Here is a 41,864-nt window from a genome sequence, read left to right as displayed (position 1 = left end):
AATGCAGAGGGATGGCAAACCTGCTGGCCCGAGTGAAACACTTCATGGATACCGTGTCTCCTTTCCCGGGGAATGGCTATGGCACAGCGAAGGTGTAGCACTATTGGGATCAGTTATTTAGAAAAGGGTCATGACGGGGATGATTTCTCGTGTGACCTTTTTTTTTGATGTGGTTTCAGGTGGTTAGCCTGCTTTCTTGCATCGTGTCGCGAACCGGAGACAGGGAGGGCTGGCCGTGAGGTGCCCCTTGCGGCAGTGGCGCAGGTCAGGGGGCTTTGTATAGTGCAGGGAAAAATAATCAATCATCAGGTTTGACAGGAGTACCCCATGAAAATGAAACCGTTTGGCATGAGCGCACTGGCGCTGCTGGGGGCGTTGCTGTTGGGCACAGGACAGGTGCAGGCATCCGAGACCCTCAATACCATTCTCGGCGGCGGAGCCGGCGGGGTGGCGGGCACCATGATCGGCAAGGAGCTGGGTGGCGACACCGGCGCCCTGGTGGGGGCAGCCTTGGGGGGCGCGGCCGGTGGTGCGGCCACGGCCAATAGGGGCAACAAGAACGAAGCTGCGCTCGGCGGCGCCGTCGGTGCCCTGGGCGGGGCTGCCATCGGCAAGAGTGTCGGTGGCAGCACGGGCCAGCTGATCGGCGCCGGTATCGGTGGTGCCGGTGGCTCCGCCATCGGAGCCAGGACCGGGGATGGTCACGAGAGCCGCGGCGATCGCTATTACGATGACAGGCGCTATCACAAGCACCACAAGAAACACAAAAAGCACCGCAAGCACAGATGGTATGACGACTGATGCCGCGGCAAGCTGATCGACAAAAAGGGGCCTTTGGCCCCTTTTTTGATCCCGCTGCCGGCCCGTGAGGGGCGGCGAGCGGCCTCTTACACCAGCCGGTGCTGGCGCCTGCCAAGGGAGAAGGCGTTGATGTTGTCGATGAGCTGATCCGCGAGGCGCTGCATCGACTCTTCGCTGGCCCAGGCCACGTGGGGAGTCAGGATGAAATTGGGGTAACGCAGGGCCTGCATCAGGGGGTGATCCGGAGGCGGCGGCTCGACACTCGCCACATCGAAACCGGCGCCCCCCAGACGGCGGTTGCCGAGGGCTTCGAGCAGCGCCTGCTCGTCCACCAGGCCGCCACGGCCCACGTTGATGAGCAGGGCGCCCGGTTTCATCAGGGCCAGCTCCCGCTCCCCGATGAGATGGCGGGTGTAGGGGGTGAGCGGGCAGTGCAGGCTGATCACATCCGAACTTTGCAGCAGGGCATCCAGGGGCAGTCTGTCGTCATCCCCCGGGGAGCCGACCTGGCTCTGGGCATAGTAAACCTCCATCCCGATGGCGCTGGCCCGCTGTCCCAGTGCCTGTCCCAGGGTTCCCTTGCCGATGATCCCGAGGCGCTTGCCATGCAGATCCGTGATGGGGTGGTCGAAGAAGCAGAACTGGCCGCTTTGCTGCCAGCGCCCCTCCAGCAGGGACTGGCGCCAGGCGAACAGGTTGCGCGACAGGGCGAGCATCAGGGCCATGGCGTGCTCGGGGACGGAAGGGCCCGAGTAGTTGCGGATATTGCACACGGCGACATTGGCGGCGCGGCACGCCTCCAGATCCAGGTTGTCGCTGCCGGTGGCGGCCAGAGCGATCAGGCGCAGTTCGGGCAGCTGGGCCAGTTCATCGGCCCCGATGCGCACCTTGTTGATGATGGCGATGCTGGCGCACTTGAGCCGCTCCACCACCTGATCCGGCGCCGTGGTCGGGTAGCTTTGCCAGTGATGGGGAAAATCGGGGCGGCGCAGATTGATGCCGGTGTCCAGGGTGTCGCTGTCGAGAAACACGATTTGCTGCATGAAGCCTCCTGCCATTGGTTCGGACATGATGCCAAACATGGAGGGCGGCTGACCAGCGCGGTGGCATCGGGTCAAGTCCGATGGGGAAGGCAAAAGGCGGGTGGCTGTGCCTCGGAGGGACTCAGATCCAGCCCAGGTGCGTCAGCCAGCCCTGGATGCGCCCCGGCGTCTCCTCCAGATCCATCAGGGCATAGGGGCGGTAGTTGAGCTTGTGGCTGCGGCGGCTCTCGCTTCTGCGGGCTTCGGCCGCCAGCAGGGGCCAGCGTCCTCCCTCCTCCTGATAGAGATCCAGGGTAGGGATGCTGCCCTGGGCTATCTGCTTGGCGAGGGTCTGGTTGCTCAGCTGGTTGGGGAAGAAGCCGTCGAGCAGCACCAGGGCATCGGGGGCGGGCAACTGTTCGCTGGCGATGAGGTTGGCGGCCCAGGCGGCGCTGGTACCCTGGGCCAGCAGCAGCTTGAAGCCCCCCTCCTGCAGCTTGGCATCCCCCAGCTTGCTGATGCGGGAGGCAAACTGCTTGCGAAAATCGTCGATGACCTGCTGTTTCTTCTCGGCGGCGGGGTCGAGCTCGGTCTGCTGCGGCGAGGGGAGCAGCAGCAGGGTATCGAAACCGAGGCGCCCCAGCTCCCGGGTCAGTTGCCACAGCTGGCCGCTGCGCTGCCAGTCGGGCAGCAGGATAACCAGACCCACGTAGTTGTCGCTGTCGTGCTTGGCAAACAGTACCTGTTGCTTGTCCACCCTGGTGCTGTCGGGTATTCCCTGCCAGTCGCTGCTCTGCCAGTAGTCGGGGGGAACCAGGGGGGCTGGATCCGGGGCGGCGCCTGACGGTGCCTGCCCGGCGCCGTGGGCGGCAAAAGCAAGCAGGGTCAGCAGCAGATAGGGGCGAAATGTCATGGGGGATCCTCCAGCACTCCCTCATAGCGGCCTCGCCGGGGGTTTCTTTAGGGCAAGGGGGCACATCGGCATCGGCGGTGGCGAAGAGGGTCTGACCGGCGGGCCGGGCACGGGCCCGGGATTGTTCCAAATGGCAAAGCATTCCCGGTTTTGATTGTTCCATCCTGTGACCCATACATGGTTCAGTAAGGGCAGGCAGACAGGGGGCCGGGGCATGTCGTCACTGGCCGCAGGCGGAGAATTCTCCCCCCCTGTCTCGTCAGAACGAGAGATTCACCCTCACTTTCCATCGACAGGGAGCGTTATCGCCATGAGCACCTTGGTTCACTTGCCCATCCTCGACCTGAGGCAGCTGGATGCCTCGCCCGACGCCCGGGCCGATTTTCTGGCATCGTTGCGCGATGCCGCGAGAGAGACGGGATTTTTCTACCTGACCGGCCACGGCATCGATCCCGAGCTGCAACAGGAGGTGCAGCAGCTGTCGCGGGCCTTCTTTGCGCTGCCTCTGGCGGCCAAGCAGCAGGTCGCCATGATCCACTCTCCCCATTTTCGTGGCTACAACCGACCGGGGGCGGAGCTGACCCGGGGTCAACCCGACTGGCGAGAGCAGTTTGATATCGGTGCCGATCGCCCAGCCTTGCCGCGCGCGGCGGGCGACCCACCCTGGTGGCGGTTGCAGGGGCCGAATCAGTGGCCGGAGGCGCTGCCGACACTGCAACCCGTGCTGACGCGCTGGCGTGGGCAGATGACCCGCATGTCCCGTACCCTGCTCGGGGCTTTTGCCGAGGCGCTCGCACTGTCGCCAGATGCCTTCGATGCCCTGCACGGAGAGCGTCCCAACGAACATATCAAGCTGATCCGCTATCCCGGTGAGCGGGGCGCCACCCAGGGGGTCGGTCCCCACAAGGATTCGGGCTTCCTGAGCTTCCTGCTGCAGGATGACCAGCCCGGCCTGCAGGTGGAGGTGGCGCCGGATCACTGGATCGACGCGCTCCCGCTCCCTGGCACCTTCGTGGTCAACATCGGTGAGCTGCTGGAGCTCGCCAGCAACGGCTACCTGCGTGCGACCGTGCACCGGGTGGTGCCGTCGGCGCCGGGGCAGGAGCGTCTCTCCATCGCCTTCTTCCTGGGGGCCCAGCTCGACGCTGTGGTGCCCGTCTATCCGCTGCCCGAGGCACTGGCCCGTGAAGCCAGGGGGCCTGCCACCGACCCGCACAATCCGCTGCTGCGGGAGGTGGGCTGGAACTACCTCAAGGGGCGGCTGCGTTCCCACCCTGACGTGGCATTGCGCCACCATGCCGATCTGTTGCCGGCGCCCCGGGCGCTGGCGGTCGGCGAAACCACCCATTGATTGCATGGCAAGGAGCACAAGATGAACAAGCACGGACTGTTTTCCCTGAGCGGCCTGGTATTGGCCCTCGGACTCTCTCTCTCCGCCCAGGCAGCCCAGGCGCTGCGGGTTGCCGCGGATCCACTGCCCCATGCGGATATCCTCGGCGAGGTGAAACGCCAGGACCCTTCGCTGGATCTGCAGGTGATCGAGCTCAGCGGCGGCATCAATGCCAATGCCCTGTTGGTGGCGGGTGATGTGGATGCCAACTACTTCCAGCACGTCCCTTACCTGCGGGATCAGGAGAAGGCGCTCGGCACCGAGCTGGTGGTGGCCGCGACCGTACACGTGGAGCCTCTTGGCATCTATTCGAAGAAGTTCAAGCACTTGAAGGAGGTACCGGAAAAGGCGGTGATAGCCCTGCCCAACAATGTCACCAACCTGAGCCGGGCCCTCTATCTGTTGCAGCACGAGGGGCTCATCACCCTCAAGGCCGGCCATGAAGATCCGGCGCGGGATCTGGCGACGGTGCACGATATCGCCACCAACCCCAAGGCGCTCAAGATCCTGGAGATCGAGGCGCCGCAGCTGCCGCGCTCCCTTGACGACGTGGATCTGGCGGTGATCAATGGCAACTATGCCCTGGAGGCGGGGCTGGAGCCTGCTCGCGATGCCCTGGGGCTGGAGAGCGCCCAGAACAATCCCTACGCCAACATCCTGGTGACCACCCCGGCGCTCAAGGATGATCCGCGGATCCGCCAGTTGGCGCGGGATCTGGAGTCCAGGGCGATCGCCGACTTCATTCGCAAGAGCTACAAGGGGTCGGTGATCCCGGTGGCCGGGCGGCAGTCATGATAGTGCTGGAGGGGCTCGGCAAGCAGTACCCGGGGCACGGGCAACCCGCTCTGGAGGGGGTGTCGCTCGAGATTCCGGATGGGGCCATCTACGGCATTCTCGGGCGCAGCGGCGCGGGCAAGAGCACGCTCATTCGTTGCCTCAATCTGCTGGAGCGGCCAAGCCGGGGCCGCATCCTGTTCGATGGCCGCGACATCACGGCCCTGGAGGGGGCGGCCTTGCGCCGCCACCGTCAGGGGACCGGCATGATTTTCCAGCACTTCAATCTGCTGCACGCCCGCAGCGTGGAGGAGAACGTGGCGGTCCCGCTGGAAATCGCCGGAGTGGCGCGCCGGGAGCGGGCGGCCCGGGTCAGCGAGCTGCTGGAACTGGTGGGGCTTGGCGAGCACCGTCGCGCCTTTCCCTCCCAGTTGTCGGGAGGGCAGAAGCAGCGAGTGGGCATCGCCCGCGCCCTGGCCGCCAATCCGCGCCACTTGCTCTGTGACGAGGCGACCAGTGCCCTGGATCCGGAGACCACGGAGTCGGTGCTGGCGCTGCTTGCCGACATCAACCGCCGCCTCGGGATCACCATAGTACTCATCACCCACGAGCTGGAGGTGGTCAGGGCCATCTGCGATCACGCGGCATTGCTTGAACGGGGTCAGCTGGTGGAAAGCGGCGCTCTGGGCACCCTGCTGGCCAACCCCGACTCCCGCGTGCGGCAGGCCCTGTTGCCGGATCCCGAGATCCTGCGACGTTTCATGGCGCGTCACGGAGTCACAGAGGAGGTGCGTTTATGCAGAGTCGCCTGAGTGTCGATGCCTTGCTCGAACTGATGTATCAGGGGTCGCTTGAAACGCTCTACATGGTGGGAGTGGCAGCCGTCTTCACCCTGCTGCTGGGGCTGCCGACCGGGGTGCTGCTGGTGGTGACCCGTCCCGGGGGCGTGCTGCCCTTGCCCCGTCTCAACATGGTGCTGGGGATCGGTATCAACATAGGGCGGTCGCTCCCCTTCGTGGTGCTCCTGATCGCCCTGATCCCCCTGACCCGGCTGGTGGTCGGCACCTCACTGGGCAGCACCGCCGCCATCGTTCCCATTACCCTGGGGGCCTTCCCCTTCTTTGCCCGGGTGGTGGAGAGCGCCCTCGATGAGGTGGACAAGGGGCGCGTCGAAGCCGTGCTGGCCATGGGGGGCAGCGGCTGGCACGTGGTCGTCAAGGCGCTGCTGCCCGAGGCCTTGCCGGCGCTGCTGGCCGGACTCACCCTGACGGTGGTGATGCTCATTGGCTTCTCCTCCATGGCAGGGGTGGTCGGTGGTGGCGGGCTCGGGGATCTGGCGATCCGCTATGGCTACCAGCGCTTTGATGACAAGGTGATGGCAGGGACAGTGGTCATGTTGCTGCTGCTGGTGCAACTGGTACAGGGGGTGGGGGACAGGCTGGTGCGGGCACTGGCCCATCGCCGCTAGGGGCACGGCTTCTCATCAGGCCGGCCGTGAGGTGCCAGCCAATAAAAAAGCGAGCCTTGGCTCGCTTTTTTTGCAATCACATCAAGGGGTCAACTTAGTTGACGCGACGCTTGAATTCACCGGTACGGGTGTCGATTTCGATCTTGTCACCGATCTCCACGAAGGCGGCAACGGCCAGCTCGTAGGAGGTGCCCTTCAGGCGGGCAGGCTTGGTCACTTTACCGGAGGTGTCGCCACGGGCGGCCGGCTCGGTGTACTCGACTTCACGCACGATGGTGGTCGGCAGTTCTACGGAGATGGCTTTCTCGTTGTAGAAAGTCACTTCGCAGAGGTCTTCCATGCCGTCTACCAGGTAGTTCAGGGCATCACCCAGGTTGTCTTTCTCGACGTCGTACTGGTTGTACTCGGTGTCCATGAAGACATACAGCGGGTCGGAGTAGTAGGAGTAGGTGCACTCTTTACGCTCCAGCTGAACGACTTCCAGCTTGTCGTCGGCCTTGAAGACGGTCTCGGTGGCGCTGCCGTTCAGCAGACCCTTCAGCTTCATCTTGACCACGGCGGAGTTACGGCCGGATTTGTTGAATTCAGCCTTCTGGACCACCATCGGCTCGGTGCCGATCATGACTACGTTACCAGCGCGGATTTCCTGTGCGGTTTTCATGTAAAAAATTCCTGTTCGTGAAACGGACGGATAAAAACTGCCAGATTATATACGGCTTTCTAAAAATTTCACCAACCTCGTGACGAGATCCCCGTCCGCCAGCAGCCTCTGTGGCCAGGTGCGCCCATGTTGCTGCCATATGGCCGCGTATTGAGGCCATTGTGCCCAGAGTTCACCCGTATGCTCCCCCCGGTTGAGGGCATGGTTGAAGCGGCGCAGCCACTGACCGGCCGGCACTGGCAAGGGGGAGAGGTAGTGGTCGAGAAAACCGTCCAGCTTGACCATGTGGGCATCCTCTTCCTGCTGGTAGATGTGCCAGAGGAAGGGGCGCCCCGCCCACTGGGCCCGCACGAAGGAGTCCTCCCCGCGCACCAGGTTGAGATCGCAGCTCCACAGCAGGCGATCGTAGCCCCTCTGATCGGTCATCGGCAGCAGCTTGACGGTGAGGTTGCCCGCCTGGAGCAGATCTCCGGCCCGGGCACCGGGAATGGCCTCTGCCAGCCCTGCGCCGATGAGCACGTCGTCGAGGGAGCGCCCCAGCGGCAGCAGCAGGGTGACGGGGGTGACGCTCTGGCGCCAGCCCTCGACCAGGCTCCTGAGCGCCTCGCTCTCGTAGGTGAAGAGGCTGACCCGCAGCTCGTCTTCTCGTTGGGGTGGCAAGCCGAGGCTGGCCCAGTAGGCGGTCAGTCCCGCTTCATCCTGTTGCCAGCGCTCGCGCTCGACGATGAGGCCGTGCTCGCACAGCAAGCCGCCGGTTCTGGCGGTGAAACCCGGGAAGAAGAAGTACTTGTCGAGGCGCCGGCTGCCGACCTGCTGGGGCGAGGCGAGGCCATGGCAATCCTCGACCCAGCTCTCGGCGGAGAGGTATTCGAGGTTGATCCAGCAGGGGGGCGTGGTCTGCTCGGCCATGCGTTCGATAAAGGGGGCGGGCAGCTCGCAGGCAAACGCCTCGATGACCACCCTGGCCGGTGTCATGTCGGCGGGGAGGCGCTCGTGCCAGTGCTGGACATAGATGCCATCGACCCACTGACCGTCCTGTGCGGGGTCGAGCGCCGGGCAGATGCGGGCGAAGCTAGCCAGATCGTCCACCCAGAGCCGCACCTGCACCTCACTCTTCTGCGCCGGGAGCACGCCTTCCCGCTTGAGCTGGCGGGCGAGTCGCCAGGTGACGCCGATGTCACCGAAGTTGTCGACGACGCAGCAGAAGATGTCCCAGTCGAAGGGGGGGAGAGGGCTTGTCATGGCGCAGGGTCCCAGATGCAAAAAAACCGGTGCGCAGGGTAGCACACCAGTTGGCTGGCTTCTAACGGTCGGCTCGGGGCCGAAGGAGGAACTTACTCCTTGCCGTAGACGTTGTTCTCCTGCTCGCGCACCCGGATGAAGGTGGTGCGTTTGGTGAGCTCTTTCAACTGGCTGGCACCCACATAGGTGCAGGTGGATCGCACCCCGCCCAGGATGTCGCGCACCGTGTTCTCCACCGGGCCGCGGTAGGGCAGCAGCACGGTTTTGCCTTCGGAGGCGCGATACTCGGCGACACCGCCGGCGTGCTTGTCCATGGCGCTGGCCGAGCTCATGCCGTAGAACTTCATGAAGGGCTCGCCATCGACCTCGACGATTTCACCGCCGCACTCTTCGTGAGCGGCCAGCATGCCTCCCAGCATCACGAAGTCGGCGCCGCCGCCGAAGGCTTTGGCCACATCCCCCGGGCAGGTGCAGCCGCCGTCGCCGACGATCTGGCCGCCCAGACCGTGGGCCGCATCGGCACACTCGATGATGGCGGAGAGCTGCGGGTAGCCGACCCCGGTCTTGACCCGGGTGGTGCAGACCGAGCCCGGGCCTATGCCCACTTTGACGATGTCGGCGCCGGAGAGGATCAGCTCCTCCACCATCTCGCCGGTCACCACGTTGCCCGCCAGGATGACGTGGTTGGGGCAGGCGTCACGAATTTTGCGCAAAAACTCGACGAAGTGCTGGGAGTAGCCGTTGGCCACGTCCACGCAGATGAAGCGCAGGGCGCTGGACATCGCGAGGATCTGGCGGGTCTTGGTGAAGTCCTCCTCCGAGGTGCCGGTAGAGACCATTACGTGGCCCAGCAGGGCCGGGTCGGTCTCATTGACGAAGGTTTGCCACTGCGCAAGGCTGTAGTGCTTGTGCACCGCCGTCATCATCTCGAAGCTGGCCAGGGTACGCGCCATGGCGAAGCTGCCGACGGTATCCATGTTGGCGGCGATGACGGGCACGCCCTGCCATCGGGTCTGGGTGTGCTTGAAGGTGAACTGGCGGGTCAGGCTGACTTGGGAACGGCTCTTGAGAGTAGAGCGCTTGGGGCGAAACAGGACATCCTTGAAACCGAGCTTCAAGTCTTCTTCGATACGCATTGCGAATTCCTTATTGAGCCTTGTGTGAGAGGTCACTTTGCAGTGGCAACTTTTCGGCAGGCGCAAAAAAACCGGTGGTTTTCAGGCCCTCCGGTTTACAGCAGTGTAGGCAAAAATCCCGTCAGAACAAGACTGATAATTCACGCACCGCTGTGGTAGCCTTTGGCGTCACAACCTGAGGATAGCCGCCAGCGTCATCCAGCACCCTGTTCTCCCCTCGTTTTCCTACTGCATTCCCCACTCACGCGCCGTACCCGGCATGGATTGTCGTCTGTTGGTACCGCGTCCAGAGCCCGCTCCCCTGCGCGCCAGAATCCGGTTGACCCGGCAGTTGGCTGTGATACATCTGGGCGCAAGACTGACAAGGCGAGAGAGCAAGATGGGCAAGAGAATGGTGGCGGCGGCCATGATGTGGGCGCTGTGCGGCAGCGCGATGGCGGCCCAGACCAGCTATGGCTGGATCGAGAAGGGGGTGCTGATGCCCTACGGGGTGGCGGTCAAGATGAAGCTCGATACCGGTGCCCTCACTTCGTCGCTGGATGCCCGCGACCTGAAGCATTTCAAGAAGGATGGCAAGCCCTGGGTGCGCTTCAACCTGGTGCTGACCGATGCCAATACCGACAAGGTTGTGCGCCGGAGCGTGGAGCGACCGGTGGAGCGCAGCGTGACGGTGCGCGGGGCGGGCGGCATGGAGCAGCGCCCGACGGTGACCATGTCCGTCTGCGTCGGGGACCAGGTCTACAAGGAGTGGTTCACCCTGCGGGATCGCAGCAAGATGATCTACCCGGTGCTGCTGGGGCGCCGTCTGCTGGCGGAGCTGGGACCGGTGGATTCGAGCCGGACCTTCACGGTACAGCCCACCTGCGACTAGGGTGGTGCAGCCATGAAAAACGGGGGCCTGGCCCCCGTTTTTCATGGCGTGCGCAAAGGCTGACCCGTCATGCCTGGCGCGAGGCGGGCAGCAGCACGCTCACTTCGAGCCCCCCTTCAGGCCGGTTGTGGATGTCGAGATCCGCTCCGTGAAGCTGGGCGATGCGCGAGACGATGGCCATGCCAAGGCCCACGCCATCCCCCTGCTGGGGATTGACCCGGAAGAAGCGCTCGCACAACCGGGAGAGGGCGGCGGTGGGGATGCCGGGGCCGTTGTCCCGCACATCCACCCGGATCCGGTTGCCCACCTGGCTCACCACCACGGCGACCTCGCCGCCCACCTGGGTGTAGCGCAGCGCATTGTCGATGAGGTTGCCGAACATCAGCTCCAGCAACATCGCCTGTCCCATTACCTGCACCTTTTCGGCGCCCTCCAGGGACAGCTGCTGATCCTTTTTCAGGGCGATGGGGGCCAGGGTCGCCAGGGTGCCCTGCAACAAGGGGAACAAGGGAAGGGCGGTGAGGGCCGGGCTCTGCTGGTTGTCGATGCGGGCCTGGGTCAGCAACTGGCGGATCAGCCGGTCGCTGCGATCGAGGGCCAAGAGCATCTTGCGCAGGGCCTGCTCCCGGCTCTGATCATCCTCGGCCGTCATGGCGTTCTCGCTGTGGATGCGCAGTACCGCGAGGGGCGTGCGCAGCTCGTGGGCGGCCTCGTTGGTGAACTGTTTCTCCCGATCCAGAGTGTCAGCGAGGGCGTGCATCAGCCGGTTGATCTCCCCCACCAGCGGCGTCAGCTCCTCGGCCTTGATGGCGAGATTGAGGGGGCTCAGGTTGGCGGGATGACGCTCGCCGATGGCTTGCGCCAGCTGGTGCAGCGGTGACAGCCCCCTGGTGATCAGCCACCACAGCAGACCGAGCAGGAAGGGCAGGGTGATGAAGAGGGGCAGCATGGTGAGGGTGGCCATCTTGCTGGCCAGCTCGCTGCGTTCGTCATCCCGCTCCGCCACGATGAGCCAGGTCTGTTCACCTTCGTTGTAGAGGGTAAAGGTGCGCCACTCGTGGTGATCCTTGGTCTCGCTGTTGAAGCCCCGCTCCAGGGTGGTCAACGGTTGGGCCGGGGCATTGGGCGAGCGCAGCAGCACGGCGCCCTGCTCGCTCAGCAACTGGAAGTAGAGGTTGTGCTCGAATTCATGGCCATAGGGGGTGAACTCGTTGTCCTGACCGAACTGGAAGAAGCCGCCCTTCTCGATGTGGGGCGTCTCGGGGACGGCCTGCACCCACTCCTGGTACACGGTGCCGTTGCGCGGCAGCTCGCCGCTCTGCTTGAGATAGCGGCTGAGCAACTGGTTGGTGATGCGGGCGGACTGGGCGAGACGGGCATCAAACAGCTCTTCCATTTCGTGGTTGGCCTGCAGGTAGCCGATAAGGCCGCTGATGGCGAGGCTGAGGCTGACCAGGGCCAGGATGCCGGAGAGTAGGAAACGGCGGATGGAACGGACACGGCTCATGGGGCGGAGGCTCCTCTTGCGCCCTGGACGTCGAGCTGGGGCACGATGTAACCGACGCCGCGAATGTTGCGGATGAGCTCGGGGAAGAATTTCTTGCGCAGGTGGTGAATGTGCACCTCCACCGCGTTGCTCTCTGCCCCCTCGTCCCAGCCGTAGAGGCTCTGTTGCAGTTGATCCCGGCTCAATACCCGGCCGCTCTGGGTGATGAGCTCCTGCAACAGCTTGTACTCGTGGGGGGTGAGCTTGACCGGCTCGCCCCGATAGGTGACCTGTTGTGACGCGGGGAAGAGCTGCAGCTCCCCGTACTCCAGCACCGCCTGGGCCTGCCCCTTGCTGCGCCGCACCAGGGCGCGCAGCCGGGCGTTGAGCTCCTGCAGGGCGAAGGGTTTGACCATGTAGTCGTCGGAGCCTGCATCCAGCCCCAGCACCCGGTCATCCAGGGCATCACGGGCGGTCAGGATGAGCACGGGCAGGGTCTGCCCCTCCCGGCGCAACTTGCGCAGCAGGCTGATGCCGTCGATGTCCGGCAGGTTGAGATCCAGGACAAGGGCGGCAAACTCCTCGCTCTTGAGCGCCGAGAGGGCCGGCATCCCCTGCTGGAGCCAGTCCACCGTGTAGCCGCTGCTGCGCAGGGCATCCACCATGCCGTCTCCCAGCATCACATCATCTTCCACCAACAGGATCCGCATTGTTCTCTCCCTCAAACGACACTGCCCACCAGTATGCAAGCTGGTGGGCAGAGTTGAAATAGCGCACTGTGCTGCTTGTGTTTACAGCTTGGCGAGACGCTCGCGAATTTCCATTCTGCGGCCCTCGTCCGCCACCTCGCGACCAGGGCGGGCCGGGGCGGCCAGGGCCTTGTCCAGATAGACCTTCGCCTGTGCCTTGTCACCCTGATCCAGCAGGAAGTCGCCGTAGAAGAAGTTGGGGTCGATGCCGGTGGGATTGATGGCCAGCGCCTGCTTGAGCAGCTTCTCCGCCTTCTCGTCGTCTCCAAAGCCCACCGGCCAGCCCGGCACCTGGTAGTAGAGGGAGCCCAGGCTGGTGTAGGCCGAGCCTTCCAGCGCCTTGGGATCCTGCTTGATGGCGATCTCGAGCTTGGCCTTGGCCTCCTTCACCAGACCAAGGGCGCCGAGGCCGCCCTTGGCCCCCGCCCAGGTGCTCTTGACGATGGCGGACCAGATCAGCAGATCGGTGCGAAATGCCTCCTTGGCGCTCGCCTCATCGGCCTTGGCACTCAGGCTCTCCAGGCAGCTCTCCTTGGCGTTGCCGGTCTGCTGGTACTGGCAGTGGGCCCACTCCTGCTGAATGGTGGGCAGGGCATCGGCGGCCTGTGCCAGACCGCTTGCCAGCAGGCCTCCCAGGACGAGCAACAGGGGGCCGTGACCAAATCGGGGACGGAAAGTGGTGTGCTTCATCTCAATGTTCCTTCTCGTTTGTCGCACAGGCGGGATCGCTCCTGTGATCGGGGGCAGGGGAGGCGGTGCGGCGGGCGTGGCGCTCGATGATCGGGCGCTGCTTGGCCAGGGCCATGTCCACCAAGGCGGGCAGCAGGCCGTTGAGCCGCACAAAGAGCTTTTCCGGCCAGCCGAGCCAGCGGCGGCGCGTTTCGTTGCACAGGGCGATGACGGCCTCCTCGGCCACGTCCTGTGGGCTGTCGGTCCGGGTGCCAAGCTCGGCATTCATGGCATAGGCCGCCTCGGAGTTGAGGTGGGTGCGGGTGGCGCGGGGGGCAAAGTGCAGCACCTTGATGCCGGTTCCCTCCAGCTCCCGCCCCAGGGACTCGCTGAAGCCGCGCATGGCGAACTTGCTGGCGCAATAGACGCTGTAGCCGGCAAAACCGATGGCCCCGAGGCTGGAGCCGATGTTCATGATGATGGCGGGCTTGCGCAGCCGGGGCAGCAGGGCCCGGGTGAGCTGGATGGGCGCCTCGACGTTGAGCAGCAACTGGCGTGTCACCTGCTCGCTGCTCTGATCTTCCAGCCAGGCGAACTGGTTGCAGCCCGCACTGTTGATGAGCACGTCCAGCCCCTCGTCCAGGGCCGGATGTTGCAGCAGCTGCGCCCGCTCATGGGGAGAGCCGAGATCGGCCGTCACCGTCTGGTGGCGATCCGGATGAGGCAGCTCCCGGCGCAGGCGCTCCAGGGCGCTGGCCCGACGACCGTGCAGCAGCAGATGGGCACCCTGGGCCGCCAGTTCATGGGCCAGGGCTTCACCAATGCCGCCACTGGCGCCAGTCAGCAGTATGCGTTTGCCTTCAAGCTTCATTGGTAGGATCCCGTGAGCTGATAGAGCATGTCGCCATAGAGGCGGTAGACCACCTTGGCGGCGTGAATGATGGCGGCCTGATCGGCGGCATCTTCCACCCGGTTCATCAGGGATTCGAAGAACTTGAGGTGCTCCTGGTCCAGGGCCCCGTGGGAGCTCAGGTAGCTCATGGCCTGGGGCGGCAGACCCAGACCGCTCTTGAGCTGGTCGGCGACGGTCAGGGCGATGGCGACGCTGGTGCCTTCCAGCACCTGCACCATGCCGAAGAAGCCCATGGGGTTGCCGCGCTGGATCTGGTCGTAGAGGAAGGCCACCATCAGCTCGATGGGCAGGCCCGGCTGGCCGTGGCGCACCGCCTCGGCATCACCGCCGCAGGCACGGATGTCGTTCAGGATCCACTCCTGATGGCCGTACTCCTCGTCGATGTACTCCCTGATGGCGCCACGCACCCATTCGTACTCCTGCCCCAGCTTGCCGCCGGTGGCCATCAGGAGCGGCACCGTGTGGCGCACGTGGTAGTAGGCCTGTGCCAGGAAGGCGAGGTAGGTGTCACGGCTGATGTCGCCGCGGCGGCAGGCCTCGATGATGGGGGCGTTGAACAGGCGTTCGCGCTCGCAGGCGGTGGCTTGTTGCAGGGTCTGGTAGAAGCTCATGAGGTCTCTCCTGTGAGGCATTGGCTGATCTGCCGGGAAAAATGGTGATAAATCTCGTTGCGACGGGGCGCCCGTTGGCCGTCAGCAGGCCGGGGAGCTGATCCAGGGCGACCGGCAACCAGTGATGGATGCGGGCGTAATCGGGCAACTGCTGGTTGAGCCGGGCAATCTGCTCTGGCAATTGGGACTGGCTGCCCGGCAGCGGCTGGATGAGGGCCACGTTGGCGGGCTGACCATCACCGAAGATGACGATGCGGGCGATGGCCGGGCAGAGCTGGGCCTGGGCTTCCACCCACTCCGGGGAGAAGTTGCGACCAAAGGCGGTGATCTGCACGTTCTTCTTGCGCCCCGTGATATGGAGATAGCCCTCCTCGTCGAGCCGACCCAGATCCCCTGTGGCGATCTGTGTTAAGGAAGAGGTGCCTGTGGCGATCTGACTGCCCGTCTCGCCCTCTTCCCCCAGGTAGCCCAGCATGGCGCTGCCGCTGACCATGACTTCGCCGTCTGCGGCGATCGTCACCTGGCAGTGGGGCAGGGGCAGGCCGACGCTGCCGGGACGATCCCCGTGGGGGCCGTTCAGGGCGACCACGGAGCCGCATTCGGAGAGACCGTATCCCTCGTAGACCGGCAGCCCCGCCGCACGGGCGTGAGCGATGAGTTCGGGGGCGACCTTGCCGCCGCCCACGGCGACGAAGCGCAGGGTGCCGAGCTGTGTCGCCAGGGCAGGGGTATTGAGGCACAGAGCCAGCAGCAGGCGCAGCAACTCGGGTACCAGCACCAGGCTGTGGCTGGGCCAGCGCAGCAGTGCATGGGCCAGGGCCGCAGGATCCAGCTTGCTGGAGCCCGAGAAGCCGAGTTCCCCCAGGGAAGGGATGCGGCTGCAGGCGCCGGTCAGCAGCGGTACATACAAGCCGGTCAGGTTCTCCAGCAAGGTGGTGAGGGGCAGCAGGGTCAGGTGTTTCTCAACCCGGGCAGGGGCCACCCGCAGGGCAAGGGATCCGCAGACCGCCGTCATCTGTTCCAGCGACAGGCAGACGCCCTTGGGTTGCCCCGTGGTGCCCGAGGTATAGGTGATCTTGGCGGTGCCTGCTGGCAGCTCGGAGAGGCGGGCCGGGATGCGGCGCCACAGGGGCACGGCCTGCTCATCGGGCCTGCCTGCCATGAGCACGAGGGGTGAGGCGGCTTGCCACCCCTGGTGCTCCGGGCCGACCAGGGCGTCTGCTCCGCTGCTTTCCAGCAGCCACGTCTGCTGCGCCGGACTGAAGAAGTGGGGAACCGGGATGACCACGATGCCGGCCCAGGTGCAGGCGAGATCGATCAGTGCCCAGGGCAGGCCGTTGTCGAGTTGCAGGGCCAGGCGGCGGATGCCGGCCCCTTGCAGCACTCCAGCCAGTTGCTGGATCTGCTGCCACAGGCTCTGGTAATCCAGCTCACTCTGGCTGCCTAGCAGCGCAGGCTGGTGCGGGGTCTGGCTGGCATGGTGGGCGATGGTGTCGAACAGCGTCATTGCGCGCACCTCCTGTCGATGTCGGCATGGTTAAAAAGGCGGGGCATGGGCCCCAGCAGGTTGAGCAGCAGGCTGCTCTGTGCGAGCACCTCGCGCCCCTGGTTGATGTCGCCTGCCATCACCTTGGGCTGGCAGCGGTAGTTTTCGCCCCAGGCACTGGCATCCTCTCCCACCTGATGGGCCTGGGCGGGGGCCAGCTCCACCGGGTTGAGACGCAGGCGGGTAAAGCTGTTGCGCAGCTTGGCGGTACCGGTGAACACCACGTAGTCCAGGGCGTTGTCACACAGCAGACGACACAGCGCGGCAAACATCAGGCGGGCGTGACCTGGTTCGCTGCAAGCAAGATTGCCCACTTCGATGATGCGGTGGCGGGCCGGACGTACCCCGAGACGGGTCTCGATGGCGGCCTCGACAGGCTGCTCCAGATATTGCTCCAGATAGAGTGGTTGCTCGTGCTCGCCATGGCAGGCCTGATTGAGGCCGCAGGCACCGACCAGCACGCCATCAGCTCGGTAGAGCCCGAGCAGGCAGGGCAGAAAATGGGGAATGCGGGCATTGAACTCGAGGGTGTAGGCGGCCTGGATATAGGTTTGCAGCGCCATGACCTGCTGCGGGGATTCGGCCAGGATCAACCGGTAGGGGGCTTGGATCTCGATGGTCATGGTTGGCTCCTTCTCTTGCGATGGGATGAGAGTAAAAGGGCAAACTTAAGAAACCCTTAAGGCGCAAAAAAAGACGAAAAAAACTGGCGGGGGGTGAACGGGGGTCGATGGGGGCTCCAGACAAAACAGTTGCCAGCAGCGGGCGTGGCAGGCAATCTGCCCCGCTGTCGCCACCCGAGGAGCTGCCATGTCATCCCCTGTTCACTGTCCCCTGTGTCTCTCCCCTCGGCACCATGCCCTGCCGGTGGCGGGCAAGGGCTATTACCGCTGCCTGGCGTGCGAGCTGGTCTGGATGGACGAGGCGGACCACCTGGACGAGGGGGCCGAGAAGGCGGTCTATGACGGGCACGACAACCGGGTGGACGATCCCCGCTACCGGGCCTTTCTGATGCGTGCCTTTGGCGAGGTGCTGGCCCGGGTGTTGCCTCCTGCCAGCGGCCTCGATTTTGGCTGCGGCCCCGGGCCTGCCCTCATCGCCATGGGGCGGGAGGCGGGCTTCGAGATGGCGGGCTACGACAAGTTCTATGCCGACGACCCAGAGTGCCTGACAAGGCAATACGACTTCATCACCAGCACCGAGGTGATAGAGCACATCGCCACCCCCCGCGCCGTGCTGGACACGCTCTGGGGCTGTCTCAAGCCCGGCGGGGTGCTGGTGTTGCAGACCCAGCGGGTGCTGGGGGACGAGCGCTTCAAGACCTGGCGCTATCGCCACGATCCCACCCACATCGTCTTCTTCGCCGAGGCCTCGTTCCGTGCCCTGGCGGTCCGCTGGCAGGCAGAGGTCGAGTTTCCTCATGCGGATGTGGCGGTGTTCACCAAACCCTGAGCCGGGCGTTTTCATTTGGCCATGAGTTGGGCATGCTGGTGGCCTGATACCCAGGAACGGATGCCCCTATCTCCATGTCGATCCCCCACCTCTCATTGCAAGACGCTCGCCACCTGCAACTGGCGGCCCAGGGGCTGCTGACCCCGCGCCGCGCCAGAGCAACCCCCGCCGACCTGCTCGCCTGCATTCGCCGCATGGCGTTGCTGCAGATAGACACCATCTCCGTGGTGGCCCGCAGCCCCTATCTGGTGCTGTTCAGCCGCCTTGGCCACTACGATCCGCGCTGGCTGGAACAACTGCTGGCCGATGGTGACCTCTTCGAATACTGGGCTCATGAGGCCTGTTTCGTCCCCCGGGAAGATTACCGGCTGCTGCGCCATCGGATGCTGGATCCCGCCGCCATGGGCTGGAAGTTCTCCGCCCAGTGGCTCAAGACCCACGGCGGCGAGATCGCGCAGATAGTCGAGCGCATACGCCAGGATGGCCCGGTGCGGGCGGCAGACTTCGAGCGCAAGGGGAACAAGGGCAACGGCTGGTGGGACTGGAAGCCGGAGAAGCGCCATCTGGAGGTGCTGTTTACCGCAGGCCAGCTGATGGTGCGCGAACGGCGCAATTTCCAGCGGGTCTACGATCTCGCCGAGCGGGTCATGCCGGAGTGGAATGACGAGCGGGATCTGCCGAGTCCTGATCTCGCCCGGCGGGACATGGTGCGAGCCAGTTGCCGGGCGCTGGGGCTGGTCAAGACCGGCTGGGTGGCGGATTACTATCGCCTTAAACGGGGGAAATACGACGCCCTGCTCCACCAGCTGGCGGACGAGGGGGAGCTGTTGCCGGTACGAGTGGAGGGGTGGCAGCACGGAGCCTTCGTTCACGCCTCCCTGGCCGATGAACTGGTCCGGGCCCAGGCGGGCTCCCTCAAGGCGAGCCACACCGCCGTGCTCTCGCCCTTTGACCCGCTGGTGTGGGATCGCAAGCGGGCCAGTGAGTTGTTTGGTTTTGACTATCGCATCGAGTGCTATACCCCGGCCCCCAAGCGCCAGTACGGTTATTTCGTGCTGCCGTTGCTGCATCGCGGCAAGCTGGTGGGCAGGATGGACGCCAAGGCCCATCGCAAGGAGGGGGTGTTTGAGGTCAAGAGCCTCTATCTGGAAGACGGGATCAGGGTGACCCGGACCCTGGCCCAGGATCTGGGCAAGGCCATCCAGAAGCTGGCGCAGTGGCACCAGACCCCGCTGGTGCGTTATGGCAACGTTCCTGCTCCCTTGTTGGCTCAATGGCAGGAGGTGGCACGCTGAGGAAGGACGCCTACCCTCGCATCAAGCCGGGCAGGACCAGGGCTACGGCGGCGGCGATGCGCGCGCGGATGTCGCTGCCCGGCGCCAGCAAGCCGAGCGCCATCTGGCGCAGCGGCTCCGCCATGGTCATCGCCAGCAGCAGGTCGCTGGTTTGGGCGGTGTCCAGCTCGCGCAGCCAGCCCAGTTGCTGCTGGCGCTGTAGCCACGCCGCCAGCGTCGCTCTGCCGCGGGCAATGCCGTTCTCCTGATAGGCCGCCAGCAGGGCATCGCGCCCCGCGAACTCATGCTGCAGCAGTCGGAACATGCCCACCGCCGGTGCGCTCAGCACCTGGCTGGCAATGGCTTGCAAGCCCTGCACCAGCATCTCTCCCAGTACCTCGGGGTGGGTTGCATCCTGCTCGAAGGCCGGTTGAAAGGCATCGGTCCAGCTGCGCACCGCCTGCGCTACCAGCTCGTCGCGATTGGCGGCGAAGCGGTAGAGGGTCTTCTTGGCAACCCCCGCCTCTTTGGCCACCGCATCCACGGTCGCAGCGTTGTAGCCCCCCTTGAGCAACAAAGTCAGCGTCGCCTCGGCGAGGGCGGAGCGAAGGTCGGCTTCCGGGGTGACCGGACGGCCTCGTGAGCGTGTTTCTTCATCGTTCTGGTGCGACATGATGGGCTCCTGGAAAGCATTGACAGACCCAGCATACAGGCATAGCGCAATTTAAGAAGCGAACTTCGTTTCCTAAATTTATGGGAGTCATATCATGTATCCTTCTGCCTTGTTTGCCCCCTGGGGCGTCAATGACATCAACGAGTTGCTCAGTCCGCAACCCCTTCGCCTGGAAATGGGCCTGACCCGCAGCACCGACGGCCTGCTGACGGTCGCCATCCGCACCGATCTGCACGGCTGCAAGGGGCGCATGCTGGATTGGTGGTTCACCTTCTTCGAGACGACCCAGCACATCAGGTGGTGGCACCCCCACGATCATGTCGAGCACCGGGGCTGGGATCATCACTGGAAAAAAGGGGAGCGCTTCGTGGGAGCCAGCATAGAGGCGGTGGAGTGGCTTGCCGAGCTGCCGCCGGTGGCAGCTCGCCTCAAGTTCCACGGTGCCGAAGAGGTGTTCGCCCCGCAATCGCTACACGAGGCGCGGGAGACGCAGGCTCTCTCTGCCGCCATCTGCGCCCGTATCGGCTTTGGCGACGAGGTGGCGCTGGATGAGCAGGGGGCGCCACTGGATGGCGAGATGCTGCACCTGGCGCGCGATACCCCCTATGGCTGTGTGCTGCGCAGTCGTTTTCTGCTGGGCAAGGCCTGCGCCAATCCGTTTGACGAGGTGCCGGACGAGGTAGGTTTCAACCTGATGCGCCACTGCTACAGCGAGTTCAGCTATCTGGCGCAGTTTCTGCCGTCGCTCTACTACGCGGAAAACGGTCGTGAACCGGCACCGCGACTCTGGTGACGGATGCCGAACGAGTGCGCAGGCCAGCTGCCGGATGGAGATGAACCGCGGAAGATGGTCATAAAAAAACCGGGCACTGGGCCCGGTTTGTTATGCAGTCAGGATGTGCTTACTGGAGCACCAGCACCATCAGCAGGCCGACGGTGATGGCGGACACCAGGAAGGCGAAGCCATAGAACACATAGTGGTGCAGCTTGGTGGTGTGGATCCCCAGATCATGCAGGCCGTGGTAGATGCGGTGCATGCCGTGCCAGATGGGCAGGGCGATGATGGCCAGCAGGATGCAGGCCCCCCACCAGGAGCTGGCGAAGGCGAGCACGCGCTCGTAGCTCATGGTCTCCACGTCCATGATGCCCATGGGCACCAGCAGACCGGTAATTAGGACAATCACCGGCAGCAGCATGGCAACCACCATGCCACCGGCACCAAACAGACCCCAGTATATTGGCTCGTCAGAACGTCTCATGCTTTTTCCTCAAATCAGGATTAATAGCGATATCGTGGCAACCTTGCTGACGCACGGGGTCCGGGGCCAGGCTGGCTCCAATAACCGGGTTCGTCAGAACGTCTTATGGTTTTCTCCTCAGGCCACGATGATCAGGACAAGCAGGGATACCGCCGCCAGCGCCACATACTGGGCGATGACGATCGGCTTCTCCGGCACCAGGTCTTCGCCACGGAAGATGCGCATGGCTTTCGGGGCCAGGGCGAACCAGGTCTTGGCGTGGAACAGGCAGGCAGCCAGGGCGATGACGTGAAACAGGATGGCAATGGGGCTTTGCAGGGATTCCAGCCAGCCGTTGAATGCCTCCTGACCCTGTACCAGGCGCAGCAGACCCCACATCAGCACGACGGCGTAGATGGAGACGAAGATGCTGGTGCCTTCGCGGATCATGTAACCGGTGTAGAAGGCATTCTTCAGCCACCAGTCTTTCTTCATCTCGCGCACGTAGGGCTTACGTTTGCTCTCAGTGTTGTTCATGGTCTCACTCCTGGTCTCAATCCGGCTTGAACATGGCGATCATGTAGTCCTTGGCGCTCTCGACCTTGCCAAGCTGGATGGCGGCGGCCGGATCCACGCCCTTCGGGCACACTTCGGAGCAGTAGCCCACGAAGGTACAGCCCCAGACGCCCTCGTCCTGGCTGATGATCTTCATCCGCTCCCTGGACGCGCTGTCGCGGTTGTCGGCGTTGTAGCGATAGGCCAGTGCCAGGGCCGCCGGACCGGTGAACTTCTTGTTGATGCCATATTGCGGGCAGGCCGCGTAGCACAGACCGCAGTTGATGCACATGGAGAACTGGTGATACTTCGCCATGTCAGCCGGCGTCTGGGTGTACTCGCCATCGCACAGGTTGCGCGGCTCGGACGGGATGATGTAGGGCTTGATACTCTCCAGCTTCTCGATGAAGTCGGACATGTCGACCACCAGATCGCGCTCGATGGGGAAGTTGTTGAGCGGTTCGATAGTCATCTTGCCCGGCAGGTAGTCGCGCAGGAAGGTCTTGCAACCGAGTTTCGGAATGCCGTTGACCATCATGCCGCAGGAGCCGCAGATCGCCATCCGGCAGGACCAGCGGAAGCTCAAGGTGGAGTCCAGATGATCCTTGATGTATTGCAGCGCATCCAGCAGGGACATCTCTTTGAGGTAGGGCACCTGGAAGGTCTGCATCCAGGGCTCGTTATCCTGCTCGGGACGGTAGCGCAGGATTTCAATTTCGATCATCTCAGCCATTCTTCTTAGCCTCGTCTTGTTTCTCACCCTCGGAACCGTACACGCGCTTGGCCGGTTGGGATTTAGTGATCTTCACATCGGAATAGTCGATGGTCGGGGCCCCTTCGCCGTTGTAGAAGGAGAGAGTGTGCTTGAGGAAGTTGACGTCATCGCGCTCCTCGTAACCGTCCAGACGCTGGTGGGAACCGCGGGACTCTTTGCGGTTGATGGCGGAGTGCGCCATGGCTTCCGCCACGTCCAGCATGTAGCCCAGCTCGATGGCGTACAGCAGGTCGGTGTTGAAGACCGAGGACTTGTCGTTGATCTTGATCTTCTTGTAACGGGCTTTCAGCTCGTTGATCTTGTCGATGGTGCCCTGCATCAGCTCTTCGGTACGGTAGATACCGACACCGGCTTCCATGGACATGCCCAGTTCGTTGCGGATATCCGCCGGGTTTTCGGTGCCGTCGATGTCCAGCAGGGAGAGGTGCTGCTTGATGAGCGCCTCGGCCTTGGCGACCAGCGCCTGGGTGTTGCCGTGTTGCTGGGTGGCGGCAAACTCGGCTGCCTGCTCACCGGCCACTTTGCCGAAGACCACGATCTCGGACAGGGAGTTGGAACCCAGACGGTTGGCGCCGTGCAGACCGACGGAGGCACATTCGCCAGCGGCATAGAGACCGGCCAGACGAGTGGCGCACTTGCCGTCGGTTTCGATGCCACCCATGGTGTAGTGGGCGGTCGGACGTACCGGAATCGGCTCTTTTACCGGATCCACACCCACATAGGCCTTGGCCAGTTCGCAGATGAAGGGCAGACGCTCTTTCAGATACTTCTCGCCAAGGTGGCGCAGGTCGAGGTGAACCACGTCGCCCATGGGGCCCTGGATCACGCGGCCTTTTTGCTGCTCCTGCCAGAAGGCCTGGGAGAGACGGTCGCGCGGACCCAGCTCCATGTGCTTGTTCTTCGGCTGGCCGACCGGGGTTTCCGGGCCCAGACCGTAATCTTGCAGGTAGCGATAGCCATCCTTGTTGAGCAGGATGCCACCCTCACCACGGCAACCTTCGGTCATCAGGATGCCGGTGCCCGGCAGACCGGTCGGGTGATACTGGACGAACTCCATGTCCCGCAGCGGTACGCCGTGGCGGTAGGCCAGGGCCATGCCGTCACCGGTGACGATGCCGCCGTTGGTGTTGTAGCGATAGACACGACCTGCGCCGCCGGTGGCCAGCACCACGGACTTGGCCTGGATGAAGCGGGTGATGCCGTTCTGGATGTCAAAGGTGACGACACCCTGGACGCGGCCATCTTCCACGATGAGATCCAGACAGAAGTGCTCGTCGAAGCGCTTGATGGTCGGGTACTTGATGGAGGTCTGGAACAGGGTGTGCAGAATGTGGAAGCCGGACTTGTCGGCGGCGAACCAGGTGCGGGGGATCTTCATCCCGCCGAAACGGCGCACGTTGGCCTTGCCGTCCGGTTTGCGGCTCCAGGGGCAACCCCAGTGCTCCAGCTGGATCATCTCGTTGGTGGCGTTGTTGACGAAGTACTCGACTACGTCCTGCTCACACAGCCAGTCACCACCGGAGACGGTGTCGTTGAAGTGGTTTTCCAGGGAATCGTCATCACGGACGACGCCTGCGGCGCCACCTTCGGCGGCCACGGTGTGGCTGCGCATCGGATAGACCTTGGAAATCAGGGCGATTTCCAGCTCCGGGTGGGCTTCTGCAATGGCGATTGCGGCACGCAGGCCACCGCCACCGGCACCGATGATGGCAACATCGGTCTTGATAATATCCACATCTGCCTCCTTAGGGATAGATTTGCTGGGCACGATTTTGCTCTATGAAAAAAATTCAGGCTTGATGCAAGTCAAACTGCTTTGTTTTAGTGCTTGGCAACGGTGATTTTTATTACAACCACCCCATTCCTTGGATGAAAATGCCGTCATTATCGCCATCCATCAGTGATCTGGATCAGCCGTACTCGTTACTCTGGTGATTTTAACTCCAAGATTATACGTAGTTTTCTTTCAAAAAAATGAGAAATGCCTCTCTTTTTGGGTATTGCCCATAAAGTTTTTAAGTTTTTTATCAAAACAGTTTAATGATAACTATTATCACGATGACATATCGAGGTTAGGCATCAAAAAAGTAATGCGAATATAGCCATGACAGACTGGGCCCGTCTCCCACACATGGGCAAAAGGAGATGTCGATCACAGGGTTGAGGGTCTCGAAAGGGGATTATAACCGTTGAAACAAAAAGGGTTTATAAAAAAAGGGGCCTGAACGGCCCCTTTCTTCCCATGGTCGATCAGATGCGGAACATGCCGACCTGATTATTCAATTCACCTGAAATATTTTTAAGCTGGGCCGACAGATTGCGGGAGCTGTCCGCATCCACTGCCAGCTCGTCCGAGACATCCTTGACCGCCTGAATGTTGCGGCTCACCTCGTCGGTGACGGCACGCTGTTCCTCTGCGGCGCTGGAGATCTGGGTCGCCATGTCGGAGATCTGGTTGATGGAGGTGGTGATCTGCTCCAGCGCCTGGGTCGCATCGTTGGCATCTTCCACGCTGTTCTGGGCCAGCAGCTGGCCCTCGTGCATGGTACTGACGGCGCCCTGGGTGTTGCGCTGCAGGGTCTCGATCATGCTGCGGATCTCGACGGTGGAGCTGTGGGTGCGCTGGGAAAGCACCCGCACCTCGTCGGCCACCACGGCAAAGCCGCGTCCCTGCTCGCCAGCCCGGGCGGCCTCGATGGCGGCGTTGAGCGCCAACAGGTTGGTCTGCTCGGCGATGCCCTGGATGGTGGAGAGGATGGTGTTGATCTCCTGGGCGTTCTTCTCCAGTTCCTGAATGATGCCGGAGGCCTGCTTGACCTGGGTGGCGAGATCCGTGATGGAGCGCTGGTTGCGGGCAATCACCTGCTTGCCGTGCTCGCAACTGCTGGAGGAGCTGCGGGCCGCTTCCGCGGTCTGCTCGGCGTTGCTGGCCACTTCGACGGCGGTGGCGGACATCTCGTGCACTGCGGTCGCAATCTGGGAGATCTCGTTTTGCTGGCGGGCCAGCCCCTGGTTGGATTTCTCCGCCATGTCGTGGGAAGACCTGGCCTGCTGGTTGAGCTGGGTGGAGGAGTTGGAGATGTCCTGCACCATGACGTGGATGCGCTCGATGAAGGTGTTGACGTGCTTGGCGACGGTACCGACCTCGTCTTCACGCTCGATCTTGATGCGACGGGTGAGATCGCCGTTGCCGCGGGAGAGATCGGCAATTGCCTCGCCCAGGGTTTTCAGCGGCGCCAGGGAGCCGTTGATGGCGACATAGGAGAAGCCCGCCACGATGAGGATGGTCAGCAATCCCTGAATGAGGGCGGAGGTGACCATGCGGGAGACGGACTGGTAGGCGACCGCTTCGTCCACCACGATGCCGAAATACCAGTTGGTGTTGGGGATCTCGGTGAGTTCGAATACGCTCGCCTTGCCGCTGATATCCATCTCGGAGATGGTGTTGTCATGGGCCAGCTCGTTGACCTTGGCTGCCGTCAGCTCCGGGGAGATGGCGGTGGCGGGTTTGAGGGTCAGATCCTTGTCCGGGTGGGCGATGATGGTGCCGTTGCTGTCCACCAGAATGGCATAGGTGCCTTCCGAGTTCATGGCGAGCACGTCTTTCACCAGACCGTCGATGGAGACGTCACCGGCGATGACGCCGTCGGTGTTGCCGCGACTGAAGGGCTCGGCGATGGTGATGATGAGCTGGCCCGTGGTGATGTCGGCGTAAGGGGCCGTGATGGCGAGCTTGCCGGCGGCCATGGCGTCCTTGTACCAGGGGCGCTGGCGCGGGTCATAGCCGGCCGGCAGATCGGTGGGCTTGCTCTGGATCATCCGGCCATCCTTGGTACCCACGTAGACGAGATCGAAGTTGCCCGCATTCATGGACTGGGCCAGGTGGCTGAGGGGCTCGTCTTCCTTGGCGAAGGCTTCCTTGGTGGCGGTGACGAGATTGATGCGGGCGTCGAGCCAGCGGGAGATCCCCTTGACGTTGGCGATCGAGCTGTTGTCGATGAAGCTCCAGATCAGTCGCTGTGTCTCGCTGCGCAACTGGGAGGTGTTGTACCAGACCTGCAGGCCGGTAATGACCAGAATGATGGCCCCGATGGCGAGGACCAGCTTGTTCTTGATGGATAGGTTCATGTTTACATCCTTGTGAGCGTCAGTCTGAGATCCATGGTGTTTGTTATTGTTATGAGCCAACTCTGTATCGGCTGGCGGTGGACTTTATGTATGGCTATGTCCCAATTACGTGTTGCATGGGGCGCCCCAGCGCCTCATGCAAGCAACGTGGTACATTCACTTCCCGCCCGTAGCGCTCCAACATCCTTCGCCAACCCAGATAATTTCTCAGATAGTGGGTCGCTACCCCATGGAACCGCTCCATCCACTCTTTCAACCGACGGTGATATCCGTTTACATGCTGGATATGGTACGCGCCAACCACACGCTCGCCTTGGCGATTGCGCACGACCTGATGGGTCACTCCCTGCGCTTTGCTGAAACTGGCATACACCCCGGCGCCGTCGCTACACAACACCGCATCTGACGAGACAAGGGGTGTCAAAACAGCTATCACCGTCTCGGCATTCATTTTCTCCAACTGAAAATCCGCATGGTGACCAGCCCGGTCCTGAACCACCATCACCGGGATGTAATCCGGCCCTGTGCCTCGGGTACGGCCTTTGCCCCCACGGTGGCGGGCCGGGCGGGGCAAACCACGTAGCCCTTTAAACGACTCCAAGAAGAAGGTCTCATCAACCTCGACGATACCCCCTTCCCGTGCCGCCTGGTGACTCGCCATGGCTTTCAGGAAGCGGTGACGCCACAAGAAGGCGGTATTTTTACAGACTCCGCAGCGGACGGCAGCCTGTCGGACGGTCAGACCGTCGATGAGGGCCTGGGCGTAGTCTTCCCAGCATTGTGCCTTGCGAAGTCGAGCCAGAGGCGTCTTGGTGAGAACGGAACTGGTGCGCAGACACTGCTTGCAGCGATAACGACGCAGCCCTCGACTCCAACCCCAGGGAGCCAACTGCGTAGCCTCGGCCTGACAGTGAGGGCAACATCGACAAGCGGGGAGTTGAGCGGCCAGCGAGGTGATTGGGTGAGGGGTAGTGAGTTCATGTTGCGCGAGGCGACGCTGGCGCATGGTGAGCTGTGGAAAGAGAGACAGTAGATGTTGAAAGGCTTGGGTATCCATGATGGAGGCCCTCAGGGTGATGACCTACTTCAAGGTTAGCCTTTCAACATGTAATTGGGACAGCGCCTTATGTATCCCGGTGCACAGCAATTTTTCGACTTTTTTCACCTCCCGACGGCCCGCCAGGCCGCGCCGATACTCAGCTGAATCGATCTGGCCGGTTGGTGAAGATGCCATCGACACCCATGCTGGCGAGGGCTCTCTCATCACTCACTTCGTCGACCGTGTAGACCAGGATCTTGAGCCCCCGGCGATGGGCATCCGCCACCAGGGTCTGGTCGACAAAATCCACGTCGCAGTTGAGGGACCAGGCCCCCAGCTCTTCGGCGAAGCGGGCCCCGTGCAGCGGCAGGCTGGCGGTCAGGGCGCCGAGGCGCAGATCGGGCCTCAGACTGGCAAAGTGCGCCAGCTCGGGATGGTGGAAGGAGGAGATGACCCAGTGCGCCTGGGTAAAGCCAAGCTCGGCCTCGGCCCGACGGGTCAGGGCGGCCACCGGCTCGGCGGTGTGGGCGCCCTTTAGCTCGATGTGCAGTTCGCAGCGCCCCGCCACCAGTGCCATCACCTGCCACAGGGTCGGGATCCGCTCCCCGTCCCCCGCATCCAGGCTCGCCAGGTACTCCCGGGATTGCCCGGTCAGCACACCCTGGCCGTTGGTGCAGCGCTCCAGCCGCCGGTCGTGGAAGACCCAGAGCTCTCCGTCGGCCCACTGCACGTCCAGCTCGATGGCTTTGGCACCCAGATCCAGCGCCAGGCTCATCGCCTTGAGGGTATTCTCCGGGGCCAGGCCGCTGGCACCGCGATGGGCAATGATCTGCATGATGGCTCCTGTTGTCGTCTTTGGGGGCTTCATCCCCGGCTCATCCGGATGTCGATCTGCTGATGTGGCAGATGCATGCCGACCTGGCCGAGTTTCTCCAGGATCAGGGAATGTACCTCGTGCGTAATGGGCATCCGGTGATCCATGTTGTTGACGTAGAGCCGGATCTCGTAGATGAGGGCCGAGTCGGTGAACTCGATGAGGAACACCTCCGGGGCGGGCGTATCCAGCACCAGGGTGGACTCGCGCACGCTCTGCTCCAGCAGTTGCTGTACCTGCTTGGGATTCTGGGTCAGGCCGATGCGAATGCGCAAGCGGACCCGGGTGATGGCATCGGACAGGGACCAGTTGATGAATTGCTCGGTGATGAAGGCCTTGTTGGGGACGATGATTTCCTTCCTGTCCCAGTCCACTATGGTGGTGGCGCGGGTCTTGATCTTGGTGACGGTGCCGGTGAGATCCCGGATGGTGACGGTGTCACCCAGGCGGATCGGTTTTTCGAACAGGATGATGAGGCCGGAGACGAAGTTGGCGAAGATCTCCTGCAAGCCGAAGCCCAGCCCCACAGAGAGTGCTGCCACCAGCCACTGGGTCTTGGACCAGTCGATGCCGAGCATGGAGAAGCCGGTGAGGGCGCCAATCAGCAGTACCAGGTACTTGCTCACCGTGGTGAGGGCGAAGCCGGTGCCTGGGGAGAGGCTTAGATGCTGGAGCAGGGTGAGCTCCATCAACCCTGGCAGGTTGCGGGCGGTGACCACCGTCAGGATGAAGGCGAAGACGGTCAGCATCAGATCCTGCAGGGTGATGGCGGAGAGCTGCTCGATGCCGGCCACCTTGCTGCTCACCTGCCACACCTCGATGCTGCTGAGGAAGCTGAATGCCGAGTTGAGATCCGACCATTGCACCACCACCAGCATGGTGAAGCCCAGCATCAGCAGGGTGCGCACCAGGCCGAGGGACTGAGCGCTGATGGTATCCAGATCCAGCTCGGGCTCCTCCACCACATCGGGGATCTCGGAGCTGAGATCGTCCTCTTCCCGCTCCCGCTGCGCCAGGATCTCGGCCCGCTTCTGCTTGGCGCGATCGAAGGCGAGTCGGCGGCGCTGGATCAGCATCCAGCGGTGGGCCAGATAGTAGACGAGCAGGCAGCCGAGCCCCGCCAGCAGGCTCAGCTCCAGCTGGCGCAGCAGGGTGCGGGAGGTGTAGAAGTAGCCGAACAGGGCGCCCAGCACCGCCAGCAGCGGGGCCAGCATCAGGCTGTTCCAGATGAAGTGGTGCAGCAGATGGGGCTTGGTCATGTCTGCCTGACCCCAGGTGAGGGGCAGTTTTTCCCGGTTGAGGCGGGCAAAGAAGAGCAGCAGCCAGAGGGCCCCGATGATGAAGGCGAGGCGTCCCAGGGAGTCGTAGAAGGCGTGCTCCTGATAGCTGCTCGCCATGCCCTGCACGAAGAAGCTCGGGATCAGCACCAGCAGCAAGGTACGAAATTGTCCCCATACTCGCTGCACCCGCTCCTTCTGCCAGCGGAAGTGGAGGATGAGGATCCCCTTCTCCAGAGTGAGGTGGCGCGCCACCAGCAGGGCCAGCAGCAGGAACCAGATTTCACCCAGGCCCCGGGCCACCGCCACCGCGAAGGGATATTGCCAGGCGCCGTCCAGCAGGCCGTGCACCATGAGCACCATGGCGGGCAGCGGCAGGGCGGCGAGCACGGAGCGCACCAGCAACCGGCTGGTGAGGCTGAACTTGTCCTGGGTTACCTTGCCGATGCGCGGGGCAATGTACTGGCTGTATTGAATGAGGTGGCGGGCCAGTTTCAGCCAGCACCAGGCCAGCCCCAGCAGCCCGAGGCCAGCCAGGGTCAGGCTCAGGGGGTTGTTCTCGGCGATGGCCCTGGGCAGTTGCAGCCAGTTGGCCGGATTGAAGGCAAGGCCGAGGGCGGCCGGGACGCCGAGCAGCACCGCCGGGCTCAGGGGGCGCACGTCCGGCATCCAGAACAGATGGCTGGCGCTGAGTTCGCGGATCTCGTCGATCTTGCTGTTCTGGCGGCTGTAGAGCAGCTTGAGGCGGGTCTGCTCCTGAATGAGGGTATCGGAGGCATCGTTGAGCCGGGTCAGCAGTTGCCGTCTCGCCTTGAGCAGGTTGTCCAGCACGGCGCGCTGGGCCCTGTCCAGGGTGATGCCGTCTCCACTGAGCAGGCTGTTGCGCAGCTGGACCGGATCCTTCAGGGCATCCTGCTCGGTCTCGTACTGGTATTTGGCCATACGCGCCTTGACGATGGCTGACTCCAGCCGCTCCAGCGGGAAGTAGGCGGGCAGATCGGCCAGCTTGCTGCGCAGGTTCTCGCCGTAGGCGTTGCTTATCTGCAACCACTCCAGCTGTTCGCGCACCGAATTGACCAGCTCGTTGAGCCCGGAGAGGGAGGTGTCCACCCCCCGCTGCTCGTCCTGCACCCGTTCAATCTGGTCCTCGAGGGCCCCCAGTTGGAGGGAGAGGGCCTGGTTTTGCTGCTGCTGCTCCTGCAAGAGGGGGAGGTCAGAGGTGAGCTGGCGGCGCAGGCGTTCACTCTCGGCCAGGGCCTGCTCGGTCTTGTCCCGGCGCAGCTGGTTCTGCTGGGCAAGCAGACTGGTCTGCCACTCATCCTCGTCGGTGATGGCGAGGTTGAGCTCCTGCAGCTTGAGCTTGCCCAGATCGTTGCGCTGCTGGGCGGAGAGCTGCTCCAGCTCCAGCATCTGGATCCGGTCGGAGAGGCTCTGCTCCTTGAGGCGGGTGGCCAGTTGCTGGGCCTCCTGCAACCTGTCCGACTCGTTGCTGAAGCTCAGGCGATCGAGCAGGGAGCGGGTCTGGAGCAACTGCTTGCGCAACTCGTCGACCCGCTGGTGATACTCCTGGCCCGTGCTCTCCAGCTGGTTGAGGCTGTCGGTCACCGCCTGACGCTCCTTGCGCAGGTTGAGCTGGCGGTTGCTGCTCAGGCTGATGGCCTGGCGCAGGGCATCCTCCTTGAGGGAGGAGAGGGACGGGCGGGACTGGGGCTGATAGTTGTGCAGCCCCTCCTTGAGACGGGCGGACTCCTTGGGGTAGTCGATGAGGATCTGCTGGTAGGCCTTGCCCTGTTCCCGGTAGCGCTGGGCATCCCGGGCATATTGCAGCGCCTGCTGGTAGCTCTCCCGCAGTTGCTGGTTTTCCGGGGTATCCGTCTTGGGGACGCTTTGCAGCAGCTCCTCTACCTGAGTGATGGCATCATCGGCCTGGACAGCGGAGAAGGGGAACAGGCTGAGACAGAGCATCAGACAGAGCATCAGACAGAGCAGGCGTTGCAACATGGCGCACGTTTCCGTTCAGGAGAAGTCGCCCTAGCCTAAAGCAGGGGCCGGGGCGGGTAAAGCCCTCAAGATGATTGATCCACGGCACAAATAACGGGTGATCCGGGTCTTGTTTGGCTATTATTCTGGCCGTTCCCCTTCATTGAGCAATTTATGTCCTCCGTCGATCTGGGCACGGCCCCCCTTTCCCGCCTCTTCTTGCGTTACGTCACCCCCACGGTGGCCGCCATGCTGGTCACCGGCATCTATGTCACCATAGACGGCATCTTCGTCGGCCATATCCTGGGCCAGGACGGGCTGGCCGGCATGATGCTGGCGTACCCCATCTGCGCCGTGCTCTACGCGGTGGGGGCCCTGATCGGCATGGGATCTTCGTCGCTGGCCTCCTTCTATCTGGGCAAGGGGGAGCAGGCCAGGGCGCGCCACATCGTCGGCAATGCCCTGGTGATGGTGCTCATCGCTTCCGCGCTGCTCGCCTTCATTGGCATTCGTTACGGCAAGGCCATGCTTGTCTGGATGGGGGCGCAGGGGGTCATCTTCGACGCAGGCTTCGCCTATCTGCAGTGGTACGCCTGGCTCGGGGTGTTCGCGGTGCTCTCCATGGCCTTTACCGCCCTGCTGCGCAACGACGGGCGACCCGGCCTCACCACCTGGGTCCTGGTGGGGGGCGGCGTGCTCAACGTGCTGCTCGACTACCTGCTGATGGCGGTGATCCCCTGGGGGCTGGCGGGGGCCGCCATCGCGACCATGCTCTCCCAGGCGGTCACCGGAGGCCTGTGCCTGTGGCACTTCTTTACCCCCCGCAGCCAGTTGCGCATTCGCTGGGATACCCTGGTGCCCGACTGGCGGCTGATGGGGGAGACATTGCGACTCGGGGTGTCGAGTTTTCTGATGTACCTCTACCTCTCGGTGGTGCTAGCGCTGCACAACAAGGCGCTGCTCTCGGTGGGCACTTCGCTGCATGTGGCCGCCTATGGGGTCATCAGCTACAGCGAGGCCTTCTTCTATCTCATCTTCGAGGGGATCGCCATGGGCATCCAGCCCATCGCCAGCTTCAATGCCGGGGCGGGCAACTGGTCGCGAGTGCTGCGGGTGCGCAACCTGGCATTGGGAGTGACCATGGCGGTGGCACTGTGCGGGATGATCCCACTGTATCTGTGGCCAGAGGCAGTGGTTTATCTGTTTGCGGGGGACAATGCTGCCCTGTTGCCGGTGGCGACCCTCGGTATCTGGCTCTACTTCTGGGGGCTGCCCATGGAAGGCTTGCTGCTGGTGGGGGCCACCTATTTCCAGGCCATCAACCGGGCCCGCATCGCTTCCCTGCTCACCGGCGGCAAGTTGGTGCTGATCGGCGGTTTCCTGTGGGGCTTCTCCTCCCTGTGGGGAGTGGCCGGTGTCTGGCTGGCGCTGCCCACTTGCAGCACTCTGCTGGTCCTGGTGATGTGGCGGGCGATGAACAGGGAGGGGCGCCAGCACAGCGCTGCCTGAGATGTGGTCATGCGTCCATGAAAAAGGCAGCCTTGGCTGCCTTTTTCATTTTGAGTGCCCCTGCCTGTGGGCGGCAGGTCGCCGGCCTCAGGGCTTGAAGGCGCCGATAAAGATGGCGGGGTCGACGCGGGCGTCGTTGAGGCTGACGTTCCAGTGCATGTGGGGACCGGTGGCGCGGCCGGTGGCGCCGACCCGGCCGACGATGCCGCCGCGGGGCAGGCTCTGGCCCAGCTTCACGTCCACCTTCGACATGTGACAGAACATGCTGATGAGGCCCTGGCCGTGGTCGACGAACACCGTATTGCCGTTGAAGAAGTAGTTGCCGATGAGGATGACCTTGCCAGCGGCTGGTGCCTTGATGGGAGTGCCGGCTCCGACCGCGAAGTCGAGGCCGGAGTGGGGGTTGCGCTCCTCGCCGTTGAAGAAGCGGCGCAGCCCGAAGGGGCTGGAGAGCGGGCCCTGGACCGGCTTGTCAAACAGCAGGTTGCTCGGCTGAGCCGGGCTGAAGGTCTGGTAGGCGCGGGTCTGTTCGGCAAGCTCCCGGTTGATGCGGGTCATGTCTTCGGCCAGCGGATTGACCTGGCGGCTGTTCTTGAGCTTGATGTGCTGCTCACGGTAGTGCTTGGTGCCGACCTTGAAACTCAAGGTGCGGCCATCGCTGGTGGTCACCTGATGGGGGCCGGGCGCGCTCTTGAGCGGGATGCCGACGATGGCGATCCACGTCTTCCCGTCTTCCTGTACCACCAGCACAGGCTTGTCCTGATAGCGCACTGCGGGCGCCTTGGCCCCGCTTCCCAGTGGTACCACGGCCACGCCCCCCGGCACCGGGTGGTTGAGCAGGCGGCTGATAAACCCCGGTTCGGCGTGAAGCGCAGGGCTGCCGAGCAGCAGGAGAAGAAAGAAGAGGCGGCGCATGATGGCTCCATCGGATCAGGGGGAAAGCAAGAGGGGGGAGATGATGCCACATTCTGGCGGTGCTGTCCGTCAACCGTGGCCGATAAACTCATCGGCTGCGGCCCAGAAGGACGCAACGGACACGCCATTGCAGCGAGGTGAATGCTCTGGTTGCGGGTGCCCGCCTTCCCTTCGACCTTGCCAGCCTGAGCAGGGGCCGCTGCGCTACCGCATCTTGGGGGCGCTCGCGAGCGACAACCGCTTCATCACCACCAGCCTGGTCGAGGTCGGGGTGGGCATGGCCGGACAGGGGCCCTGACCCCTATTCCATTCGATACCGCCATCGCGGTACCCTACTCGGCGGCGACCCAGGTCACCGACTGCAAGATGAGGCTCTCCCCGACCCGGTTGCCGGGCCAGGTAGTACGCACCGGTCCCTACACCGGCACCATCATGGTCACGGTGAGCGTGCCCTGAGGAGACGCCGCTTCGCCCCTATTTTTCGACGAGGTCAATGATGAACAGTGACAGGGCCCTGCGCCGCGAACCCAAACGCCATGGCATAGGACAGGGCTGGATCTGGATCCGCACCGGATTCGACATCTTCAACAAGGGGATGGGGGCCAGCGTGGCCATGATAGTGCTCTGGTTTGTGGTGGGCATCGTGCTGGATCAGCTGCCGGCGGGGGGCTTGATCTCCCAGTTGCTCTACATGGTGTGGGGGGCTGGCTGGGTGGCGGTGGCGCGGCGGGGGCACCATGGGGAGGCGCTGCAGTTTGGCGACTTCTTTGCCGGTTTCCGCCATCGGTTGACCCCCTTGATGCTGGGGGGCCTGATGGTGCTCGGCCTCATCATGGGGATCCTGATGATCTGCGTGTTCCTGCTGCACCAGTGGGGACTCACCGGCCTGTTGTCCGCGGATCCGGGCTCCCTGGCGCTGACCCCGGAGCAGGCACAGGGCTTCCTCGTCTGCGCCCTGGTGGGATTGGCACTGTTCGTTCCCGTGCTGATGGCCATCACCTTCGCCCCCGCCCTTATCCTCTTCCATCAGGTCGGGGTCTGGCAGGCAGCCAGGCTCAGCTTCAAGGGATGTCTGCGCAACATGTGGCCCTTCCTCTGGTGGGGGCTGCTCGGGGCCGTGCTGATCTTCTTTGGCGCACTCCTGATGCTGGTGGGCCTGCTGGTGGTGCTGCCTGCCATCAACTACTCCATCTATGCCGCCTATCACGACATCTATCTGGAGGATCAGGAGGCCGAGGAGGGAGAGACCCCGGTCAAGGCATTCGGTTTCGAAGCCTGACCGGCACAGGATGGAGCAAAGAGGGGCCGCGAGGCCCCTTTTTTGTGCGGCTCGCAGGGATCAGAGAGAGGGAGGGGCTTCCTGCCACAGGGGATCGTCCGCCATCCGCTCCACGAGAAAGTCGAGGAAGCTGCGCAGCAGGGGGGACATCTGTTTGCGGGTGCCATAAACGGCATAGACGCCGAGGCGCTTGGGCTGCCACGGGGTGAGCAGGGGGACCAGGGCGCCGCTTGCCAGATGGGGGTGAACCGAGTAGGCGGGTTGCAGGCTGATCCCCGCCCCTTCCAGGGTGGCGGCCAGCAGCAGGTTGGAGATGTTGGCGCTGAGGTTGCCGCTCACCGGGACGGATTCGGGACCATCGGGCCCCAGAAACTCCCACAGGCTCTTGCCGAAATAGGTGTAGGTGAGGCAGTTGTGCAGTGCCAGATCCTGCACCTGCTGCGGCGGAGCATGGCGGGCCAGGTAGGCGGGACTGGCGCACACCACCGAGTGGCAGGTGCCGAGCCTGCGGGCCACCAGGTTGGGATCGAGGTCGTTGGTGATGCGCAGGGCGAGATCGATTCGCTCCTCCACCAGATTGACTGTCCGGTCCAGCAGCAGGATGTCGATCGCCGTGCCGGGGTAACGGGCCAGGTAGTCGTTCGCCGCCCCGACCAGCAGGGCTTCGGAGAGAGAGTAGCTGCAGGTGATGCGCAGTTGCCCCTTGGGGGCCTCGTCATGGCGGATGGCCAGGTGTTCCATCTCTTCCCCCAGGGCCAGCATGGCTCTGGCCCGGTTCAGCGCCTCTTCTCCTGGCCCGGTCAGGCTCAGCCGGCGGGTGGTGCGGTGCAGCAATCTGGCCCCCATCCAGCGTTCCAGCTCGGCCAGGTAGCGCGACACCATGGCACGGGACATCTCCAGTTTCTCCCCGGCGCCGCTTAGGCTGCCCTGTTCCACTACGCAGACAAAGACCCGCAATGCGGTCAGCCTATCCATCTTGTGCTCCTATATGCTCGATTTGTGCAACAGTGATGCGCCTATTATGCGGTATTTGTATCGATGGTGATGCAATAAACTGCGCTCATTCCATTAATCCACACCGATGAGCGTTATCTGATGAACAACACACTGCGTACCCTGACCCTGACCAGCCTCCTGATGACGGGTTCCGCCCTGGCGGCCCCCCTGACCGTGACCGTCTACAACCCCGGCGAGAAGGCCATCTTCCCCGTCTCCTCCTCACTGGTAACCGGTGACAAAGAGGCCATCCTGATCGATGCCCAGTTCGATGTGCAACATGGTCAGGCGCTGGTGGACATGATCAAGAAGAGCGGCAAGAAGCTGACCACTGTCTATATCAGTGCCGGTGACCCCGACTTCTACTTCGGTCTGGAACCCGTCATGGCTGCGTTCCCGGATGTCAAAGTGCTGGCCGACCAGCATGTGGTCGACCATATCAAGCAGACCAAGGATGCCAAGCTGAGCTACTGGGGTCCGATCCTGGGCAAGGATGCACCCAAGAGCCTGACCGTGCCGCAAGTGATGACGGCCAGCCACCTGACCCTGGATGGCGAGAAGATTGAAATCAAAGAGATGAACACCCCGAATGCCTACCTCTGGGCCCCTTCCATCAAGACGGCCTTTGGTGGTGTGCCGGTCTACAGCGGCGTGCACGTCTGGATGGCGGACAGCCAGTCCAATGCTGCTCGCAGCAACTGGGTCAAGGCGCTGAACAATCTGCTGGCGCTGAAACCCGAGCGCGTGGTGCCGGGTCATTTCCTGGGGACTGCGCCCAAGGGTACCGAAGCCGTGACCTTCACCCGTGACTACGTGCAGCGTTTTGAGCAAGAGCTGGCCAAGACCAAGCACTCCGGCCAGCTGATTGAAGCGCTGAAGAAGGCTTACCCCTCCCTGCCGGTCGATGATGGCCTGGCCATCGGTGCCAAGGTCAATACCGGCGAGATGAAGTGGTAACTCCCTGACGCCTACATCCCTGTGTTTTTTTCCGGGCCCGAGGGCCCGGTTTTTTATCCAGCCTTGAAGCGAGAATGATGATGAACGAAGCGCAAACAACCCTCCATTATGTCTATGACCCCCTCTGTGGCTGGTGCTATGGCGCCGCCCCCCTGCTGAAAGCCGCTGCCGAGATCCCGGGCCTTCGCATCGAACTGCATGGGGGGGGCCTCTGGATGGGCGCCAGGCGCCAGGCCATGGGACAGCCCCTGCGGGACTATGTGCGCCCCCATGACGAGCGCATCCATGCCCTCACCGGACAGCGCTTTGGTGAGCGCTACTTCAACGAGCTTCTGCTCAACGAGTCACTGCTCCTCGACTCCGAGCCGCCCATACGCGCCGTTCTGGCGGTGAGCGAGCTTGGCGGCGACGGCCTTGCCTTGTTGCACCGCATCCAGGAAACCCACTACCGGGATGGGGAATGGGTCGGTTCCCCGACACGGCTGGCGGCGCTCGCGCGGGAGCAGGGGCTGACACCGGAAGCATTCGCCCTGGCCTTTGGTCGGGTCGATCTTGTGGGCCATCTGGCCACAAGCCAGGCGTGGCTGCGCCGGCTCGGCGGGCAGGGGTTCCCGACCTTGGGATTGATGCAAGGGGAGCGCGTCGTTGCGCTGCCTGTCTCCTCCTATCTGGGAGAGCCAGCGGCGTTCGCGGATCACATCACCTCCCTGATGGGGTGAGTCTCTCGCCCATCGCCTGCGGCTTGTCAAAGGAGAGGGAGAGGGCAGACCCGTCTGCGCGCCTCCCTTGTCCCCCGCACCGTTCTTGTGCATGCTATCGGCCTCATTGAACGGCAGGATGCAGTACCTATGAACCTTCGCGATCTCGAATATCTGGTAGCGCTGGAAGAGGAGAAACACTTTCGCAAGGCAGCGGAGCGCTGCTTTGTCAGCCAGCCGACCCTGAGTGGCCAGCTGCGCAAGCTGGAAGATGAACTGGGAGTGATCCTCATCGAGCGCACCTCCCGCAAGGTGCTGTTCACGCCCGCCGGCGATGCCATGGCCCGTCAGGCGCGCAAGGTGCTCAAAGAGGCGCGAGAGCTCAAGAGTATAGGCCAGCACTTCGCCGAGCCCATGTCCGGCGAGATCCACATCGGTTTTATTCCCACCGTGGGCCCCTACCTGCTGCCCCACATCATCCAGGATCTGCGTGAACACTTCCCCAAGCTGGAGTTCTACCTCTACGAAGATCAGACCCAGGTGCTGCTCAAGCGGCTGGAGGAGGGGGAGCTGGATTGCCTCGTGCTGGCGGAGCTGGAAGGGATGGAGGGGTTTGGCGCCATCCCCCTCTATCAGGAGCCCATGTGGCTGGCCGTGCCCCAGCATCACCCGGAGGCGAGCGCCAAGGCGGTGCCCCTGCACAATCTCAAGGGCAAGAAATTGCTGATGCTGGCCGACGGTCACTGTCTGCGGGATCAGGCGATGGGTTTCTGTTTTGCCGCGGGCATCGGTGAGGATCAGCGCTTCAAGGGCACCAGTCTGGAGACCTTGCGCAACATGGTCGCCGCTGGCAGCGGCATGACGCTGGTGCCCAGGCTCGCCGTGCCCGCCAACCCGGAGGAGGGGGGCGTCAGCTATCGCCCGGTGATCAACCCCGTGCCGGGGCGCACCATCTCCCTGCTCTATCGTCACTACTCGGTGCGCCGTCCCTGCTTCAATGAGCTGGCGGCCCGCATCTCGAGTCTGATGAAAGCCCTGCTGGGCTGACGCAGCCCGCTCGTCATCCCGAAACAAAAACCGGCGCCTGGGCGCCGGTTTTTGTTGTTTCCAGTGGGACCTAGAAGATGTCGTCGGTGGAGACGGGACCGTCTGTGGTCGCATCGTCACCGCCATACACCTGGTTGCCATCGGAGATCTGGCTCGCGTAGCGGGTGGGCTCTGTGCCCTCTTTGAAGAACTCCTCCGTGGTACTGCCATCGGCGCGATTGGTCAGCAGACCGGTTTCACGATCGATGCGGACCTGCATGATCCCTTCGGGGACCGGCATCTTGCGTTCGGGCACCTGGTGCAGAGCCGTCTTCATGAAGTCAATCCAGATGGGCTGGGCGGCACCGCCGCCAAACTCGGCCCGGCCCAGACCGCGCTGGTGGTTGTCAAAACCGATCCAGGAGGTGGCCACCAGATTCGGGGTATAGCCGGAGAACCAGGCATCCCGGGATTCGTTGGTGGTCCCCGTCTTGCCCGAGATGTCGTGACGCTTGAGGTCACGGGCTGCCCGCCAGCCGGTACCACGCCAGCCATTGCCACCCCAGATGGCGGTGGTCAGGGTGTCGGTGATGAGGAAGGCGCTCTGGGCACTGATGGTCTGCGGTGCCATGTTGTTGGGCACGACAGGATCGATGGGGCACTGGGCCTTCCAGTCTGCCGTGGTATTGGCATAGGCATCCGCGCTGTCGAGACCGGCGGCGGCCAGCACGCCGCAGTCGCGGCAGGCAGCGGCCGGGTTGGCCTCGAACAGGGGGGTGCCGAAGCTGTCGGTCACTTCGGTGATGAAGTAGGGGGTGACCTGGAAGCCGCCATTGGCCAGCACCGAGTAGCCGCGCACCACTTCCAGCGGGGTAAACTCCGCCGCACCCAGCGCCAGGGATTCGTTGGCGGAAATGTGATCACGGGCGAAGCCGAAGCGGGTCAGGCCGTCGATATAGGTATCCAGCCCGATGGCGCGCATCAGGCGGACCGACATCACGTTCTTGGACTTGGCAAGGCCGAGGCGCAAGGTGGTCGGCCCTTCATAGATGGCGGGCGAGTTCTTGGGCTGCCACATGGGGCCCTTGGCAGGATCCCACTGGTTGATCGGTGCATCGTTGATGAGGGACGCCAGGGTATAGCCCTGCTCCAGCGCGGTGGCATAGAGGAAAGGCTTGATGTTGGAGCCGACCTGACGACGGGCCTGATCGACCCGGTTGAACTTGGAGAGCTCGAAGCTGAAGCCGCCGACCAGGGCCTCGATGGCGCCGTCTTGCGGGTTCATGGCCACCAGGGCGGCGTTGACGTCGGGGATCTGGGAGAGCAGCAACTCTTCCCCTTTCTCCCTGACCCAGATCTGGGCGCCGACTTTGAGTACATCCCGCGCCGATTTCGGGGCAAAGCCCTGGCGATCGTCGGTGATGAAGGCACGCGCCCACTTGATGCCATTCCAGCCCAGTTCGGCCTGTTTGCCATTCTTGAGCACCAGGGTGGCGCTCTTGTCGCCGAGCTGGGTGACCACGGCGGCCATCAGGGGCTGATAGGTCGGCTGCTTGGCCAGATGGGCCATGATCTGCTCGTAGTCCCAGGCCGTTTCACCGGCTTTCCACAGCAAGGCGGTCGGGCCACGGTAGCCGTGGCGGGTGTCGTAGTCGAAGACACCGTCCAGCAGCGCCTGATGGGCGGCGCGCTGACGCTTGGCGGTGACGGTGGTGTAGACGTGCAGCCCCATGGTGTAGGCATCTTCACCAAACTGCTCCACCATCTTCTGGCGCACCATCTCGCTCAGATAAGGGGCGTTCAGCGTGGTCTCAGCACCGTGAAAACGGGCCTTGATCGGCATCTTGGAGGCTTCGTCATACTGGGCCTGGGTGATTTTGCCGGTTTCCAGCATGCGACCCAGTACCACGTTGCGGCGGGCGAAGGCGCGCTCCGGGGAACGGATCGGGTTCAGCATGGAGGGTGCCTTGGGGAGACCCGCGATGATGGCGATCTCGTCCAGGGTGAGATCCTTGACCTCCTTGCCGAAGTAGACCTGGGCGGCCGCGCCGACCCCGAATGCCCGGTAGCCGAGGGGGATCTTGTTGAGATAGAGGGTGAGGATCTCGTCCTTGGAGAGGTTCTGCTCGATACGCCAGGCGAGGAACACTTCCTTGATCTTGCGTACCAGGGTCTTCTCGTTGCTCAGGAAGAAGTTGCGAGCCACCTGCTGGGTAATGGTACTGGCGCCCTGGCGCGCCTGGCCGGAGACGGCCCAGACGGTGGCGGCACGGATGATGCCGATGGGGTCTATGCCCGGGTGCTCATAGAAGCGGGCATCTTCGGTGGCGAGTACGGCATCGATCATGGACTGGGGTATTTCGTCCAGCCGCAGGGGGATGCGACGAATTTCGCCAAACTGGGAGATCAATTCCCCGTCCCGGCTGTAGACCTTCATGGGGGTAGCCAGTTTGACATCGCGCAGGGCGCTGACATCCGGCAACTGGGGCTTGATGTAGAAGTAGATGCCGATGAGGCTGGCAACGCCCAGCACAGCACCCAGCATCATGACAATAAACAGGCGAACGAGCCATTTCAGCATGGAAGAACTACCAATCGTCTTAAAATTAGCCAACGGGCGCAGAGTATAGCCTTTTTACCCTCGCGGATTCGAGGTTTTCCTGTCCGCAAACAGGCGACCCCGAGAAGAGGCGGGAGGGTAGCACTCTAGGGCACAATTACCAAGGGGGCCGCAATCAAGGCCGAAAGGAGAGGGACGTCAACTTTTGACACAAACTTTATGACATTGATAGATAGAGCATTATATTGAGTTAAGCCGTCACATCATGACGCGCTGTCCTACAATAATACCAATCGGATTAAACATTAGGTCAGTTTTATCCAATCTCGGCTACAAAGTGACATCACCCGCTCCACATCGGCAATAAAGTGCTTCCAGGCCGATGTGCAGGCATCAAGGATGTCGTC

Annotated in this window: 38 protein-coding genes and 1 pseudogene; 15 read left to right on the top strand and 24 right to left on the bottom strand. The window is 63.2% G+C overall.

All coding sequences use genetic code 11. The features are described 5' to 3' along the window. Positions 1–327: 327 nt before the first annotated feature. A complete protein-coding gene (locus ACNPAA_RS15350; protein ID WP_270836088.1) occupies positions 328–801 on the top strand; it encodes a YMGG-like glycine zipper-containing protein in 474 nt (157 codons plus the stop codon). A gap of 86 nt (positions 802–887) precedes the next feature. Here ACNPAA_RS15350 and ACNPAA_RS15345 read toward each other — a convergent pair whose 3' ends face one another. Continuing rightward, positions 888–1,844 (bottom strand): D-2-hydroxyacid dehydrogenase, encoded by a 957-nt coding sequence (locus ACNPAA_RS15345; RefSeq protein ID WP_048207117.1) that lies wholly within the window; start codon positions 1,842–1,844, stop codon positions 888–890. A 121-nt stretch (positions 1,845–1,965) separates the two neighbouring features. Beyond that, entirely contained in the window at positions 1,966–2,736 is a 771-nt protein-coding gene (locus tag ACNPAA_RS15340) for a DUF3530 family protein (RefSeq protein ID WP_039041094.1), read from the bottom strand. A gap of 310 nt (positions 2,737–3,046) precedes the next feature. On the opposite strand from ACNPAA_RS15340, the gene ACNPAA_RS15335 reads away from it, so the two are divergent. Genes ACNPAA_RS15335 through ACNPAA_RS15320 form a run of 4 tightly spaced genes read left to right on the top strand, consistent with a single transcriptional unit; the run spans position 3,047 to position 6,368 of the window. Next, positions 3,047–4,087, top strand: a complete 1,041-nt coding sequence (locus tag ACNPAA_RS15335) for an isopenicillin N synthase family dioxygenase (protein ID WP_039041093.1) — start codon at positions 3,047–3,049, stop codon at positions 4,085–4,087. Between the two features lie 21 nt (positions 4,088–4,108). Further along, entirely contained in the window at positions 4,109–4,921 is an 813-nt protein-coding gene (locus tag ACNPAA_RS15330; RefSeq protein WP_143237191.1) for a MetQ/NlpA family ABC transporter substrate-binding protein, read from the top strand. Further along, positions 4,918–5,712: a methionine ABC transporter ATP-binding protein gene (locus tag ACNPAA_RS15325; protein ID WP_010673786.1), complete on the top strand. Its 795-nt coding sequence runs from the start codon at positions 4,918–4,920 to the stop codon at positions 5,710–5,712. Before ACNPAA_RS15330 ends, ACNPAA_RS15325 begins: the two co-directional genes overlap by 4 nt. Next, positions 5,697–6,368, top strand: a complete 672-nt coding sequence (locus tag ACNPAA_RS15320; RefSeq protein ID WP_010673787.1) for a methionine ABC transporter permease — start codon at positions 5,697–5,699, stop codon at positions 6,366–6,368. The genes ACNPAA_RS15325 and ACNPAA_RS15320 overlap by 16 nt, the downstream gene beginning before the upstream one ends. A gap of 94 nt (positions 6,369–6,462) precedes the next feature. On the opposite strand, the gene efp is transcribed toward ACNPAA_RS15320, so the two are convergent. From efp to ACNPAA_RS15305, 3 genes are all read right to left on the bottom strand, one after another. Beyond that, a complete protein-coding gene (efp, locus tag ACNPAA_RS15315; RefSeq protein WP_010673788.1) occupies positions 6,463–7,029 on the bottom strand; it encodes an elongation factor P in 567 nt (188 codons plus the stop codon). Positions 7,030–7,074: 45 nt separating this feature from the next. Next, positions 7,075–8,271: an elongation factor P maturation arginine rhamnosyltransferase EarP gene (earP, locus tag ACNPAA_RS15310; RefSeq protein ID WP_417891850.1), complete on the bottom strand. Its 1,197-nt coding sequence runs from the start codon at positions 8,269–8,271 to the stop codon at positions 7,075–7,077. A gap of 92 nt (positions 8,272–8,363) precedes the next feature. Continuing rightward, the gene (locus ACNPAA_RS15305; protein WP_119196915.1) at positions 8,364–9,407 is read right to left on the bottom strand and encodes a GMP reductase; all 1,044 of its coding nucleotides are present in this window, start codon (positions 9,405–9,407) and stop codon (positions 8,364–8,366) included. 409 nt (positions 9,408–9,816) lie between these two features. On the opposite strand from ACNPAA_RS15305, the gene ACNPAA_RS15300 reads away from it, so the two are divergent. Beyond that, positions 9,817–10,278: an ATP-dependent zinc protease gene (locus tag ACNPAA_RS15300; RefSeq protein ID WP_053288956.1), complete on the top strand. Its 462-nt coding sequence runs from the start codon at positions 9,817–9,819 to the stop codon at positions 10,276–10,278. A gap of 67 nt (positions 10,279–10,345) precedes the next feature. On the opposite strand, the gene ACNPAA_RS15295 is transcribed toward ACNPAA_RS15300, so the two are convergent. The 7 genes and pseudogenes from ACNPAA_RS15295 to ACNPAA_RS15265 form a co-directional block, all read right to left on the bottom strand. Continuing rightward, entirely contained in the window at positions 10,346–11,785 is a 1,440-nt protein-coding gene (locus tag ACNPAA_RS15295) for an ATP-binding protein (protein ID WP_043153174.1), read from the bottom strand. Beyond that, complete coding sequence (locus tag ACNPAA_RS15290) at positions 11,782–12,474, bottom strand: response regulator (protein WP_041215642.1); 693 nt, start codon at positions 12,472–12,474, stop codon at positions 11,782–11,784. Before ACNPAA_RS15290 ends, ACNPAA_RS15295 begins: the two co-directional genes overlap by 4 nt. A gap of 81 nt (positions 12,475–12,555) precedes the next feature. Continuing rightward, positions 12,556–13,203 carry a tetratricopeptide repeat protein gene (locus ACNPAA_RS15285; protein WP_045525602.1) on the bottom strand — a complete coding sequence of 216 codons (648 nt, stop codon included), beginning with the start codon at positions 13,201–13,203 and terminating at the stop codon, positions 12,556–12,558. Position 13,204: 1 nt separating this feature from the next. Then, a complete protein-coding gene (locus tag ACNPAA_RS15280; RefSeq protein WP_039039562.1) occupies positions 13,205–14,053 on the bottom strand; it encodes an SDR family oxidoreductase in 849 nt (282 codons plus the stop codon). Further along, positions 14,050–14,706: a TenA family transcriptional regulator gene (locus tag ACNPAA_RS15275; RefSeq protein ID WP_103243586.1), complete on the bottom strand. Its 657-nt coding sequence runs from the start codon at positions 14,704–14,706 to the stop codon at positions 14,050–14,052. Before ACNPAA_RS15275 ends, ACNPAA_RS15280 begins: the two co-directional genes overlap by 4 nt. Further along, a pseudogene (locus ACNPAA_RS15270) lies at positions 14,703–16,213 on the bottom strand (AMP-binding protein). The gene ACNPAA_RS15275 and the pseudogene ACNPAA_RS15270 overlap by 4 nt, the downstream one beginning before the upstream one ends. Further along, a complete protein-coding gene (locus ACNPAA_RS15265) occupies positions 16,210–16,875 on the bottom strand; it encodes a thermostable hemolysin (RefSeq protein WP_417891849.1) in 666 nt (221 codons plus the stop codon). Before ACNPAA_RS15265 ends, ACNPAA_RS15270 begins: the two are co-directional and overlap by 4 nt. Positions 16,876–17,062: 187 nt before the next feature. Between ACNPAA_RS15265 and ACNPAA_RS15260 the strand changes: the two genes are divergently transcribed. Beyond that, complete coding sequence (locus ACNPAA_RS15260; RefSeq protein WP_103243584.1) at positions 17,063–17,704, top strand: class I SAM-dependent methyltransferase; 642 nt, start codon at positions 17,063–17,065, stop codon at positions 17,702–17,704. 74 nt (positions 17,705–17,778) lie between these two features. Then, positions 17,779–18,999 (top strand): winged helix-turn-helix domain-containing protein, encoded by a 1,221-nt coding sequence (locus ACNPAA_RS15255; RefSeq protein ID WP_417891848.1) that lies wholly within the window; start codon positions 17,779–17,781, stop codon positions 18,997–18,999. 10 nt (positions 19,000–19,009) lie between these two features. On the opposite strand, the gene ACNPAA_RS15250 is transcribed toward ACNPAA_RS15255, so the two are convergent. Next, entirely contained in the window at positions 19,010–19,651 is a 642-nt protein-coding gene (locus ACNPAA_RS15250; protein ID WP_124814412.1) for a TetR/AcrR family transcriptional regulator, read from the bottom strand. 94 nt (positions 19,652–19,745) lie between these two features. On the opposite strand from ACNPAA_RS15250, the gene ACNPAA_RS15245 reads away from it, so the two are divergent. Next, the gene (locus ACNPAA_RS15245; RefSeq protein ID WP_109422505.1) at positions 19,746–20,444 is read left to right on the top strand and encodes a DAPG hydrolase family protein; all 699 of its coding nucleotides are present in this window, start codon (positions 19,746–19,748) and stop codon (positions 20,442–20,444) included. 109 nt (positions 20,445–20,553) lie between these two features. On the opposite strand, the gene frdD is transcribed toward ACNPAA_RS15245, so the two are convergent. From frdD to mscM, 8 genes are all read right to left on the bottom strand, one after another. After that, positions 20,554–20,910, bottom strand: a complete 357-nt coding sequence (frdD, locus tag ACNPAA_RS15240; RefSeq protein ID WP_109422504.1) for a fumarate reductase subunit FrdD — start codon at positions 20,908–20,910, stop codon at positions 20,554–20,556. A gap of 117 nt (positions 20,911–21,027) precedes the next feature. Next, entirely contained in the window at positions 21,028–21,426 is a 399-nt protein-coding gene (locus tag ACNPAA_RS15235; protein WP_010673804.1) for a hypothetical protein, read from the bottom strand. Positions 21,427–21,442: 16 nt separating this feature from the next. Continuing rightward, positions 21,443–22,177 carry a succinate dehydrogenase/fumarate reductase iron-sulfur subunit gene (locus ACNPAA_RS15230; RefSeq protein ID WP_010673805.1) on the bottom strand — a complete coding sequence of 245 codons (735 nt, stop codon included), beginning with the start codon at positions 22,175–22,177 and terminating at the stop codon, positions 21,443–21,445. Beyond that, on the bottom strand, positions 22,170–23,954 hold the full coding sequence (frdA, locus tag ACNPAA_RS15225; protein ID WP_010673806.1) for a fumarate reductase (quinol) flavoprotein subunit: 1,785 nt from the start codon (positions 23,952–23,954) through the stop codon (positions 22,170–22,172). The genes ACNPAA_RS15230 and frdA overlap by 8 nt, the downstream gene beginning before the upstream one ends. Before the next feature lie 515 nt (positions 23,955–24,469). Next, positions 24,470–26,347, bottom strand: a complete 1,878-nt coding sequence (locus tag ACNPAA_RS15220) for a methyl-accepting chemotaxis protein (RefSeq protein WP_119196907.1) — start codon at positions 26,345–26,347, stop codon at positions 24,470–24,472. Between the two features lie 94 nt (positions 26,348–26,441). Continuing rightward, positions 26,442–27,404 (bottom strand): IS1595 family transposase, encoded by a 963-nt coding sequence (locus ACNPAA_RS15215; RefSeq protein ID WP_223919426.1) that lies wholly within the window; start codon positions 27,402–27,404, stop codon positions 26,442–26,444. Between the two features lie 139 nt (positions 27,405–27,543). Then, the gene (locus tag ACNPAA_RS15210; protein WP_109422497.1) at positions 27,544–28,221 is read right to left on the bottom strand and encodes a glycerophosphodiester phosphodiesterase; all 678 of its coding nucleotides are present in this window, start codon (positions 28,219–28,221) and stop codon (positions 27,544–27,546) included. 29 nt (positions 28,222–28,250) lie between these two features. Then, positions 28,251–31,538, bottom strand: a complete 3,288-nt coding sequence (mscM, locus tag ACNPAA_RS15205) for a miniconductance mechanosensitive channel MscM (RefSeq protein ID WP_109422498.1) — start codon at positions 31,536–31,538, stop codon at positions 28,251–28,253. Between the two features lie 153 nt (positions 31,539–31,691). Between mscM and ACNPAA_RS15200 the strand changes: the two genes are divergently transcribed. Then, on the top strand, positions 31,692–33,026 hold the full coding sequence (locus ACNPAA_RS15200) for an MATE family efflux transporter (protein ID WP_119196906.1): 1,335 nt from the start codon (positions 31,692–31,694) through the stop codon (positions 33,024–33,026). Between the two features lie 87 nt (positions 33,027–33,113). Here ACNPAA_RS15200 and ACNPAA_RS15195 read toward each other — a convergent pair whose 3' ends face one another. Then, positions 33,114–33,941, bottom strand: coding sequence for a M23 family metallopeptidase (locus ACNPAA_RS15195; protein ID WP_010673811.1), 828 nt, complete (start codon positions 33,939–33,941; stop codon positions 33,114–33,116). 127 nt (positions 33,942–34,068) lie between these two features. Here ACNPAA_RS15195 and ACNPAA_RS15190 point away from each other — a divergent pair, with 127 nt between their 5' ends. Continuing rightward, positions 34,069–34,239, top strand: coding sequence for a hypothetical protein (locus ACNPAA_RS15190; protein WP_173418147.1), 171 nt, complete (start codon positions 34,069–34,071; stop codon positions 34,237–34,239). A gap of 198 nt (positions 34,240–34,437) precedes the next feature. Further along, positions 34,438–35,220 (top strand): BPSS1780 family membrane protein, encoded by a 783-nt coding sequence (locus ACNPAA_RS15185; protein ID WP_069652133.1) that lies wholly within the window; start codon positions 34,438–34,440, stop codon positions 35,218–35,220. A 60-nt stretch (positions 35,221–35,280) separates the two neighbouring features. Here the strand turns inward: ACNPAA_RS15185 and ACNPAA_RS15180 are convergent, their stop codons facing one another. Continuing rightward, positions 35,281–36,195: a LysR family transcriptional regulator gene (locus tag ACNPAA_RS15180; RefSeq protein ID WP_069652134.1), complete on the bottom strand. Its 915-nt coding sequence runs from the start codon at positions 36,193–36,195 to the stop codon at positions 35,281–35,283. 120 nt (positions 36,196–36,315) lie between these two features. Between ACNPAA_RS15180 and ACNPAA_RS15175 the strand changes: the two genes are divergently transcribed. The 3 genes from ACNPAA_RS15175 (at position 36,316) to oxyR (ending at position 38,918) form a co-directional block, all read left to right on the top strand. Continuing rightward, positions 36,316–37,173 (top strand): Vmh family MBL fold metallo-hydrolase, encoded by an 858-nt coding sequence (locus ACNPAA_RS15175; RefSeq protein WP_200164486.1) that lies wholly within the window; start codon positions 36,316–36,318, stop codon positions 37,171–37,173. A 74-nt stretch (positions 37,174–37,247) separates the two neighbouring features. Beyond that, positions 37,248–37,892, top strand: a complete 645-nt coding sequence (locus tag ACNPAA_RS15170) for a DsbA family protein (protein ID WP_043155970.1) — start codon at positions 37,248–37,250, stop codon at positions 37,890–37,892. 129 nt (positions 37,893–38,021) lie between these two features. Continuing rightward, entirely contained in the window at positions 38,022–38,918 is an 897-nt protein-coding gene (gene oxyR / locus ACNPAA_RS15165) for a DNA-binding transcriptional regulator OxyR (RefSeq protein ID WP_010673817.1), read from the top strand. A 70-nt stretch (positions 38,919–38,988) separates the two neighbouring features. Here the strand turns inward: oxyR and ACNPAA_RS15160 are convergent, their stop codons facing one another. Further along, positions 38,989–41,478, bottom strand: a complete 2,490-nt coding sequence (locus ACNPAA_RS15160; protein ID WP_124244331.1) for a penicillin-binding protein 1A — start codon at positions 41,476–41,478, stop codon at positions 38,989–38,991. Positions 41,479–41,864: the final 386 nt, after the last annotated feature.

It is taken from the genome of Aeromonas sp. PS2Canimalfood6, from assembly GCF_048276795.1.
GTDB lineage: Bacteria > Pseudomonadota > Gammaproteobacteria > Enterobacterales > Aeromonadaceae > Aeromonas > Aeromonas caviae.
Note: the sequence above shows the minus strand (reverse complement) of the source record. Positions and strands in the feature narration are given on the sequence as shown.

What these genes read in the sequence shown, in the direction of transcription:
- ACNPAA_RS15195 (WP_010673811.1), bottom strand. Translation starts at nt 33,941, where the DNA reads ATGCGCCGCCTCTTCTTTCTTCTCCTGCTGCTCGGCAGCCCTGCGCTT.
- ACNPAA_RS15215 (WP_223919426.1), bottom strand. Translation starts at nt 27,404, where the DNA reads ATGGATACCCAAGCCTTTCAACATCTACTGTCTCTCTTTCCACAGCTC.
- ACNPAA_RS15350 (WP_270836088.1), top strand. Translation starts at nt 328, where the DNA reads ATGAAAATGAAACCGTTTGGCATGAGCGCACTGGCGCTGCTGGGGGCG.
- ACNPAA_RS15255 (WP_417891848.1), top strand. Translation starts at nt 17,779, where the DNA reads ATGTCGATCCCCCACCTCTCATTGCAAGACGCTCGCCACCTGCAACTG.
- ACNPAA_RS15300 (WP_053288956.1), top strand. Translation starts at nt 9,817, where the DNA reads ATGTGGGCGCTGTGCGGCAGCGCGATGGCGGCCCAGACCAGCTATGGC.
- ACNPAA_RS15320 (WP_010673787.1), top strand. Translation starts at nt 5,697, where the DNA reads ATGCAGAGTCGCCTGAGTGTCGATGCCTTGCTCGAACTGATGTATCAG.
- ACNPAA_RS15200 (WP_119196906.1), top strand. Translation starts at nt 31,692, where the DNA reads ATGTCCTCCGTCGATCTGGGCACGGCCCCCCTTTCCCGCCTCTTCTTG.
- ACNPAA_RS15280 (WP_039039562.1), bottom strand. Translation starts at nt 14,053, where the DNA reads ATGAAGCTTGAAGGCAAACGCATACTGCTGACTGGCGCCAGTGGCGGC.
- ACNPAA_RS15230 (WP_010673805.1), bottom strand. Translation starts at nt 22,177, where the DNA reads ATGGCTGAGATGATCGAAATTGAAATCCTGCGCTACCGTCCCGAGCAG.
- ACNPAA_RS15180 (WP_069652134.1), bottom strand. Translation starts at nt 36,195, where the DNA reads ATGGATAGGCTGACCGCATTGCGGGTCTTTGTCTGCGTAGTGGAACAG.
- ACNPAA_RS15160 (WP_124244331.1), bottom strand. Translation starts at nt 41,478, where the DNA reads ATGCTGAAATGGCTCGTTCGCCTGTTTATTGTCATGATGCTGGGTGCT.
- ACNPAA_RS15340 (WP_039041094.1), bottom strand. Translation starts at nt 2,736, where the DNA reads ATGACATTTCGCCCCTATCTGCTGCTGACCCTGCTTGCTTTTGCCGCC.
- ACNPAA_RS15260 (WP_103243584.1), top strand. Translation starts at nt 17,063, where the DNA reads ATGTCATCCCCTGTTCACTGTCCCCTGTGTCTCTCCCCTCGGCACCAT.
- oxyR (WP_010673817.1), top strand. Translation starts at nt 38,022, where the DNA reads ATGAACCTTCGCGATCTCGAATATCTGGTAGCGCTGGAAGAGGAGAAA.
- ACNPAA_RS15175 (WP_200164486.1), top strand. Translation starts at nt 36,316, where the DNA reads ATGAACAACACACTGCGTACCCTGACCCTGACCAGCCTCCTGATGACG.
- ACNPAA_RS15305 (WP_119196915.1), bottom strand. Translation starts at nt 9,407, where the DNA reads ATGCGTATCGAAGAAGACTTGAAGCTCGGTTTCAAGGATGTCCTGTTT.
- ACNPAA_RS15170 (WP_043155970.1), top strand. Translation starts at nt 37,248, where the DNA reads ATGATGATGAACGAAGCGCAAACAACCCTCCATTATGTCTATGACCCC.
- ACNPAA_RS15345 (WP_048207117.1), bottom strand. Translation starts at nt 1,844, where the DNA reads ATGCAGCAAATCGTGTTTCTCGACAGCGACACCCTGGACACCGGCATC.
- ACNPAA_RS15210 (WP_109422497.1), bottom strand. Translation starts at nt 28,221, where the DNA reads ATGCAGATCATTGCCCATCGCGGTGCCAGCGGCCTGGCCCCGGAGAAT.
- ACNPAA_RS15330 (WP_143237191.1), top strand. Translation starts at nt 4,109, where the DNA reads ATGAACAAGCACGGACTGTTTTCCCTGAGCGGCCTGGTATTGGCCCTC.
- ACNPAA_RS15290 (WP_041215642.1), bottom strand. Translation starts at nt 12,474, where the DNA reads ATGCGGATCCTGTTGGTGGAAGATGATGTGATGCTGGGAGACGGCATG.
- ACNPAA_RS15235 (WP_010673804.1), bottom strand. Translation starts at nt 21,426, where the DNA reads ATGAACAACACTGAGAGCAAACGTAAGCCCTACGTGCGCGAGATGAAG.
- efp (WP_010673788.1), bottom strand. Translation starts at nt 7,029, where the DNA reads ATGAAAACCGCACAGGAAATCCGCGCTGGTAACGTAGTCATGATCGGC.
- ACNPAA_RS15335 (WP_039041093.1), top strand. Translation starts at nt 3,047, where the DNA reads ATGAGCACCTTGGTTCACTTGCCCATCCTCGACCTGAGGCAGCTGGAT.
- ACNPAA_RS15285 (WP_045525602.1), bottom strand. Translation starts at nt 13,203, where the DNA reads ATGAAGCACACCACTTTCCGTCCCCGATTTGGTCACGGCCCCCTGTTG.
- ACNPAA_RS15220 (WP_119196907.1), bottom strand. Translation starts at nt 26,347, where the DNA reads ATGAACCTATCCATCAAGAACAAGCTGGTCCTCGCCATCGGGGCCATC.
- mscM (WP_109422498.1), bottom strand. Translation starts at nt 31,538, where the DNA reads ATGTTGCAACGCCTGCTCTGTCTGATGCTCTGTCTGATGCTCTGTCTC.
- ACNPAA_RS15275 (WP_103243586.1), bottom strand. Translation starts at nt 14,706, where the DNA reads ATGAGCTTCTACCAGACCCTGCAACAAGCCACCGCCTGCGAGCGCGAA.
- ACNPAA_RS15185 (WP_069652133.1), top strand. Translation starts at nt 34,438, where the DNA reads ATGAACAGTGACAGGGCCCTGCGCCGCGAACCCAAACGCCATGGCATA.
- frdD (WP_109422504.1), bottom strand. Translation starts at nt 20,910, where the DNA reads ATGAGACGTTCTGACGAGCCAATATACTGGGGTCTGTTTGGTGCCGGT.
- ACNPAA_RS15325 (WP_010673786.1), top strand. Translation starts at nt 4,918, where the DNA reads ATGATAGTGCTGGAGGGGCTCGGCAAGCAGTACCCGGGGCACGGGCAA.
- ACNPAA_RS15265 (WP_417891849.1), bottom strand. Translation starts at nt 16,875, where the DNA reads ATGACCATCGAGATCCAAGCCCCCTACCGGTTGATCCTGGCCGAATCC.
- earP (WP_417891850.1), bottom strand. Translation starts at nt 8,271, where the DNA reads ATGACAAGCCCTCTCCCCCCCTTCGACTGGGACATCTTCTGCTGCGTC.
- ACNPAA_RS15245 (WP_109422505.1), top strand. Translation starts at nt 19,746, where the DNA reads ATGTATCCTTCTGCCTTGTTTGCCCCCTGGGGCGTCAATGACATCAAC.
- ACNPAA_RS15295 (WP_043153174.1), bottom strand. Translation starts at nt 11,785, where the DNA reads ATGAGCCGTGTCCGTTCCATCCGCCGTTTCCTACTCTCCGGCATCCTG.
- ACNPAA_RS15250 (WP_124814412.1), bottom strand. Translation starts at nt 19,651, where the DNA reads ATGTCGCACCAGAACGATGAAGAAACACGCTCACGAGGCCGTCCGGTC.